We start from the raw sequence: 57,671 nt of genomic DNA, 5'->3' as shown, positions 1-57,671 counted from the left end.
CCAAAGATATAACCCTAAGGAGAAACATGGCAACTTACAAGCAATTGATAGCTCAGAAGGCAGCCCTTGAGGCTCAGCTTGCTGAGGTGCGTACGAACGAAGTTGCTGGCGTCATCGAGCAAATTCGCAATCTCATGGTTGAGTACGACCTTTCGGTTGAAGACATTCAAGGGAAGCGTCGTCGCGGCCGGCCCGCTGGCAGTAAATCTGCAAAGGCTGCCGAAACGAAGGAACCGTTGCCGCCGAAGTATCGCGACCCCAAGTCCGGAAAGACCTGGTCGGGTCGCGGTCGGGCACCCGCCTGGCTGGGCAAGAACCCGAATCGCTTCCTCATCGCGGAAGAGTGAGGTGAGCTGGCGAGACGTCTGCATAAGGATAGTGAAGTCTCGCCCATCATGGACTGTCGCTGTAGTTAGACGGTTCTCATGCCTCTACAGGGATGCTGCTGTTCATCGGAGCAAAGCCGGCGGCCGTCTTTTGATGCTGGGCCACGGACGGTTAGAGACGATATTGCCCGACTGCAATGACAAAAGTTGAACACTTCAGAAATGACGAACGCGGATACATGGATTGGCTGGGCGGCAATCCGGATGGGCTCGTCCTCAACATTCGGCATCCCGCACATCAGTTCACGCCGAAGCTGCATCGCGCTACTTGCGGGACAATAGCGAGTCCGAAGAACGCGCCATATACGTCCGGCCGATACACCAAACTTTGCTCGCATCGATACGCCCTGATTTCCGAACAGTTTCTTACGGAGACCAAGGGAGTTCCCGTTGACATCTCGCCGTGCGGGACGTGCAAACCTGATGTGGAGTCCCCGGTCTTTGATGAAGCAGCGGGGTTTTATGCCGAATTAGACGGTCTGGTCAGTAGAGCGCTGCATGACGACGTTTCGCTTCGCCTTGCTCGTCTTCAGAAAGCCCAGCCGAAGCCGGCAGAGAAGTTTGTTCTAACGCGAGTGTTTGACCGCAATTCTGACGTAATTGCTGAAGTGCTCCACCGGGCTACCGGTACGTGCGAATCCTGCAACTCCAAGGCTCCTTTCAATCGGAAGTCGACAGGTGAACCTTACCTCGAGGTGCACCATGTTGTGCCTTTGGCCAGGGGAGGCGACGACACAGTCGCGAACGCGATAGCGGTCTGCCCGAACTGCCATCGAGAACAACATTACGGCTGACCGTGTCCATGCGTTTCTGATTCGCCAGTGCACACATGACAAAATGACGATTGACGAAATCCACCTTGCGCTTCAGAGGGCACGACCCGTGCTGCGTCCCAACACTCGGAAAGATGGCTACTCCTATTTTGTCGGAGCTAAGCGTGCCATCCGTATCTCGCCACGGGCCACGCCCGGTACATATGATTTGGTGAGGGCTGCGAGTGAGCGGGCTGGACGGCCCGACGCGCGAGGTCAGTTTTCAGGCACTCTTGGCGGCTTGCTCGCAATCGTCGATGAAGAAATTTCCCTCATCAACGAAGAGATGAGTCGGAAAGGAGGGTAGGCGGTCTCTACGCGAGTCACAAAGCTCACGTCTAGCCGGGAACTGCGCCGCAGTTGATTTTTCGAGCCTACCGGTGATATTGACCATTCATGGCGAGTGGCCTTGAGTGTTGGTCAGCACGCGAGTACGAGCGGTGTGGATGTAATCAGTAGTCGCTCCTCGTCACCGCTGGGATAGCTCGCCCTCGGTTATGCGCGGGCCCCGTAGGTCGATGCCTATGGATGGTCGCGGTCCTTCCGGGCCTCGCCGTGGCGGCCTTCGTTCCCTATCCTTTCTAAATCCACGGCATGGTCTAGATTGGAAGTGGCGGTCTGTGGAAAGTTTGCGACGGGTCCCGCAAAATCGCGGCGCAGCAAAAGCGCAAGTCAAAAAAACAATCAGTTTCGGATATCCCTTGCCAGCTCTGGCTTCGCAGGCGAACCCCCGCCCGCTATCCGAAACTAATTGGCATGCAATATCCCAAACTAACTGACCTTGCCAGACGTAGTCGTAAGTTGGCAGGAGGCTGCCGCCGTTGGAGGATCCGGGGATGGTCTGCGTGGGTGTCGGTATTCCGCCGGCGCCGCCAGCGCCAGGCAGAAAGAAATCCGCCCCGCCGTTACCGCCTGCGACGCCGCCATTGCCGCCATCGCCGCCACCACTGCCGCCGGTACCAACCAGTAGTACGTCGATCGCGTGCGCCAGCGTCGAGGCCAAACCTAGCGACAGCATCATCGTGGTGCTTGCTACCGCATGCCGCCGGCGCTTGCGCGCACCCGGCGTAATCGCGCATGACGCAGCCAGTTCCAACACGACCTGCCAGACACCCAATGCCCCGTTCCACACCACCTTGTAAGTGCGATTCATCCCACCAACCCTCGTTCTTGTTCATTCTCGGGCTATGTGCACGTAGCCGCGTCTGTTTGCGCTGGAGACATCCTGGCCGCGCACCACGCGAGCGCGGCCAGCACATCAAGGCGCGCTAATGTAAGATTTGCCGGAGAAAATTTCCATTACCCGAACGAGTAGTCATGCACAACGACCCCATCCTGCTGCAGGAGATCGTGCGCCTGTATGAATCCGAGTCTGACTTGCTGACATTGCCAGGCGTGCTGTTCGAGGGGATCACCCGGCTTACCGACGCCGATGTCGTCGCCTGGACAGAAGTTCACCACCAAAGCGGGGAGCTACGTGCGCTGCTGTCTGTCGAGGACGCACCGGAGCGGCGCGCGCAGGCGTTCGAAGCCTATGCGCGCCACGCGTACAGTCATCCGTTCTGGCAGAAAGACCCGGTCTTCTACGGGGAGCGGGCCATACGCGAATCTGATATCTTCAGCGACGAGGAATTCATGGCCTTGCCGATGGCACGCGAAGTGTTTCTGCCATCCGGCGCTCACCGCATCATGGGCGTATTAATTCAGCACGGCGAGTATTCGCTCGACCTGAGCGCGCATCGGATTGTGGGGCGGCCGGCGTATAGCGATGCCGAACGCGATCGACTGCAGACCTACCGCGCTCATGTGCTGCGTGTCTACCGCCAGGCGCAACAACGTACGGTCGAAGCACTGTCCGCGGCAGATCGTCTGCATTTCGCCTTTCCCGGCTTGACACAACGGCAGATTGAAGCGGCGGTATGGCTTGCTCAGGGAAAATCCAACGAGGCCATTGCTGCCGCGATGAGCGTGAGTCTCGATACCGTCAAGGCGCACCTGAAGGCCATCTTCAGCAAGATCGGCACGGACAGCCGCCTTGCGCTGGCCAGGCTTGTCCACACCGCCCCGCCGTTTTCGCATATGCCGCCATTGTGGAAACTTCCGCTGAAAGCCTGGAAATCGCAGACGTCGTCAAGCGCACGAGCCTAAGCGACTGTTTTGAGTCGCCCCGCATGGGTCCGTGCCCCCAATTTACGGTCAAGCGAGGGGAAGACCGGTCTCATTAACCGCATCTCGGTGTGGTTGGCCAATGCGCCAGACTAAACCTGGGCTGCAATTTGCGTCGCATGAAATCCGCGTCTGCGACAATGGGCGCCTAGAATGATCGATGGCAGGACCAAGCACCGTCGTCCCACCTTCGCTGAGCCATATGGGCTAACGTTTATCATTCGACGCAAAAACGGCCTCGGCTAATGAGTTCGGTGCAAGCTGCCTATGGGACCACCGAAGTTTAAGCTTCTTCTGCAATCAGAAATCGCTTAGGATTCTTGCCCAACCACGCGGGTGCACGTCCGCGACCTGACCAAGTCTTGCCAGTCTTGGGATCCAAATATTTTGGCGGCAGCGCGCCTTTGACACTGGCAGCGCTATCAGCCTTGGCGGGTCGCCCGCGACGGCGTTTTCCAGCAATATCCTCCACTGTCAATCCATAGTCCGCCATCAGGCCTCGGATTTTTTCGATCACTCCAGAAACCTCTGCGGCTCGAACTTCTTGCAGTTTAGCTTCTAGCAAAGCCTTTTCGGCCATCAGTTGCTTGTATGTCGCCATCGGATCTCCTTCGAAAAATGGTTCGATAGCGTCATCCTATATCACAAGTCACTAAATGAGAAATCGAAATATTACAAAGAAGCTCGGAAGGCGACGAGGATCCGCCCAGGAAAGCTCTGAAATGTTCAATGGACTGGCCTGCATTGACAGCGCGCTGCCAATCCGGTAGTGCCCCGTGCCGCTCCAAACATGACCCTCCGCATCTCTATATCTGATGTCTTTATCAGATATTCCATCGAGCTCTTTGTATTTAAAACATCCAGCCGCTTAAAGTTGTTCGAATGAGATGCCATGGGGCACGCTGATCGGGCCCAGAGAATGGCATCCGCTCGGGCACGGTGCGTTGTTGCTGCCGATGCTCCGGAAAAAGGCTGCTCGGACCCTGCCAAGGGGCTCAGTGGCGACGCAAGGGCCATATTGAATTCCGTACGGATGATGAGAAGTGGCTTAGGCATTTCGGGTGCAAAAAGGATAGAGCCGAGCTGGCGGAAAGCCATGGAGAATTTGTCGGCATGACGACCGAAGACGTGAGCATCTGAAGCCTCGTCGCAGCTCGAGAATGGCTTCAGAAAGAGTTGCCTGCGGCTCTGACCCAAGCACACAGGGATTTCCTCATCTCATTTGTGCAAGCCGAGCCTGCGTGGTCACTGATGCCGGCCTTTCCTCACCTCAAGGACATGTCCGCCATTCGATGGGCGCTTCATAACCTTACGAAGTTGCGAGATGATAAAGACGCACGTATTCGCCGATCCACAGAAGCTGCTTCACGAACACTTCGATGCGCTCGACGAGACAACCAAATATGAGCGTCATGATGCCCGAATCGACGCTGGGCGACTGGGTGGCAGGCTGTTCAGCCTTGCTCGCCTTGCAGGGCCAGGCAATTCGCGCCTAACGACACGCCTAACCCGGTACTGACACCCGGAAAATGACCGACGAAGACGGCGCGGTTGTGGACCTATGTGCGGGACTACCGGCCGCCCGGGGATGGCTCACGGCCGGCGGGTTGATTTGCCTACTCTCCCGATCGCAAGGGCGAGTACCCACGGCGCCGTCTATGAGACAGGAGCGTGCAGGACCCCGCTTCTGGATCCATGCCCGACGTAAGTTCTGCCGTATTGGTGAACTCTATGACATCGAGCGCGAGATTTGCGGTCACCCACCAGACCGATGCCGGGAGGTCCTGCAACGCGAGGCCGTACCGAGCTGACGGCACTCAAAGCCGGGCGGGAAGCAACGATCGGGAAGCGTAACTCCTACACCACGGCTGGGATTCTCTATCTGCTCAAGCGCTGGCCGGGTTGCCAATCTGTTCCGCCTGCGAGATCGGCTCAGTTGCAATAGCCGTTGCGTTAATATCACTAAGGCAGAGTGCCATGTACTTTGAAGTTCAACTCGTTCAGGCGCCGCACGACGTCGCCTTGGCGAGCGGCCTCTATCGGGATGAGCGTGAGCCATCTCTCACTAGTGGGTGCGGAGCGGATGGGGGATGTCTTGACAGCGGCAATGCGTGACGGTCAGACCTCGCAGCCTGAGGTAGATAGTTGGGGGTGTCCGCGCCGCCTTGGCATGACGAGGAAGCCTTTGATCAGCGGATCTGCTCGCTGTTGACGCAATGATCTCGAACTATTGGCGCAGTAACTCAACGGAATTGCAAATGGAAACCTTGCTTGCTGCCGAAGCGGCAATACGGAAAGCGCTGCCAGTTGTCGTGCGGCGTCATCGAGCGATGGGTGTCTTGACCTGGGGTCTGCTGCACCGGATCGAGTCGGAGGTGTTGGCCGAGGTCGCTGCAAGTGGCCGTCATAGTAAGCGGAGCCTCGACTTGTTGAGTGCGCCTGCAGCGCTGCAGTACCCATCGGATGATCAACCGGCGTCGTTCGAAGGCCTCGATTTCGTACCGATTGTTTTCGGGGCGATTGCCGACGCTTGGCGTCGCGTCAGTTGATATCGGTATGGATCAGGCCGAATGCCAGGAGGTACGTTGATATTGAAGTGGCTCATTCGTAGGGCGGGCCTAGCGGACCAACGTACCGTATTGGAGTGAGTGTCGACTCCTCGACGGACACGCCGGGCCTGGGAGTGGAGGCAAGGGATTAATTAGTTTTAATTTATGTAATTTGCAAAATAGATATAAATTAACGAATCGAAGTTGTCATACAACTGGAAAGTAGTTCAGGGAATTTGCCTCTCCATTCCGCTAGGACGGCTCGGGATAAGCCGTTAAAATCCGAGCACACCTATTCCGAGCATTCCGTGGCGCCCTATATGTGAACGCCGAAGCACATTTGTTTCGGGGCTGTCACCTATAAAAGTCGTATGGCGCTGACGAAGTTTGCTGCGGCCTTTCTGGCTCGCCCAACTCTTTTCGTCCTAGGGGCGCTTGCTGCCGCCTTGACCATGGCGTGCATCACCGCAATAGCGCTTTACGAAATGCGCTCGGACGCGTTCGCACGGGCACGCGACGCTGCCGAAAATCTCTCCCTGATTCTGCAGCGTGATATTGAACGCAATATCGAAGTCTACGAACTGTCGATTAATGCTGTCATTGACGGTGTCAACGACCCGGCAGTGTTGCGATTACCATCAAAGATTCGGCAGCGCGTCCTCTTCGACAGGTCAACCAATGCTAAGGATATTGGGGCGCTCCTGGTCACGAACAGTGTGGGCGATGTCGAAATTGATTCACGCTCGGTCCCTCCGAGAAAGGTCAACTTGAGTGACCGGGACTACTTCACGATTCAACAGCAGTCGCCCGATGCCGGGCTTGTCGTCAGCAAGCCATTTTCACCGCAGCACACGACGACGGAGATGTCAGTGGCGCTGAGCCAGCGGTTGACGGATAGACACGGTTTGTTTGCGGGCGTCGTCGTGGGAACGCTTCGGCTGAACTACTTCCGCCGCTTATTCGACGGGATGACTCTTGGCAGCCGCGGCTCGCTCACGTTGCTTCTACCCGACGGAACGGTTCTAATGCGACGCCCGTACAATCCCCAGGACATCGGACGGAGCATTGCAGGTGTTCCAGCATTCAAGCCGCTGATTCAGGCTGACCGAGGTAGTTACATTGGGACTGCGGCACTGGATGGTGCGCAGCGCCTGTACAGCTTCAGGCATATTGGGAAATACCCGTTGATTGTCGTCGTGGGACTCGCCACCGAGGACATCTACGCCGAGTGGAATCGACGCGCTTGGGCTATCGGTAGCGCTGTGGCGGTGCTCGATTTTCTCATCATCGTGGTTTCCGCTTTGTTTGCAACGCAATTTCGCAGGCGGCTCGTGGTGGAACAGCAGCTTCATCTGCTCGCCAACACAGATAGTCTAACGGGTGTGGGCACACGTGGTTCTCTGGATTCGGCGCTCAATGTCGAGTGGCGACGCGCAAGCAGGAACTTGCAGCATCTCTCTGTGCTGATGGTAGATGCTGATAACTTCAAGAGTTTCAACGACCAGTATGGACACGCTACCGGTGACGAGGCGTTAAGAACCATCGCTCACTGTATCGTTGATAGTATTCGTCGTCCGGGCGATTTCGTCGGCCGTTACGGCGGCGAGGAGTTCTGCGTGCTGCTGCCGAATACGGTCCTACGAGGAGCGGTTCAAGTAGCGGAGAAGATTCGTGCTGCGCTCCTCTCAACTAACAAGGAGAACTTCGGTAGCCCAATCGGACAACTGAGTGTCAGCATTGGTGTTGCGGTCTTTGATGGCAGTGCCATGACCGGTGACACGGCGGACCAGCTCATGCACCTTGCCGACCGACGGCTCTATGAAGCAAAAGCTGCCGGCAGGAACATCGTAATTTCTCAATAAGAGCGCCCTGCCACTAGCAGTGGTTTAGCTTCATCCGTTAAGCAAGGGGCTTTTGTCCAGGTAACCTTAGCCGTATCTGGAGGGTGGTCGCTGGAGTTCCCATTTGGGAGGTTAATGCAGCAGCTTCCTAGCCAACCATCCAACGATTCAGTTTTCCTTTACGAGGACGCTCGGCCTCGAAGTTGGCGAACCAATGGGTGCAAGAAGGAATCAAGTATTTCTAGTTGGTACCGACAACATTGGTATCCGCAAGGATTGAGCGGATACAGGCGGTAGGGGCAGCGAGTAGCTTGAGCAATGCCTCAAATTCAACCGGACGACTAAATAGATAACCTTGCGCCATGTCACATCCGAATTCTTGCAGGATTGCGACTTGCCACGCGTGTTCAACACCCTCGGCCACGACATGCAGGCCAAGCATATGGGCCATTCCAATCATGGCCTGCACAATCTGCTTGTCACTGTATGATCCTTGCATGTCGTGAATAAACGTGCGATCGATCTTGAGTTCCGTGACTGGCAAGTGTCGCAAGCTAGATAGATTGCTGTACCCCGTACCAAAGTCGTCGATAGCAACACCGACTCCGGCGGCGCCCAGTTCATGCACGAATTCGAGCAACCCGTCCTTGTGGAGGAATAACGAATTCTCTGTCAGTTCAATCTTGAGACGTCGGCAGTCAATTCCGTATCGCTCGATTGTGCGCAGAACTGACTCCTGTTTGTGCCAGCGAAGCTGCAACGGGGAGAAATTCACTGCAACGCGAAAGCTTGGGTCGATGGACAATGCCTCCAACTCAGCTACGTGACGGCAGGTCTCACGTAATACCCAGTCTCCTATCAGACCAATCACGCCAGTCTCCTCTGCGATTGGGATGAATTCGGCCGGGGAGACAGGATTGATGCCATTACGCATCCAGCGTATCAAAACCTCCGCGCCGACGATTTTGCCTGTAGCCAACGAAACCTGAGGCTGCCAGGCCAGGGAAAATTCTTTGGCCTCGATTGCTCGATGTAAAGCGTTGGATATATCGAGGCGCTTGAGCACCTTGTCATGCAAACCCGGAGAAAAGAAGTGGCACGCACCAATGCCTTCTTCCTTGGCACTATACATCGCTGCATCTGCATTCATAATCAAAGCCTCAGCCGTGACTCCGTCTGCCGGATAGCGGCTTACTCCAATACTCGCTGAGACATAGCTTTGAGTACCGTCGAGCACAATCGGCTTCGCCAGTTCATCAAAAATGCGCTTCGTAATAGCCTCGGTATGATCCAGACCATCCGCTTCGTGGAGAATAAACGTAAACTCATCTCCTCCGATTCGCCCCACGAAATCCGTTTCTTTCGTCAATCTCTTGAAGCGGTCACCTACTATTTTTAGAAGTCGATCACCAAAAGAGTGGCCGAGTGTATCGTTGACATCTTTGAAACGATTTAGGTCGAGAAATAGGAGAGAAAATTGTACGACTTTGCGCGCTGAACGCTCAATGGCATGACTGAGTTGATCATGAAATAGGCGCCGATTTGGCAAGCCGGTCAGGCTGTCATAATAGGCAAGATGCATATACTGGGCACGCAGACTCTCACGTTGCATGATGTCCGCGAACATTGCCACGAAATTCAGTATCTCGCCGCGCTCATCTCGAATTGTCTTGATTGTCACCCAATCCGGAGCTATTGATCCGTCCGCGCGCAACAACCAGACCTCGCCCTCCCAGTGCCCACGCTCATGCAGGGCCACAAGAATGTCTATGTAGAACTTCCGTTCATGCCGTCCAGATCGCAAAAATCCGGCCTTTCGTCCGACAATTTCCTTGTCGGAATAGCCCATTGCGGCTATAAAGGCCCGGTTGACATACTGGATCCGCAGGCCGGGTTCCATAATTAGCACTGCGTCACTCGTTGACTCGAGAATATTGGCAGACACCCTTCGGTTCTCGAGTTCCCTGCGCAATTGGGCCACGAGAACCTCACGTTCTCGACGATAGATATCGCTGTGATGAACGAGCTTATTAAGAAGGGAGGTAATCGATACGATGCCGAGGTACTCGCCGCTGGTATTGAATACGGGTAAGTGATCACAGTCTTCCCTGCGCATGCGTTTTAGCAGTCGCAGCGCGCTCTCATTCGTTTTTACCGGCTCGGGAGGCCTGCGCATAAGCAGATCTGCGAAGATTCGGCCCGGGAAAAGGGTTGCCTGGCGGTCTGTCACTAACCCTAGAAAGGTGCCGCTCTCGTCAAAAACGGAAAAGACAGTCGCAGATTTTTTGTCGAACTCTACCAGATCGCGATATCGCTGGTCAGGAGCTACACGGCGCGCACGGAAGTCGAGACAATCTGAAACAAGCAGTGTGTCCATCTAGACTATCCCAACTTCCGATCTACAAATAGTTCAACTTCAAGCGCTAGGTGAAGGATTTCTTCTGCCCCCATAGCAGGCTTGATTTCCTCTAGGATAAATATCTTAAGCTCGGCTGCGGGAATCTTCCGGAGAATCGCTTTCCGAATCAAGATATCTGAAATCACATCATCATCTATCTCGATATGCTCGAACGGGGTTGTAGAAAGCAAGCCAAGTGCGCGCCCAACGGCGACGTGGCCAATTGGCGAAGTGCGCCCCAGAACAAGCCCGTCAGTGATCGGCGGAAGAATAAATTCCTTGATGTGGGCGCGCAATCTCTTTTGACGACGTTTCTCCATTCCGATACCTTCCTTCTCCGATTTGAGATCGAACATGCAAAGGAAGCATCGCAGAGAAATCACGCACGGCAAGACATCCTTTCGGGGCTGTTTCTACCAGAACTAGTCCGAATTGACTACCCATCAAAAGTGTGATGAATGCTATTGCCGCTCTTTGAGTGCCATACTTTCGAGATCATTACCGCCAATAGTGAAGGTACGAGTGAGCACCCTCCAGACGGCTTTCAGGTGCCACCACATTATCTGCCTTTCTATTCGCGCATATCCGCCTGATTCGGAACGAGGCGGTGACCGTCGATAGCCGGTTGAAAAGTATTCAGTCGGGAGGAACTGCCATGAATTTAATATCGTGCTCGGGATACTATGGTGCCGACTCGGTCGGCAGTGCCTGCGCGGCGCTAAAGTCTGCCGGGCTGGATGCCGCGGTGATGGTGGACTTCAGCCATTCGAACTGCGCCAAACAGCACGAACGCCAGGTGCTGGTGGCAAGGGACGTGGCAGGGCAGATTGCCGCCGGCAATCGCGCGATCTTTGGCGTGATGGTGGAAAGCCATCTGTTCGGTGGTAGCCAGACCTTTGTGCCGGGCAAGGATGATCCATCCCGCTTGCTATTCGGACGGAGCATTACCGATGCCTGTCTGGGGTGGGACGACTCACAAGACGTGCTGGCATTGCTACATGATACCGTGCTGGAACGCCGAGGTTGAGGTTCATCGTTAAGAGGTCTCCTCCCGGAAGACCTTGTCATTTGTTCTAACTGCCCAATTGCGCCGACCCCCTTGCCATGAGCGAGGTCGCAGACGGTTCAAAGCGAATCGCTGACATCATTAGCGTGATCGAAGGCAGTGCTTTCCAAACCAACATTCTGGCTCTCAATACGGCAGTAGAGGCGGCACGCACCAGCGAGCAGCGTCACAGTTTTATCGTCGTAGGTGGGGCAGCTCGCGGCCTCGCCCAGCGGAGCACAAATGCAGTGGTGGCGATCACCGGGACGATCGACGTTAGTGAGCAGATTGCAGCTTTAGTGGAGCAGAGTGCTGCTGCGGCAGAGAGTCTCAAGCAATAGGCCACGAGGCTGGTGGAGGCTGTTAGCGTGCTCCGATGAATGCAATGCCTGGGCGGCGGTGACTCGCATATGTGCATTTGGTACCCGCAAATGGATCGTCGTGGTCCAGCAGTTGGATAAGTGGCCCAGACCGTCATTTTGGCTCGGGGCATGAGATGCATGGAGCACAATTCATGGCAGAATCGCCGGTAGGTTGCTGTATTGGTAGGCTACCTGATCCTGCCGCACTCATTGGCAAGCTATCTCCCAAAATTGATGCCGGTTGGCATTTCATGGAGCATGGTTCTATCATGTGATGCATATGATCATGGTATTGCAATGCGAGGCACCATGGAACTCAAGACTGCCCGGCTCACGATCCTGATCGATCCGAACAAGAAGGCTGCTTTCGAGAACCTGTGTGCGCAACAGGATCAGACTGCATCGCAGGTCATACGTCAGCTTATCCGGGAGTACTTGGTCCAACACGGCGTCGAGTATGTGCCTAGTGGCCTGAGTCGCGAAGACGTGGTGGCTTCGAACTCCACCGGATTTAGCAAATCTGATGCGAAGGCGTCGGCAAAACGAAGCGGGTCACCCCCTGCTAGGCGGCAAACCACTCGTCGCGGGGCCTGAATCGTGAGCGGCATGTCGGGGATCGGACAGTGGTTGCTGCTCGACTGGATGCTTGCTGTCGCGGTGTTGTGGTTGCTAGTTGGGGCAACTGGCTTGCTGGTGTTGCATCGCCTGACAGTGGTATCACGCATGCTCTTTCCGTTGGGCGGACTGCTCGGACTATTGCTTGCTGTGCTGGCATTTTCCGCGTTGGGCGAAACGCCGGAAGTTGCCGTCTTGCCGATCGGATTGCCCGGGCTGCCATTCCATTTGCGGCTCGATAGCTTGTCCGCCTATTTCCTGATGGTGATGGGAGCCGCCGCAACTGGCATCTCCGTCTTCGCGGCCGGCTACTTCCGGCAAGGGGAGGGTACGCCGCCAGGGCTGCTATGTCTGGAATACCATCTATTCTTGGCCAGCATGGCAGGTGTGGTGCTCGCGGACGACGCTTACGCCTTCATGGTGATGTGGGAAACCATGGCCTTGTCGTCATTCTTTCTGGTTACAGCCAATCACCGTATCGCAGAAGTCCGCAGCGCGGGGTACATGTACCTCACGATGGCACACATCGGTGCCATCGCGGTGCTGTTGTGCTTTGGTGTGTTGCAAGCCAATACCGGCGATTACACCTTTGCAAACATCCGCTCCCAGGCCCTAACGCCATTTTGGGCAACGTTGGGGTTCATGCTTGCGATGTTTGGCTTTGGCGCCAAGGCTGGTCTGCTGCCCTTGCACATATGGTTGCCCGAAGCCCATCCGGCAGCACCGTCGCCAGTGTCGGCAATGATGAGTGGCGTGATGCTCAATACGGCCATCTATGGTCTCTTGCGCGTGGTCCTTGACCTTCAGCAGATGTGCCTATGGTGGTGGGGAGGGTTGCTGCTGGCGTTTGGCCTGGCAACGGCGTTGTACGGTGTGGTATTTGCTGCGGTGCAGACGGACATGAAGCGGCTGCTAGCCTATTCGTCGGTCGAGAATATGGGCTTGCTGTTTGTTGCGATCGGGCTCACGCTTATCTTCTCAGCCTACGACATGAGACCGCTGGCTGCGCTGGCGCTGACCGCCGCGCTCTACCACGTGGCCAGCCACACATTCTTCAAGAGCCTACTGTTCCTCGGAACCGGCAGCGTACTCCATGCCACGGCCGAACGAAGCCTTGGCAAGCTAGGTGGCCTGATCCGTCCGATGCCGTGGGTGGGTTGGCTCACGCTGCTCGGTGTGCTGGCGAGCGCTGGGTTGCCGCCACTGGGTGGTTTCGTCTCGGAGTGGCTGCTGCTGCAGAGCTTCCTGTTCACCACGGGCTTGCCCATGCCGCTGCTGACCATGCTTATTCCCGTCGTGGCCGCGTTGATCGCGCTGGTGGCCGCGCTGGCCGGCTATACCATGGTCAAGTTCTTCGGAGTGATATTCCTCGGACTTCCGCGCGAGGCAAAGCTGATCGTCGCACACGACGCAGGTCACTGGGAACGAGTCGGCATGTTGTGGCTGGCGCTGGGAAGCGTAGTACTCGGACTGCTGCCATCCCATGTAATCCGTCAGATCGATGCCGTTACACAGCAACTGGTTGGCAGCGGTCTCGGCGCACGCGTCGCGGACAGTGGTTGGTTGCTTGCGCCCATCAGCGCGGAGCGCGCCAGCTACGGCCCAGCCATCTTCTTGCTTGGTATCCTGGCCAGCTTTGCGCTCGCTTTTCTGCTGGTACGTCGCTTCTATCATGGCAGACTGCGCCGCGGTCCGCCGTGGGCCTGCGGCTACCCGTGGGGTACTGCACGCATGCAGGACACGGCAGAGGGCTTTGGCCAACCAATCCGACAGATTTTTGAGCCCTTCTTCTTGATGCGGAGAGAATTGCCGTCGCCATTTGACGATCAGCCGCGCTATCACGTGGAACTGGCCGATCATTTCTGGCGCTGGCTATATTTACCAACGATCCGGTTGGCCTTGTATCTGGCAAGGATTCTTGGCGCGATTCAGCAGGGGCGCATTTCGGCATATCTGCTCTACAGCTTCTTGACGCTGATCGCAGTGCTGGCGGTGGTGATGGTGTGAGGACACATTAATGAGCTTGTCCGGCCTGCTGTCGCAACTACTCGAGATCATTGTCTCCATTGCCTTGGCACCGCTGCTGTCTGGTTGGGTCAACCAATGGCGAGCTCTACTGCAGAACAAATCCGCACCAAGCTTCTGGCAGCCCTATCGCATGCTGCACAAGCTGTTCAACAAGGAATCTGTGGTGGCCGAAAACGCCTCACCGCTATTTCGCATCACTCCCTATATCGTGTTCGGGTGCATGATGCTGGCTTGCGCCATCATCCCCACATTGTCCACCGACCTGCCGCTCGCACCGGCCGCGGATGCCATCGCCTTGGTGGGTCTGTTCGCATTGGCACGGGTGTTTGTCTCGCTGGCAGCGATGGATGTTGGTACCGCATTCGGTACGATGGGCGCGCGGCGCGATATGCTGATTGGCTTTCTGGCGGAACCGGCCCTACTGATGGTGCTGTTTTCGGCGTCGTTGATCTCCCGCTCAACTTCGCTTGCTACGATGGTCGAGACGCTGGCCCATCAGGAACTTGCGATCTATCCGGGTATGGCCTTCGCCGGGGTTGCATTCACCATGGTTTCTCTGGCAGAGAATGCACGCATTCCGGTAGATAACCCCGCCACCCATCTGGAGCTGACCATGATCCATGAGGCACTGATCCTGGAATACTCCGGTCGCCATCTGGCGCTGATCGAATGGGCAGCAAGCCTGAAGCTGTATGCCTACTCCTGCATCGGCCTCGCGCTGTTCCTGCCTTGGGGGGTGGGAGAAGCCAATGCACCGCTCTCAATGCTACTGGCTTTGCCGACGCTGGTGTCCAAGCTGATGGTGGGCGGCTTGCTGCTTGCGCTGTTGGAAACGGTCAATGCCAAAATGCGTATCTTCCGTGTGCCGGAATTTCTCGCCACCGCTTTCTTGCTTGCGGTGATCGGCCTGTTGGTGCACATCCTGTTGGTTCACTGACATGAGCACGCTACTGACGCAATTCGTCAACCTGCTGGGCGCGGTCTTATTGATTCTGGCCTTCGGCATGATTTCGCAAAGACGCATCCTGTCGCTGATCCATCTGTTCACCATGCAGGGAATGACTTTGGCACTGGCGACGGCAGTGGTTGGCCATGTAACAGCCCAGCCTCACCTGTACCTGTCGTCAGTGTTGACGCTGGTACTCAAGGGGATGTTGATACCTTACCTGCTGCATAGGATCATTGATCGATTGCAGATCCGTTGGGATATCGAGACGCTGATCAATATTCCAACCATTATGCTGATCGGCATCCTCGTAGTTATTTTTGCCTTCAACCTGGCCATGCCAATCTCGCGGTTGTCGCTTAAGCTTGCTAGCGGCACCCTCGGCATCGCGCTCGCTTGCGTATTGCTGTCGTTCCTGATGATGATCACGCGCTCTAAGGCCGTGCCGCAGGTAATAGGCTTCCTGTCCATGGAAAACGGGCTGTTCTTTGCAGCCACTGCCGCCACCTATGGCATGCCGATGGTGGTGGAACTCGGCATTGCGTTGGACGTATTGATCGGGGTATTAATACTCGGCGTGTTCATGTTCCAGATCCGGGCGCAGTTCGACAGCCTAGATATCCGGAATCTCGAGCGATTGAAGGAGGATTGACTTGATCGCGCTCGCCTTTCTGCTTGCGATACCGTTCGCCGGCGGCCTGATGCTGGCATTTCTAGGGCATCGCGATTGTGCTCGCGACATCAATGTGGCATTCAGTCTGGGCACGTTCGCTGCAGCCAGCGTGCTGGCGACACAGGTGGTTTCAAACGGTCCCTTATTGGTATGGCGGCGCGAATTCTACATTGACTCGCTGAACGTCTTTCTTGTGGCGCTGACCGCCTTTGTCGGCCTCACCACTGCGGTCTTTTCTCGTCCATACATGCAGGTGGAGTACGATCACGGCAAGATGACTCAGCCGCGTCTACGCCTGTATCACAGCATGTACCAACTGTTTGCCTTCACCATGCTGCTGGCGCTGACTACCAACAACCTGGGTATCGTCTGGGTGGCGATGGAGGCCGCTACGCTGACGACGGTGCTGCTGGTCAGTGTCTATCGTACCGCAGCCAGTCTTGAGGCAGCATGGAAGTATTTCATACTATGCGGTGTTGGAATCGCACAGGCACTGTTTGGCACTGTGCTGCTCTACATGGCTGCAGAGAAAGTGATTGGCGCCGAGGGCGGCGCTTTGCTGTGGACCAATCTGGATGCGGTAAAGCGGCAGCTCGACCCGGACATCACCATGCTGGCATTTGCCTTTCTCTTTATTGGCTATGGCACCAAGGTGGGTCTCGTACCACTGCACAACTGGTTGCCAGACGCACACGCCGAGGGTCCAACGCCGGTATCCGCGGTGCTGTCAGGGCTGCTGCTCAACGTGGCGCTCTACGCAGTGCTGCGTTGCAAGATGCTAACTGACGCCGCATTGACCAACAAACTCACAAGCTACCTGATGATGGGCTTTGGGTTGCTGTCAGTGGTGGTGGCCGCCTTTCTCTTGATCCGGCAACGCGATATCAAGCGCATGTTCGCCTATTCGTCGATAGAACATATGGGTCTGATGACCTTTGCCTTCGGCATGGGCGGACCGATTGCCACCTATGCTGGCCTGCTGCACATGACAATGCATTCGCTGGTCAAATCGGCAATCTTCTTTGCCGTGGGCCATGCTGCACAGAAGGCAGGCACGCAGATCATGGATGACATACGGGGATTGCTCCGTGTCAGCCCCACCGTAGGGTGGGGGCTGATGCTTGGCGCCCTGGCCATCCTTGGGATGCCCCCATTTGGCGTTTTCGCCAGCGAATTTCTGATTGTCACCACCGCAATGCGCGAGCACGCATGGGCGACGCCATTTCTGTTGATAGCGCTTGGAGTGGCCTTTGCTTCCATCTTCAGCAGGGTATTGCCGATGGTGTTCGGTGACACCTCCCTCGAGCCGCTGGCGCATCCGCCGGCACTTGTTCCGGTGTTCGCGCATCTCGCACTTGGGCTAATAGCCGGCCTCTACATCCCGCCATATCTGGACGCTTGGTATCGCCAAGCAGCCGCCATGTTGGGAGGTTGAACATATGGTACTTCCCGATCTCGGTATAGAAGTAGAACGCCTGGCAGCGCCGCTGCCAATTTGGCATGGGCAAGCAGTTCGAGATGCCTGGCTACCCATTGCACGTGCAGTTGCCGAAGCCGGTGGGCGATTGGTTGCGATGTGGGGTGCAGAACGTGATGTCGGGGCGACGGCATGTGCCGCGTATGCGCTATCGCAGGGTCTGGTCTGGCTGGAGCTGCAGCGCGATCACCCAGAGGGCTCAGTACCAGATCTTTCGGGCGTCTTCCCGTGTGCTAACAGGATGCAGCGTGCCATGAGCGACCTGTCGGGCATTCTCATACATGGCGCGTGCGACTGTCGTCCCTGGTTAGATCATGGTCTGTGGGGAGAGGCCGGACGACCACCATTGCAGCGACATACCTCACCGCACGTGCACACTGCAGATGCGCTTCCTTCCAACTACGATTTTGTGCGGGTCGAAGGAGACGGTGTGCACGAGATCGCGGTAGGGCCGGTGCACGCGGGAATCATCGAGCCCGGACATTTCCGTTTCTCAGTGGTTGGCGAAAAAGTACTACGACTGGAAGAACGGCTGGGCTACACGCACAAGGGTATCGAACGTCGTTTTACGGAATTCACTCCTCACGAGGGCTTTCGGCTGGCAGGTCGGGTATCCGGCGACTCCACTGTGGCGTACGCTTGGGCTTACTGCATGGCACTCGAGTCGGTGTGCGGTGTCATACCGCCACCGCGCGCCGCCGGCCTGCGCGCGTTGATGCTGGAGCGTGAACGGGTGGCCAATCACTTAGGCGACCTCGGCGCACTCGGCAACGACGCTGGCCTCGCCTTCGGACTCGCGCAGTTCTCGCGATTGCGGGAAGACTGGCAACGCCTCTCCGGCCGAGTCTTTGGTCATCGTCTGATGATGGATAGAGTTGTACCCGGGGGGGTAGCGATCGATGTGCCGCCGGACATATTGGAGCGCCTGTCGCGGCAGTGCGATATCGTCGAGGATGAAGTGCGTGCGCTGCGCGCAATCTATGATGAGCATGCTGGTTTGCAAGACCGGTTTCTCGACACCGGCCGCGTCACGCCACTGCTTGCAGCCCAGCTCGGGCTTACAGGGCAGGCCGGGAGGGCCAGCGGCATGTTTGCAGACCTGCGCTGCGACTACGTCTGGGCACCTTATGACGAGCTAGCAGTGAAGATGGCTACTCATGGCGCTGGCGACGTTGCGGCGCGCGTGGCTGTGCGCTTTGACGAGGCGCTTGAATCGTTGCGTCTGATTCGTGCTATCTGCGCCGGGCTTCCTGAGGGTGCGACGCGAAGTGAACTGCAACTACCGAGCATCGCTGCGATGGGTGCCGGATGGGTCGAAGGTTGGCGCGGCGAAGTTTTCGTGGCGCTGGAGACTTCGGCTGAAGGTCGCATCCTGCGCTGCCATTGCCACGACCCCTCGTGGCAAAACTGGCCGGTAGTTGAGCATGCGATCATCGGCAATATCGTTCCTGACTTCCCGTTGATCAACAAATCCTTCAACCTCAGCTATGCAGGGCACGACCTCTGATGTGGCAAATACTCAAGCAAATTGCGCGCACCGGCATCGTTACAGAACGAGCGCCGCAGGCAGACGATGACGAAATCACAATCGCGCGCATTCAACAGGACCTGCTCGATATTCTCGGTCAAGCGTTGACGATTCGTCAGGTTGACGCTGGGTCGTGCAATGGCTGCGAGCTGGAGATTCACGCACTTGGAAACCCCTACTACAACATCGAGGGGCTCGGTATCAAGTTTGTTGCCAGCCCACGACATGCCGACATGCTCCTGGTCACCGGACCGGTTTCGCGCCACATGGAGGAAGCACTGCGGCGTACCTATGAAGCTACGCCGGCACCCAAGTTGGTAGTGGCGGTGGGCGATTGCGGTTGTATGGGTGGCATTTTTGACCAAAACTACGCAACTTGCGGGCGTGTCGCCAACGTGATTCCTGTGGACATCACTGTGCCCGGTTGTCCGCCACCGCCTGTTGACATCCTGCGCGGTATTGTCACGGCCGTACAGCGACGTCATGGTCGGCGTCCGCATTCTCAGACGTGAGTGCCACGAGATTTCGGAATCGGCACGATTTCTCGCCCAACTTGGCGAAGGCCGGAGCAGGTTCAAGCAATCGGCGTCGCAGGGTCTTGCTTACCGTTCAGGTGTCTGACGAGTTTGCCCAGCGTTGTAGCCTGAATCAGTAGGCTAAATACCACCACAAGATATGTCACTCCAATCAGCATCTCGCGCCCAGAAAAATCTGGTAGCGACAATGCTAACGCTAGCGAAATCCCGCCACGTAGTCCGCCCCACGTCAGGATAGTGGCTGAGTGTGGATTGAGCCGGCGGAAGTTCTGCAACGCCAGTAGCGGAATGGCCACGCTGATACCACGCGCTAACAATACGACAGGAATAGCGGCCAAGCGGAGCCAGACGATATGTTGCTGCAACGACAGAGCGATGACCTCCAGGCCAATCAAGCCGAAGAGAATCAGGTTCAGCAATTCGTCGAGCAGTCCCCAAAAATTGAAGAGATGTTCGTGGGTTTTCTCCGACATGGTTGTGACACCATGGTTGCCAATCACTAGGCCCATGCTAACTACGGAGAGAGGCGCAGATACATGTACTGCTTCGGCCAGACTGTAGCCGCCGGTAGCCAGTGCTAGAGTGATCAGAATTTCGATGGGATAGCTGTCGATACCCCTAAGCAGCGTTGATGCTCCATATCCGAGCGCGGCACCGAGTACCAGAGCACCGAGAACCTCACGAATTAGTGCGAGCGCGACATGCGGCGCGGAGAATTCTGTGGCCCCCGTGGCCAGCCCCACAAGCGTCAAGAATGCGACTACGGCGGTACCGTCGTTGAACAGGGACTCGCCCGCAATCTTGGTCTCAAGGCTTTCGGGAGCACCTGCATTTTTGAGTGCGCTGAGCACCGCGATTGGGTCAGTGGGGGAGATCAGTGAACCAAATACCATGCACCATAGGAAGCTGATCGGGTGCCCCAGCCATTGCGCTACATAGTAGAAGCCACAACCCACCGCAATAGTGGAGATTATGACTCCCATCGTGGCGAGTAGGACCACGGCACTGCGCTGGCGGTGCATGCGTGAGAGGTCAACGTGGAGTGCACTGGCAAATAGCAGAAGACTCAGTAGGCCGTGGAAAACCAGGTCGGCAAAGTCTATCTGTGCTACCAACCTGCGTGCCTGGACGACCATCTCCGGATGCTCGAAGCCCAGAATCGACATGCACAGGCAAGCCAGCAGGCCCACAGCGGTTATACCCAAGGTGTCGGGAAGTTTGATGAAACGGAAGTTGATGACGCCGAAAATGGCAATGAGAGAGAGAAGGGCACCAATCCCCTGGAATACAGTCATTGAGGTGTAGTTTCTCCCGGAAGATGGGGGCGGAAAATCGGTGCGCTATGGGAATAGCCTTCCCGGCAACTTTCTAGGCGGTGCGCCGTGCGGCACCGCTTTCGGTAGCCACGTGCCCTAGTTGGCGGAAGCGCCTAACCCAAACGCAAATACTCCACTGAACTCAGAAGAAAGATTGGAATCTCGTCCGGACTCGGCGGCTACAAGTTGCTTTGCTGAGGCAAGGGCTTGGCCCCAACACTGGACCGGGTTGCATAGTCGACGCCGTGATGATTCAGGTAGTCGCGAATGAGTTGCCGTACGACTTGGGACGGCGTTTGATCTTGCGCAGCACACAGTGCCTCGAATGCGCTCTTCTTCACCGGATCGATTAGGACTGTGAGTCGTGCAGTCTTTGTTTCCATGTGTCTTGAAATAGTGTTGTATGATAATGTAATTATCATACTATACAAGCGGAAAAACTGCAGGCTACCGGCGCACAAAAAGTGGCCCGAAAAGCCCTTGGTTGATCGGTGGCTTGCAATTCGGAGACTGTTCGTCTGAGGGCATAGTGGTAGAAGTAACTATTGAAATATCTAGATATCTTGGCTTCCAGGGTCGGGGCTCGGCACGATTGGTCCATGCGGCCACCCAGTTCGAGTGCGATGTTCTTCTCGTCAGCGCTGACTTCACTGCAAACGCCAAAGATGTTATGCAGGTCATGCGGTTTTCTGCACGCGCGGGCACCCACATCCGAATTCAGGCTGCCGGTCCCGATGAGGCCGCCGCAGTGATGGCCCTGGCCCATCTACTGGCAGGTTGAGCCATTTGCGCGAACAAACGTTCTGAGAATTGCAAAATGAATCCCCCCCGAGCCTCCTTTCGTGAATATCTAAGATTTCTTGCCACAGTCACCGACGATGGGAAACCTGTGGTGCTGGAGACAGAGGATGCACTTTCGCTCCATTTCGACATCCGTGCGACCCAGAGTTTCATGTCTCGACGAGACCCGAATAAGCTGGTCCTGGGCTATACGCGCACGATGATGGGCTTTCTGTTGCTGCGGCCCTCGCCCACACGGGTCTCCATGATCGGACTGGGCGGCGGATCCCTTGCCAAATACTGCTATCACTATCTTCCCGCTACAAAAGTGGTCGCCATCGAAATTGATCCCGCAGTGATCGCCTTACGCAACACGTTTCAGATTCCCGCGGACGGGGAGCGATTCGAAGTTATATGCGCGGACGGTGCGGAGTACGTCAAAGGCCAGGATGCACGACCAGATGTGATTTTGGTGGACGGCTTTGTTGCGCATGGTATGCCTGCGCAGTTGGGGACAGCCGCCTTCTATTCGGACTGCCACGCCCGGCTTGCCGACAATGGCATTCTTGTTGCCAATTTTCTGGAGCAGGATCCCGATGTTCCCTTCTACCTTGAAGAGATTCGCTCTGTATTCGGCGACTCCTTCTCCGTGTCACTGACAGAGGACAGTTGCAACTACACGCTATTCGCTTGGAAGGGGGCGTGGAAGCTTCCTTCGCTGGATACGCTAGTCACAAGAGCTCGCTTGCTAGAGACCATGCATCCTCTGAACCTGCGCGCAGCGGCTGGTCGACTGAAGCGCGGCAAACGCCTCGCATCAGATCACGTCTTTTGGCAGAGATTGGCCGGTTGACTGCGATGCCGTTGAACAGTGCATTTCCTGAGAGACCCTCACCAAGAGTGCGCACATGCCCATCCCATACCTGCGCCGGCTGACTGGGAGTGAGCGCAGTCCCGATGCCAATACTCGATTGGCTCGCTATCTCACCTTTGTTGCCGGAGCGACTAATGCAGGCGGGTTCTTGGCCGTGCAGCAGTACACCTCTCACATGTCTGGAATCCTGTCCACCATGGCCGACAGTTTGGCGCTCGGTAACCTAGGGCTTGTGCTGGATAGCGTCGGTGCCTTGCTGTCATTTTTGGGTGGAGCCGCTTGCTCGGCCGTTCTCATCAATTGGGGGCAGCGCGAGCGGCTAGAGAGCGCGTATGCCCTGCCGTTAATGGCGGAGGCAGCATTGCTCATTTGTTTTGGGCTGCTCGGCACCAATCTTGAGCGTCATGAGTGGTTGTTCATTCCCACGACGGTGATGGTCCTGTGCTTCATCATGGGGCTACAAAATGCGATGGTGACAAAGGTGTCGAAAGCTGAAATCCGCACCACGCATGTGACCGGTATGGTGACCGATATCGGCATTGAACTCGGGAAGCTTTTCTACTGGAATCTGGCAAAGACCGATGCAGGTAAGCCCCCGGTTCTGGCCAATCGCCAGAAACTGCGCGTCCTCGTCACCCTTGTCGGTCTCTTCTTTCTCGGTGGCGTAGCAGGAGCATTGGGATTCAAGCATGTGGGGTTCAGCATGACGTTGCCGCTGGCTGTCATGCTGCTTGCACTGGCCGCGGTGCCAGTCATCGACGACGTGCGGCTTCGCTTTTGGCGCCAGGATTTCCTTGCTCATTTTGGCGATCGCATCCGTGGCAGGGCTTCGGAAGTCAAGGCTGACGCTCATGCCATCTGGTCGGCTGCAAAGGACGCTCGCGTCCCTTGGTATGCGAAGACGCTTGCCACGCTAGTCGCTGCCTATGCTCTATCTCCCATTGATCTCATACCCGATTTTGTGCCGGTGCTTGGCTATGTCGACGATGTCATTCTGATTCCTTTGGGTATCCTGCTGGTCGTCAAGATGATTCCTGCGCAGGTATTGGAGGAACATCGCGCGGCGAGCCGCAGTACCGCTCAACGGCCAATTTGCCGGACGGCGGTGCTGGCTATTGCGATGATCTGGATTTCCGCTGCCTTGTGGTTCGCCCTTTGCCTTCTGCGATTCTTCGCTTTGTAATTGCACCATGAATGAAGCCAAATCTACGACCCGCCTGACCGCGTTGGTTGCCCTCGGACGCGAGCGAGGATTTCTCACACATGGAGAAATCAGCGACGCTATACCAGAAGGTAATGTCGAACAAATGCAGGCAATGCTGGAGCAGTTTGGTGTCGAAGTTGTCGAGCGGATATCGGAGGGAGACTCCCTTCAACTTGACTCGCTCAAAGATGCTTCAGTTGTTGACGCCGCGGCCATAGAGGACGCCGCCACGGCCGTCTTGCAAAAGGATGGACGGGGCATACGTACCGTTGATCCCTTGCAACTCTATCTACGCGAGATTGGCGCAGCCCCATTGCTCACGCGTGAGGCGGAGGTCGCCATCGCAAAGCGGCTTGAGGATGCTGTGGTCGAGGCAGTCATGGAAATGGCTACATGTCCGGTCATTATCTATGAGTTACTTGCCATCGCGGATGAGATCCAACGTGGTGAGATGAATGTCGAGGACATGTTCAGTCAGCAGTCGGGCGTTGTGCCAGCAATAGGCGGCGTTGATACCGAGGTCGAGAGCCGAACGATGGTGACGGACGAATTGGGCACCAACGATGCAGATACCGATGATGGTGAGTCCAGCACAGTTTCCACGTTGGCGTCGCCAACCAAGTTTCCTACTGCATCTCAACAAGACGTTCTGGACCGACTGGCCAGCATTCGTGCTCTGTTCACGGGGTGGAATTCTGGTCCTGAGCATCTGAGGAAAACGTCCAGTACCGCTCTCGTGGACGCGATGCGAAAGGGATTGGCGGCCTTCCGACTGACGAACGCTGCCGTTACGCGACTAAGTGAGACCCTGTTTCGCAATATCAATGCCGCGCGCAAAGCTGAACGTCGTATTGCAGCAGTCGTCGTCGATCGATGTGGAGTCAGTCGGGAGAGCTTCCTGCAGAGCTTCCCGGGAAACGAAATTCATCTTGGTTGGGCCAATAGCTTTGCTGGACAGTGCGCTTGCGGGTCACCGGATGCGCTGTTGCGAGCTGTTCCGGAGATTCAAGGAATCCAGCGGGAATTGATGGCAGTCGAGCGTCAATCGGGTATGTCGCTTGACGAATTGAAGGAAGCTGGCAGGCGAGTGGCAAAGGCACAGGCAAAGGCTCAGGCAGCGCGGGCAGAAATGATCGAAGCTAATCTTCGCCTAGTGGTTTCCAATGCCAAGAAGTTCATTTACCGAGGAATGCCGCTATCTGATCTTATTCAGGAGGGGAATGTGGGACTCATGCGTGCCGTCGACCGTTTCGACTATCGCCTAGGTTACAAATTCTCAACCTACGCCACCTGGTGGATCCGCCAGGCCATTGGCCGTTCTATTGCGGACAAGGGGCCTACCATTCGTATTCCTATTCATCTGGTGGAGGTTGTCGCGAGAGTCAATCGTGCCTTCCGTGATTTCTTCAATGAAACGGGGGCAGCGCCCGCGCCGGCGGATCTTGCAGAGCGTCTGTCAATGCCAGAGAAAAAAATCAAGGCCATTTTGAATCTGGTCAAGGAACCGCTTTCATTGGAGACCCCAATGGGCGAAAGTGGCGACGCGCTGCTAGGCGATACACTTGCCGATTCCGTTTCGGCCTCCCCGGAGGAGTCAGCAATGCGCGTGTCGCTCAGAGCTGATCTGGAAGAGGCTTTGGCAACTTTGAAGCCTAGGGAAGCGAAGATTGTGAGGATGCGGTTTGGCATGGATACCGGAACCGAATACACCCTCGAAGAAATCGGTCAACAGTACGGCGTCACTCGTGAGCGCGTTCGTCAACTCGAACGGCAGGCGCTACGCAAGTTGCGCAATCCCGATCGAGCTCCTCGTTTGCACGCGCATCGTGACGTCGCCTAGGAGCAAACGCTAGCGCGGCGACTCCTAGGAACGTTTTTGCTCTCATTCTGAGCCAAGATTTTACGTGGATAAGTTGTTCACCAAGGCGGAGGTTGAATGATTCGTTTCGCCCTGTGGTAGCAGCACGACAAGTAGCCGGTATACCGTGTGTACGGTTGAAACCTCAATCAAGAAATTCAACTTTGGCGGCGATTTTTTGTGCTGACAAATCCCTGTCAGTTAAACCAGAGCAACACTGGAACTAGGAGTCCAACATGGCGACCTATGAACGCGGAAGCACTTGCATTATGACCGGAGTGGAGGAGCTGACTGCCGGTAGGTATAGAGGGTGGCTTAAGATTGAGATTGACAGCAGCAAATGGCTTCACACTTGCTCCAAGTCCCACGCGACCCCAGCTGATGCCCTGAAGGAAGCTGACATGGACGTGGAGTATGCGTATCGCAAATTCCTGAAGGATCGGATCGGCTGCCAATAGCTTGGCTTTGTCATTGAATACACTAGGTCCCCTCAGGCCATCTTTCATGGAGAGGTGTAAGCACGCAACTCGGCATGCACCCAGTGTCGATCATGCTTGAGGGGATAGACCAAGCGCGTTCGTCAGTTCGGAGGCAGGTGCCAGGGGCGATACTGATCTCGCCCCGCATTTTCCCGCGCATCGAGACGCGCCTCGATCCAGAAGACATTTCATTTGCCGAAATGCCGGGCTGTTGGACGAGGCACTGGAAGACGCGCTGTACGACAGAGGGGAGCATCCGTCCTGAGCAGCAAAAGCGCGGTCATGAAGGGCGCAAAACGCGAGAAGGACACCTTTAATTGGTCCTTCTGTCCCCGCTTGCGAAATCCGAAGACCATGGCTTGTGCAACATCAACCGCAGACTTCATTGATCTGCAGGCCAAACTTCGCTATCTGGGGCAATCCTACTATTCGTGCGTGTATGGACCCAACGCCTTTTGCAAGCTTCTTGTTCGTGATGTTGAAACGGTCTGCATGCATGTATCCGGCTTGCCCGATGGGCGCTTGCCGAAGCACGCCCGCAGCCTTGATGAGATCCGCGCACCCTGTCCTTAGCAAGATCGCGGCGTACCTGACAACGGTCGCCGGCACGAAAAACAGGTCTTAGGATGCTGGTTCAACCAATTTCGTCATCGCTTTGAGAAGCTTCGCAAACCTGCATGGGTATCCTCCCTCCTTGCAAGCTGCTTTGCGGCTATGCCGTGGCGCAGCGCGATGTGTAGGTAGAGTCGCTGCTGAGTAGCGCTTGGATGACGCGCGCGTTTTTGTTGGCTAGCGCAACCGCGGCGCAGTTGTGCCCTCGTCGCGCAATCAACTGCTGTAGCCAGACGCTCTGCGGATCGGCCTTCTTCATAGCGTAACGCAGGACGGCTCGGGCGCCATGGATGAGCAGGGTTCGCAGGTAGGTGTCACCGCGCCGGCTGATGCCGTGCAGCCGAGACTTGCCTCCCGACGAGTACTGGCGTGGCACTAGGCCGAGCCAGGCCGCAAGGTGCCGACCGTTGCGGAATTGCTTGGCGTCGCCAACGGCGGCCACCATGGCCGTGGCAGTGATTGGACCGATGCCAGGCACTTGCGCGATCTTCTTGCATAGCGCGGATTGCTTCATGAAGGACTGGATCGAGGCTTCGATTAGATGGACACGTTCCTCGATGGCCTTCAGCTGCTGCAGCAGTTCGGTTAGTAGCGTCTGGCAGAACGACGTCAGCTCGTCGGCGCTCTTGCTAAGCAGGTCCGGGATTGCACGCTTGAACGCATCTGGCGAGCGCGAAATCGTGAGGCCTCGCTCCCCGAGCAAGCCGCGCATCTGGTTGATCATGGCGGTACGGTGGCGGAGCAGAATAGTGCGCATTCGATGCCCGGCCTGGATGTCCTGTTGCTCGACCGACTTGACGGCAACGAAGCGCATCGCGGGCCGGCTGGCAGCCTCGACGATTGCTTCGGCATCGTTGCGGTCATTCTTGCTAGTTTTGACGAACGGCGAAACATACAGAAGGCTGATCAGGCGGACCTCAACGCCGAGCGCCTGGAAGCGCCGTGCTCAGTGATGCGCCGTGCTGCAGGCTTCCATGACGATCATCCGCGGATTCAGTGTGCGAACGTCGAGTTTCGCCGAGAACTACATACACTACTCAGTCGAAGTGAATCTGTGCACGAGCTCCAGCGTACGATCTATACGGGCAAGGTCGCTCCGGAGCGCGGCCGTCGTCGTGACGAAATGCTCGCGATTTCTGGCTCCTTGACCCTGCGACGAACCTGGTGATTGCCTGGAACACGCGGCGCATGCAATCGACAGTCGACGCGTGGCGCGGCAAGGGACAGCGAGTCGACGACGATTGGCTGCATCGAATGGGGCCGGCACATTCGGCGCATGTGAACTTTCGGGGCACGTTGCGATTTCCCCTTGAGCAGTACCAGGACATGCTGCTCGAAGCGGCGCCTTGGCAGCGTGCGGCAGGATCGTGAGGGCCACCTTCAAGGAGGAGGCAGGATGGACATCAACACCGATGCGGTCGACAAGGTTGTCCTCGCGCTGCTCTACCTGAATTTATGCGACGAGAATCGTGCCTGGAAGAGCCTTGACCGGGACGCGCTGAATCGCTTGCACGAGAAAGGGATCATCTGGGATCCGGCCAACCGTGCGAAATCGGTGTGGCTGACCGACGAGGGCCTAGGCGAGGCCGAGCGGTTGTTCACGAAATACTTCGTCCGCGCTGGCGACTAGCAAGGGGTAAGCAGGCTATTGCACACAGGTATATAGCGCGCTTTTCTGCGTTGTCCGTGGGCTCTCGGGCGGTGTTTGCTGGCAAGGTTGGCGCCAGATTCTGCATCGAAAGGAAGCGAGTTCGTGAACTCGATGGTTTCTTAACACTAGGATTTTTAAAGGTAATTTGTTCCTTGCCGCCAGATTTTGCACGGAGAGTACGATTACCCCATGTAGCGCCGCGGCGTCAGCAGCGCAGCCAAGAGAGCTCCGTTGCACTCCAGGCAGCACGGCAACCAATCGAAAACAGCGCATGTCGGAATCACGCAGGCGTCGCGTGCCGGCGACTTGCATGAGTTCGTGTTGCGCAGACATTCCTTAGCCTTATCAATCCATGGATGCCCGATAAGAAGACGCAGTGATCGAGCCCTTACGTATCTGTTGCGTGTTGTGTTTGTCGGAGGCAACATCCAATCCGGTATCGCCTCCAACGTACTCGCTAGATTTTGGCCTTGACCGTTATTCGACAAGTGGTTAGCACAGGATCAGCGACCGCATATTCCGTGCTAACCGTGACTTGAGCCTCACCCGGGGCGGTAGCAATTCCTGCTTTAACCGATGCGCGGCCACGCTCATCCGTTTGAGCACTATTTGATTCGAGTTGAAGCCCCGTTGTACCACTATTCATCGTAAAATGAACGTTTATGTTTGGCATGTGAGCGCCATCGTCGTATACTGCGGCAACAATAGGGGCGGGCGCTTGGCCGACAAGGATCGTTGGTGAGTCGTCGGAGTGCAACTCGATACTCCGTGCTTTAAAAGTGCGGATGCGAAAGACCGCGGGCGCCAAAGCTGAATCTAGGGTGATGTTGATGTCTGCGTGCCCGATTCCGGCAGCACCACCATCAAAACCAATGTGAGCTAGGCCATTTGCGTCCGTTTGAACGCTGGTAGCCACAAGCTTTAGCCCGGTTGTGCCACTATTGATTACGCAATGTACCAAGGTGCCAGCGCCAACCGGTTTGCCTGACTCGAGGGCTTGGACGATCAATGGTCCTGGAACCTTGCCGATGGGAATTGACTGGGATGCATCACTGAACATTTTCAACGCTCCGGTTCCTGACACGACATGAATTTTGAACGTCACGGACTGAGAAGCAGATGTGGTGTGCGGCGCGTGTGCTTCTACGGTGGCTTTGCCGACCGCAGTGGCTGGGGTTAGATGGACAGTAGCAATGCTATCAGAACCGGTGATGGCGTCTTCTGTCTCTAGCTTGATGCCCGTTGAGCCACTCATTATGCTGAAATGAACAGGCACATTGCCGGCCTCATTGCCATCGTCCGTGACCTCCACGCTTAAGGCGCTATTGGACGACCCAACGAGCGTTCGTCCTCCGCCGCCAATGTATGTAAGTACCCGTTCGGACACGCTCCGGAGAAAGAAGTGTGCTTGCTGCATAGCATTTTCTGTCGCAACAATAATCCGCATGCCACCATAGGCGGCGGGGGTACGGGTCACTCTTGTGCGGGCTTTTCCCGTCGCATCCGTCTCCGTATGTGGGCTCGTCAGGGTGCACCCCGCGCCACCGGCATCGATAGAGAAGTTGACTTTTATGCCCGCTTCGACAGGAACGCCTAAATCCCGGACCTGAACCTCCAACTCCCCCGAAGTTTCGTCCCCAAAAAGGTGTTGCTTGTCGCCCTTCGTTATCTCGATGAATCGCCTGGGAACAACTACGTCGAACTCTAAAGGCTTTGCCACACTGTTTTCCAACGTGGCGGTAGCTTTTACCGTCTCAGCCACCCGTCCCGCTCGAAAGATTGCTTTCGCACGTCCGTACAAATCCGTTTGAACTCTCGATGGGCCATCTAGTTTTGATCCGGAAGACGTTTCCTGAAGCGTAAACGCGACCCACCGATTGGCAATGCCGGAGCCTCCATGATGACCTAGCGCCATAAGAGATAATTCTCCAATTTTTCCGGATTCGATGACAATGGCCGATGTGCTGTCTTTTATGAGTTGCGCGTCTTCGTTAAAGATTGCCTCAAGATGGTGGTCTGCCTCCATTCTTAGTGTTAGCTTGCTTTGATTGCTAGCCGGCTGCCCGTCGAGCCGCCAAGAAATGAAATCTTGATCTGCCGCTAAATTTTGTAAAGTTGCGGTAACATAGGTCCCGGCGAGATAAGATGGGCCCGGGGGATCCAGGTGAATAATCGCGACATTCGCGGCAGGAGGGGTTACCTCCAGTCTCCGCATTGCACTGCCCTGGTCAAAGTGGGCTCGAAGCGAATGCTCGGCGTTCATCGTAACGCTCACAGGGTTTGCATTGCTGTAACGATTTCCATCAAGTTCCCAATGATCAAATTTGTATCCACCTGCGCGTGGTAACGCCGTAACGGTGACTGTGCTATCTTTGGGATACGGTCCCAGGGCACTCTGAATCGCGGTGCCGCCTTGAGGCGGGTCTACGTCAATGTGCAAAGTTACAGGAGTCCATCGCGGTATTTCTGCCCCTCGATAAGCGGCAACAACTCGGGTACTTAGGCGCAGGAAACGCGCAGCATCTGCGGCATTAGGCTGGCCCATCGGGATGCCCATGGGTTTTCCCTGCCATGTCAGTTCCGCGGCGGAAAATGCTGGGACACGCTGGCATGCACCATCAATACAAGCACTGGGGTATGCCATCACGGTATAAAACGATTTATCGTCAGGGACGTAGCCGCGCACATAATCGTACTTAGGATCGTCGCCGCCGGATGGCCGGGTGAATCTATCATGCTTAGCCCCAAGCAAATGCCCTAGCTCGTGAGCGAAGACGTTGGTGTCGACAGAGCCGATATCGATAGAAAAACACGATCGGTGGAGTCCTGACACCATTGCCGTTGGAGGTTCGGGAGTCGCCCCTGCGGATCCAAGAATGAATCCTTGTGCGTTTTGCGTTGGGTTTGCAGCGAATAAAGCAACGACATCGGCTTGAATAGCCTCCCTAGCCTTGGATACCGCCTCGAAAGCAGGACTTCCTTCGCGCAACACTTCATTTAGCAAAGCTTGCGTATCGGTAGCCTGTAAAGCGGGAGCTTCCTGTATCAAGATTTCAACGCGAGCCGCTATCTTGCTGTTTGAGAAAACCTCGTTGGTCAGGGATTGTGCGTGCCCGGCGATCGCTTTCATTCCGTCGACGGATTGCGAGTGTTGTTTTGCGGTTGCCTGCGGGTACAATGCAAGCACCTGAATGACTGAGGTGGATTGACTCGTGTCTATTCCGTCATTCTCATAATATTTCCCGTGATGCCGGGTACTCTCCGCTGATTGCGGAACTATTGTTTCTGGGCAATGTATGGAGGAGAAAGGAGTCTTGCGTGAAATATACACCGTACTATCAATCGGCCCGGGGGTTATTACGTAAGAGGTATCGTCCACGATCACGCTGCCCGATAGCGAAACCGGCTTTGTTCCGCTCGCGAGCAACCCGATTAAACAAAGATACCCACGAACATTCGAAGCGCCAGGCATTACGCCGCGCCACGTAACCCCATCAACACCGAATGGCTCGATGATCTCTGTCTGTAGGGTCAGGGAAAGATCGTCAAAAAGATTAAAAGTAATCTGTGGGGGTGTGCTTTGAGTTTTGAAGCAAAATATCAAGGATTCCCTCAAAGCGGTGACATCCAGGCCCGCTGTTCTCTTCCCGTGCTCGTTCGCCGAGGATGAGTGCTCGTTTACAAGGCGTATGAATATGGGCTTACCTGCATCGGTTTCCATGAGAGAACTCCGTTGAATGTGGATTGGTGACAAATAATGACTTCACCTTGGCAGGACCAAAAAACAACGCTCGATGTCGGGCTCCGGGTCCCTGCGCTCGCCCTCATTTTTAAATTAACTCTAAAAAACTGGAACTGCGCACAGCCGTAAAACGTGACACAAATGTTCCTGCTGTTGGAATGATTTCCTAAATATAACCACCATTAGGTTGGAGTTTATTTCAATAAGTCCTTCATTTTGAATAATTCCGCATCGCATGCTATTCCGAGCTTTCTATATGCGAGAATCTTGTGGCCGCTAATCGTCTTTACGCTCCTCGCCAATTTACTGGAAATATCTGATATCGACATTCCCATCAATATATAATTAATGATCTCGCGCTCCCTGGTAGTTAGAACAGATAGCCCTGAGATGGTTTTATTTAAATCGGACGCTTCATTCTCCAAATTTGCAGTATTTGATAGATATGAAATATAATTTCCCTCTAAGTCTTTTGGAATATATTTTCGTCCAACCATAATCGTCTTTATGGCCACAGCGATTTGCGAGAGATCCTCTCGTTTAGAACAAAATCCATCCGCACCCACCCTAAATGCAAGCATGGCGATACTTGCAGCTGCATGTGCCGTTACTACGAGTATCTTTACATCTGGGTGGCGGATCTTTATACTTTTGATAAGTGTGGCGCCATCGGCATCATCTGGATGCAATTCAAAGTCAAGTATGACGACATCAGGAGGATTGGCGCGCAGTGCATCCATAAGCTCGCGACTTCTGGAGTACATACCTACCACGGAAATGTAGTTTATTTTCTCCAATATGCTAACCATTCCATGATGAATTATTAAGTGATCATCAAGGATCATGACCCTCACTATTTTTTGCATGAACTCGTTATCCTTTGATCATTTCATGAAATCTTTTAAGCGCGCCATCGGTTGAAAATTATCTACGCTCCATATCTTGTTTTTCTAAAAATTGTTGATGCAGTTTATCTGTTATGAGTTTTGTTATTTGATGAAAATTATTTGCAATGCAGCAGGATCGGAGTATCGTAATCTGTTATACGCCCTTTAGCGTGCATTGAGCGAAGATTGCATCCTATCGTAGGAGGAATGATGGGCATAGACCAAATACGTCTAATTTCCGAAATTGATCTGGCATTGACTAGTGAGGGACTTGCATCGTATTCAGAATTCAGAATGGCGTTGATTGCCGTAAAGGAGCATTTGACCCTTCGACGCATTAATGATGAGTTGATTGTTATGCCGGAGATGCGGAATATCTTGAATGATTTAACGCACATGCTAGCCAAGGGGCAGTTTGATAGTAGCGGCGGCAGTATGTCGTAGTCGACTATCTGTAAGTCATTCACAGCGGAGTTTCGATTTGCAGACAAAGAACGTCTGACCGCCATTTTCTGGTTGTCAGAGCGAAGTGCGGCCGGAATCGGTTATTCGGGCGTCCTTAAGAGCTAGCCAGCTAAGGAAGTTTTTAGATGACATAGCTCTGGCCCAAAGATGACCTTGTCCTATTTTGCACCCGATCTTTTTCAACATTTCAAGTTGAGAAGCATTTTCAACACCTTCGGCAACGCATTCCATGCTAAGCTCGTTACATAATTCTATAATTTTGCGAGATATAATTCCACGTTGATTGTTATGCGTAATTGAATCGATAAAATTTCCATCGATTTTTAGTTGTGTGAATGGGATGTCAGCGAGTAATCTCAAGGTAGATATCCCGATGCCGAAGTCATCAATGGCTAAACCATAGCCTGCCAGACGTAAACGATTGAGACAGATCGCTAATGCGATTGGATCGGAGATTGGCGACATTTCGGTGAGTTCGATTACTAGATTGCTAGCACTGGCGTTGCGCCTCGAGATTATAGTTTCAAGCTTTTCCAGTATCCCAGATTGACTCAAAGTTTGTGCTGATGCATTCACACTAATCGGAATTGATACGCCAGTTTTGCATAGATCACTGTGAAAATCTAATGATCTTTCGACAGAGAAAAAAAACAGCCGGTGGGCGATGTTGTTGGTTTCAAGTATTGGTATGAAAAACGAAGGCGGAGCTATTCCAATCGATGGGTGCTCAAATCTGCAAAGTGCTTCCGCGCCGATTAGGCGATTGGTCGCAAGATCAATTTGGGGTTGAAAATTAATCGAAAATCCATCAAAAGAATCGAATGCATCTAAGATATTTTCACTAGTTATATTATGCGATTTCTGCGTAGAATGATCTGCATAGCGTACTCGCGAAAGACGAAGAATTTCTTCCAGTGAGTCCACTCTCAGGGGCTTGGTTAAACCGAGAACAAGGGGGAAGGAGAATTCCTTCGCCAGTGCGACATGCGACTCAAGAATGTCCGCTTCCAAGGCGCTAAGCCACACCCATAGCGGTTTGCGCCTACAAATTCCGCGAGACCACAGCTCAATAAGCTTTGAGATTAGTTCGGGGCCGCTACAATCCGGCATGCTGATATCGCAGATCACAACATCATAGTCATGATGCAATAATAGACGTGCGGCTTCTTCGCCATTTTCTGCAATATCATAATTTCCTAATCCCAGAAAATGAAAGACCTCTTCGCAAGATATTTGCTGAGCGCGATGATCTTCAACGAGGAGAATGCTTGTCAAGATATAATCTCGTTCCATGTGGATATAATTTGACGGAATGTGGACGAAAGAAAATCATTCAGAATATATCAGAACATTCTGTCGACATATGCAGTTTCAATCTGAGGGGGTAATGTCAAGCCCTCTACACTCCTAGAGTAATAGTGCTGGCGTACGGTCGCATTACGATGCAGATTATGCGGCGTCCTATTGATAAGATTTCAGAAAATCCTCACGCTATAATGAGAGACCGCTGGCATTTTCCTTGGCGGTGTCGTGGGCGGCGTGCTTCGATGTGCCATATGCGTAGCTTCTGTTCCATGAACGGGTAACGATTCACAACGCCTATCATGGCTTCGCCGCGAAATGCTCAGGAATGTTGTCACGGGAGTTGCGAGTGCTCCATTGTCCTCGCGCGCGCACCCATCGTAAGCAAGAATATTCTTGGTCACATTGGCGGGCGACAGTTGGTATAAGCAATGCTTCGCTCTAAGAGCGGTAAGTCCGCCTGGAGCTAGGCATTTCTTGTGGCGGAACTAGCCATGCTGGTGGATGTTGTTGATTGGATTCGGGGGAGGGTGATGGTGGCTCGCAATGACAAAGCACCGAACCGTGATAAAGGGAAGCGCTTGCAATGGCGGCGGTTCATTTTCGGCGGTGTAATCGGGATGTTGATTTCGTGCTGTGGCATTGGAGTGTGGTTAATGCTCTCCGTTTGGTGGGCACTGCCGTCGGTGGACGATCTGGCAGTTCACCGCCCCCTGATGCCATTGCGGATATTTTCGGCCGATGGCGTGTTGCTAGCGGAGTATGGGCCCGAGCGTCGGGAAGTGGTACCCATTCAGAAAATTCCGCCACTGGTTCGTAATTCTCTTATATCCGCAGAGGATGCTAATTTTTATGAGCATCGGGCGGTGGACTTTGTAGGGCTCGGACGCGCATTACTTACAAACATGCTCTCGGGTACTCCAGCGCAGGGAGGGAGTACAATCACGATGCAGGTTGCGCGCAATTTCTATTTGTCGCGCGAGAAGATTTTCAGTCGAAAATTGGCTGAGATCCTATTGGCGTACAAATTGGAGGCGAAATATAGTAAGAGCAAGATTCTCGAGCTATATATGAACGAGATATACTTAGGAGAGAGGGCGTATGGTTTCGCGCAGGCGTCAACGGTATATTTCGGTAAGTCATTAGAAGAACTGACGCCGGCCGAAGCTGCAATGCTTGGAGGGTTGCCGAAAGCCCCATCGGCATTTAATCCGGTCGTAAATGCTGAGCGAGCGACAATTCGCAGGAACTATGTATTAGGTCGTATGTTAAAGCTCGGCTATCTGGATGCCCTTCAGTATCAGAGCGCGATTTCAACTCCGGTCACTATCAAAGGACGGCGGCCGCCTACCGTTATTGCTGCTCCGTATGTCGCAGAGCGAGCTCGTAGCTTGGCAGTTTCTTTGCTTGGTGACGACGCCTATACGCTCGGAATCGATATCACGACTACCGTCTCGATGTCTGAGCAAAGTGCGGCTGAATCAGCGGTGTTTCGTGCGGTGAAAGGGCGAACCATTGGGAAATCCGGGGCCCCCTCTGAGTTGGAGGGGGCGCTTGTTTCCATTGACGCATCGAATGGCAACATACTCGCTCTGGTCGGCGGTGTGGACTTTGCGTCCAGTACTTTTGACCGAGCGCTGCAAGCGCACCGACAACCAGGATCTAGCTTCAAGCCCTTCATCTACTCTGCCGCGCTGGAAAAAGGACTTTTCCCAGGTGTGCTCGTCGATGACACTCGGCGCACGCTCACCAAGGAAGAGACTGGAGCGCTCCCATGGAGTCCAAAGAACTTTGGGGAGAGGTATGAGGGATTTATCCCGGTGCGTCGGGGGCTCGTGCGGTCGAAGAACCTTGTTGCTGTCAACTTGATGGCGGCATCTGGAGCGCAGTATGTGCGCGAGCATGTTCTACGCTTCGGCTTCGATGCTTCGTACAATCCAGTGTCGCTACCCCTCGCATTAGGGGCGGGGGCCGTCACCCCCTTGGAGCTAGCAAGTGCTTATGCCGTGTTCGAGAATGGAGGAATCCGTCAGGAGCCGCGACTGATTCTCTCGATAAAGAGGCGAGGCGGCGCGACGATGTACGAGGCGCCCGCGATGTCTGGTGTACGAGTAATTTCTGCGCGCAATGCGTTCGTGATGGACAGCATGCTCCGTGACGTTGTTACAGCAGGCACTGCACATAGTGTTATATCACTGGGACGACCTGATTCGGCAGGTAAAACTGGCACGTCCAATGGCTCGAAGGATGTTTGGTTTGCTGGTTACTCATCTGGTGTGGTTGCGGTCGCGTGGCTCGGATACGACTCGCCGCGAAGCCTGTCGGGTGGAAGAGGGATGACCGGTGCGACAGTTGCTTTGCCTGTGTGGCTCGACTATATGAAAGTAGCCGTCCAGGGACGGTCGCCTGTTTTGGCCAAATTACCCCCGGGCATAGCGCTCTTCGAAGGGGACTATGTCTATGACGAGTACCTGAAAGGAGAGTGCGTGGCCAGTTTACCGCGTTTTATCCACAGCTCGCTCGCATGCGCGGAGAATCTAGGCCGCGATGAGCCGCCGAATGGCGATGCCGAGGAGAAGGAGCGCGTGCTCGACTTGTTCCGTGCGAACGAGTGAGGTTGCTAGAAATGCACACACTTTATTTGATCGCTATTGTAGCCGAAGCAATGTCGGGGGCGCTGATGGGCATGCGCCGAGGTATGGATCGCTTTGGGATGGCGTTTGTGGGCGCCGTAACTGCACTTGGAGGCGGAACCGTTCGCGACGTGTTGTTCGGCCATCATCCGCTCGGGTGGATCGCCCATCCAGATTATCTTGTGATCACGTTGATCGCGGCAACGTTTGCATCCTGTATCGCTCGCTCATTGACACGCGTGGGAAAGTTCTTCATGGCTATTGATGCTCTAGGCTTAGCCGCTTTCGCAATCATCGGCTGCGATGTCGGCATGCAAACCTCCTTGTCACCATTGATTGTCGTGGTGGGAGGGGTAATCACTGGAGTGTGCGGCGGTATGCTGCGTGACTTGCTATGCAATGAGATGCCGTTGATTCTGCGAGAGGAATTGTACGCGAGCGTAGCACTGCTGACCGGAGCAGCATATGTTGGATTGCTATATATTGGCGTCAGTGACGGGGTGGCGAAAATCGTGGCGCTTATGGGAGGATTTACCATGCGGATGCTGGCTATCCGGTTCGGTTGGAGAATGCCGACATGCGGTAATATGGATATGGAGCATTGAGCAGCAAAATGTGAATTTCGCGGGGGTTAGTTGGACTTTGGCTGCCGCTGACACCAAGCGATTCGGTAACTCTACAAGACCACAAACACCAGCGCTATTGAAAATTTGTTGTCCAACTTCGAAACGCGACGATTCCATCCGGTGTCGAGAGATATCAAACATCGGTATCCAGATCGATCTACAATCTTGACACCGCTCGACGCACCGAGCGTGCTGACTAAGAATCGGCCCGAGGTCGGCATGCTCAACGCCATTGCTGCCTATGACGATGGGAGATCTCGCGCCATTGGCGCGCGTTCCTGTCGCGTCAAACGGCAGCGGGCCTTGTTGTCAAAATCTAGAAGACGTCCTACCAGGTATTTCACCATTCAGTTTTCTCGCCAGGCCGTAGTCCAACTAGCGAGATATTTGTCGAACGCGTCGGGTGTCCTTGGATTCAATCAGTCGTGCATTCTCCTCTTGCTCCAATTTTTGTCAGGGCTGGCACGTTTGCATCGGAAGTTGACGCTTGTTGCTCCGCCGAGATGCAGATTTTTGGCGTGCCGTTGTTCCTTAAGCCAGCGTTGACGAGATCGGCGCATCTTGCGAAAAGCGAGTCGCGCCATCTTCACCCAGCCCGACGGTCGTGGATCCGCGAGCATGCTCATGGCACGGGCATAGTCCAGAGTTAGCCCAGGGGTCCATGCCATGGTCGAGGCGCGCTTTCTTATCTGTGCAGCGACCCATAATTCGGGTGTAGTGAGAATGCGTAGGAGTGCCGTCCAACCCGTTCCATTTCCCCAGACACGCGCGGAAGCACCTTCAATGGCGGCTTCCAATGCACGCGATACGCTGCTCGAGCAATTCCGGTATGTAAGATTGTATGTGGTGTCTTTCTGGTAGGTTCCCCAAAATCGCTGTAGGCGCTCGGGATCGTAATTCCGGATTCGCACCTGAACTGTGGACGGGCACCATGCTTTTGACTCTGTCGGATAATCGGGCTGAAAGTGCCCCGGTACGTCGTTCTCGTGTGTCGCTTGGAGGAGGCGAGCAAACTCATCGGGAGACCTGTCAATTTCGACGGCGGGATACAAACTGATATAGACGCCATCGGGTGTCTCAAGTGCTGCATGCCCGGTTGATATGACGCCATTTTTGTCGATAGCTGCGATATAGCGATCTATGATTATCGCGCGCCGAGGCTCTGTTTTCGAGGATCCGATCGGAGTCCAAACGTGGACCGTCAACGCTCGTTCGCCCGGTTTCGGGGGGCCATCCCATTCCGTGGCACTCAGTGGGACAGGGGTACACAGTGACGCAGTCTCTTTGTCTGCTGCCGCGTTTTCTGGATACACAGCAGGATTTGTGGCTAGCCTACATACGCGGGACGCGAGCAAAATCATGTTCCAGCCGCCGAAGATTAAGCCGAGTCCGATGGCGTACGGTACTGTTCCGACATAGTGCGTGGGATAGGGTTGGTAGAAGAAGATCGCGAGTGCTATCTCGACAATGCCACCTAGAACGGCGAGGCGCCACGTCCGGTAGCGGATAAGTCTGGCTGATACAATCTGCAGCAGCCCGTCAGCGAGGAACAGGGTTCCGAAGATTAAGGACAGAACGAAGTTGCCATGATGGTGACCGGCTAGGATGAGCACCGCAGCAATGCAAAAGGTGGCCCCCTTTGTGTAGCGCAGCGTGCGTTGTCCCCCCATTCCCGTCCAAGCCACGGCAAGTGTGGACAGTCCTTCCACCATGAGGATCAATGCAAAAGGGGTCATAGGGAAGTACAGCGCGCTGTCAAGTGCGTCGACAAAGACAACCATGCCGAGCACTAGGCTTATCCACCCCATGGTTTTCAGCCCCTTCCATCGGGCACGAAGGTAATCGACTCCCAGTAAGATCATGATCAGACGAACCATGACAATCTCCAAATCTCGCGAGCACTAAGTATCACGCGGAGCGGGGGCGAGTCTTCCATATGGATGGAATCGTAGAATACGCTGGCATAGAAGCAGTTTGATTAACTCAGTTTGAAGACATCCACGTGCGCCGTCCATTGAGGCGTTTTCGATGGGGCATCTACTACTTTCAAGCGCCAGCGGTTGCCTGCACGCATATCCAAGGACAGGATAGCGCAAATAGCTTCGTGTCTGCGCCGTGTTCATTCGCAATCCCAGTAGCGAACCATGACCTAGCCGAACTGCAGGTTCGCGGGACTCGGAACGGATGCCAGATCTTGACGCGAGCGCCCGTCATCATGCGTTCCAGCCGGCCGGGGCCACGATCCGCTACGCTGCTTTCGCGTGGTGGACAAATCTCCATGTTCTCCTAGACGCACGAACCCCACACCACCGGCACTGCGTCCGGTTTACTGTCGACCCTCGCGCGCGGATGCATGGTGGCCCGCATCAGCGAGTGCGTCGAAGTCGTCCCCTTGCAACAGAGGGGGCGGCCCGCTTCATATCATTGACGTTGGCGCCGGCTCCAATTAGCCCCGAGGCAGCATCTACGACGATACTACCTTCATGCCGAGATACTACTGATACCGTTCCGTCAGTGACTTGCTCATTCCTGCTCAAACAGGAACAAAGCTGACTTTCTGCTTCACTGAGGCCGGTTTCGCCACCGTCTTACAACTGTGGCCAGCGCCTTCCTCTCCACGTGCTGCTGCCATAGAAACGGTCGGCCACTACCACCTTGCCGCCGCGCATGTTCGCCTTGTACTCCAGTTGCCGCGTCAGCTCGCAAGCCGCGTACGTTCAGATCTTCAATGCCGATAATATGGACGCGACGCGGCATAGACCGCAGGCAAGATGCAAATCAACCTCTCGACCTACACCGTGACGGCGCATAAGGTCTATGCCCCCCCAAGGGCATCGCCGCCCTGTACGTGCGACGCGCAGCGCTCGCATCCGGCTGGAAGCACGGATGCACGGCGGCGGACACGAGCGCGGCATGCGCTCCGGCACGCTGGCGAGCCATCAGATCGTCGGTACATGGGCGGAGCTTTCCGCCTAGCCCGGCTGGAACAGGGCAGCGAGGCGCAGCGAGTCGGCGCGTTACGCGACCGGCTGTGGCACGACGTCGGCAGGCTGGAGCAGGTCTCCGTGAACGACCGCATTGACCGCCTCATCCCTCACAACCCGAACCTGAGCTTCAATTTCGTCGAAGGGAAGTCGCTCATCATCATGGGGCTGAAGGGAATCGCCGTGTCATGGGGCCGGCGTGCACGTCTGCTTCGCTTGAGCCGTCGTACGTGCTGCGAGCACTGGGCCGCAGCGATGAGCTGACGCCCAGCTCGATCCGTTTCACGCTCGGCCTTCACCACGGAACAGGAGGTGGCAGCGGCAATTTCCCACGTACGAGGGTGCGTTGAAGGCAGCTCAGTCCGCTAAGGGAACTGTTTCAGGAGGGGGTCAACCTGTCGGCGATCCTCTGGTCAAGCATTTGCGGGGCGAGAGCACTATGCTCTCCATAGCTAACTACTCTCAACCGATTACGGCGTAGATGATATCGCATCGATCTATTTTTGATTTATTTATTTTATTTTTTATAACAGTTTGCGCAAAAATATGGATAACTTAAATTAAGTAAACACTTTGGAGTTGGCCATGAGCATGTTTCATGCTTGGTTGGGAACATTGGTTGCTTGTAGCTTAGCTGCCTGTGGTGGCGGAGATGACTCTCAAAAAGTCTCAGGCCAATCATTGCCAGCGATTGTCAAGGGACCCTCTAGTCCATCGATGCCGATTACTCTTCCAACGCAGCCATCGACAGTTGGGAATGCTCGGCCTGGCACTCCGAAGCCAGTAGATGCGCCCGATCTTCCGCCGATCGCTTCGGCCGGGATTAAGGCAATCTACGATTGGTACTGGATATCGGACGATTTGAAGACAGTCAATCTTGGGGCGCTTGGCAAGCAGAATGGCATTCTTGATTATTCCGCAGGTTTAGTATACTCGGATGCTGGGAAAGACTGGTTTTCGGTTGCCTGGGATCAGCGTCTTCCGGCGGTGGTCGGAGCGAGTTCCGGCGTCGAGGTGGATCTATCCCCGTCAGGAAATGGTGCGACTTTAGGTGAGGACAACGTCATTATAAGTCAGGGCAGCGGACTGGCGCTGTGTTCCGCAGGCCATCTCATTGGCATGGGGTTTCTTGCTGCCGATTCGGTAGCGATTGAGGGGCATGCTGCGAAACGGATAGAAAGCCTTGTCGATCTTCAGGCTGCCCTTCAAGGAAGAGCCTTGGCATCGGCCGACTCCTGTATCACTGGGCAAACGGAAGAGGGTCGTGCTGTCGCTGAATTGAGTTTCCACGAGGAAGCTCGATTCGGGGTGAGCAAGCAGGGACTGCTCGGCGTATGGGTGAGGTCCCCTGGAGCTCAGTGGTCCACGGTGCTCGGTACAGGTGACCTGGATAGCGCCTTGACTGGCAAGGAGGTATCGGTTGTTGATGATGCCGGACTCCCTACGTCTTACCGGGTCTCCGCGTACAGCGTCGGCGATGAAGTCGTGCTTGTTGTGCACACACTAACGTCCCCAACCGATGTGACCGGAATCACAACCGGAGACGATGTCTCAGACAAGACTTACGTTTTCTCAACTGGACCTGATGTCACATTACCCGAGAATCCGCCACTGCCAACTTAAGTCTCGAGGTCATGTTGTCGTTTTGACGGGGGTTCTGTCGGCGGTGAGCTTGTTTGCGCGATGGCGCCCGTCCGGTCGTGCAGTGTGAATGGTCTTCTTTCTGAGGCCTTTCGTGGAATGTTCGGCTGGCGGACCTTGGGCAGGCGCAGCGTCTCTCAGGCCAGCGTCGTGCCAAAATCGGCGTAGCCGTCGCGGATAGGCTACGGAAACGTTATTCCAGACCGAGCGGCAGTTGGCGGTTGCCGAAGCGCCTGCGCTTTGCGCGAAACCAGCCCGCTCGGCCGTCTTCCAGGAACCGCAGGAACAACCGCCTGACATGCCTGGCACTGACACCCAGACGCTCAGCGGCCCACCAGCGCGCCAAATGGCCCTCGGCCACCGCCTGGACTACCTTCATGCGGTCAACCTCGCACATGCTCATGGTCACCAATCACTGTCCGTGCATCGCTGCCTCCCGTGGGCGCCCGGCGAAGCTGGGAGCCTACGGGATAACAGAGGTGACATCTCTAATCATCGCAAAGGTGACATTAATAATGGCCAACACCGGTTGTAGCAGCAAAGTTGTACCTGTCCGGTTCGGGGGTGCGGACATTTCAACTTAGCTTTGACACCGGTCGTATGCAGAATTTTAATTATGTTAAATCAAACAAAAACAAGGAACAGTGAAGTTTCCGATGCTGAGCGCAAGATATTGGAGACCCTCATCGCCCCAACGGTGATTGCGTTTCTCCTGGTCATGCCCGCTGTCGTAAGTGCAATAGGCATTGGGCTTGTGCTGAATGACCATTGGCGAGGTTTGGCTGCCCTGGTGGTGCCGGCGATGTTGGTAAAACTCGCGTGGGGTTCGCGGTGCGACTGGAACTGGCCTGATCCGTTCGTTCGAGACGCGAGCCTATCTTGGCTCGCTGGGTTGCCGCTGGGCATCGTGGCGTGGGCGCTGGTGCGGGTGTTCGTGTGAAATGAACATCTTTTCTCTCGAAGACTGCGGGCAAATGCTGCAGGACATCAAAGATAAACGGCGGCATCGCCTGACGGGCAGCGAGTACAAGGCCATCATCGAGGCCGTCGATAACCATCGGCACAGCCACGATTCGCAACGACTGGCGACAGAGTTGGCAGCCATGCGCGCGCCACGAAGGACGGGGCGCAAGACCCCCGTTCAAAGATCCAGCGATGAACCAACTCTTCCAGCGCCAGGCCAGTGCCAACTCACAGCCTCACTGCAAGGCGTTCCAAAGGCAACACCGGAATCGACGATTGGACAGGCACAGGTGTCGGACCTACAGGCGCAGCACGAGCAGCGCCGCCGCATTCCACGCACGACAGCGTGATCCAGACGGCCCAAATTCTCTTCGGGCCGAAGTATGACATGCAATTTCGCCCCCTTCAGCTTGAACCCATCTACATATGGAGCGGCATCGTCTTCACCTATGCAAACGCCTTATCCAGCCGTGAAAAAGCCGCCGCTATCTTCCTTGCAAGCCTTGCGCGGGATTGCTGCACTACTTGTACTGCTGAGCCACGGCGCCTTCGCGCTGGGCTCGTTGCAAGACGAGCCTACGCTTGCAAAGTTTCTTGAGTCGGGGGCCATTGGGGTAGACCTCTTTTTTATGATTAGCGGATTCATAATGGTCTATTCCACTTGGGGCACTACGCCCACATGGATTGACGTCTGTAGCTTCCTCATCAAACGCTTGTGCAGAATCTGGCCCGTCTATGCCTTTTGGACCATCGTATGGGTCGTTATCCGCAAAGGCTCTATATCCGCCACCCCAGTACTCGATACCATAAGAAGCCTCGCATTTCTCCCTCTATCGCTGGATTATCCTCCGTTCTATGGATATGCAACGCTCAACGTTGGCTGGACGCTAAACTACGAAATACTATTCTACGTCCTATTCGCAATTACGATGCTGTTTGGCCGCGCGAGGTGGGGAGCCTTGGCTGCCGCATTTGTGGTGTTGCTCGTCGCCGCACCGCTGCTTCATGGCGTGCCGACACTAGGCCCTTATCGAGCGCCAATTTTCGATATTGCATTGCTGGACATGGCGACCAATCCGCTCATTGCTGAATTCGGCTTTGGCGTCCTAGCCGGGTGCATCTATCAACAGCAAAAGGCAAGGATGCCTTCGTGGGCAAGTCTTGCGATTGTGGTTGTTTTTGTGTCAATTTCAATATGGCAAATGGCGAGCCATTTCAGGTACGGACATGGATTCTCAGGCTGGGGAATGACTCTGGCACCGCTGTTTATCGCCCTGATATGTTTGGAAAAAGAAATACGACCAAACGTGAATCGCTGGTTGGTGTGGCTTGGCGATATTTCATTTTCTCTATACCTATCACACAAGATAATTTTTGGTATCGGTTCGCACTTGATGTCAAAACTGGGACTGGAAGCTGTCGTGCCGGGGTGGGTTCTATTGGGCGTCTACTGCGCAGCAGCCTTGACCGTGGCCGGCGTTTCAAAGGTTGCATTGGAAGATGGGGTATGTGACGCGATTCGCAGGGCGCTTCTTAGCAAGCTCGACATCATTGGAAGGAATACAGGAAAGCTCGCTTAAAGAAGACAGCAGTGCGGACGGCTCCAGCAAGGTCGCCTCTTCGTTCGCCGCGCGGAAAAGCGTGTGAACTACTTATTACAGGACGCTGGACCACCTGCCGCAAGCTGTTCCCCCAACTGACCGATCTGCCCACCGTATAGAGAAGTGCGATTGCTCTGCTGCTCAAATCGGCAATATGTTCGCCGGATCGATATGGCCTTAGCTTTCACACATGCGTCGAGGTTGCTCATGCCGGCGCCTCTTCGACCGGCAGCGGTTGGCGGGTAATGACGATGACCGGAGCCGGCACGATGTGCTCGTCGAGGATCAGCAGCGCCTTGCGCTGCGAGAACTCGCGCGATACCAAGCCCTATTTGGCGTAGAGCGACTGAATGGTGGACTGCACCGACTGAACCCTGCGATCGTTGCCCGGAACCAGGATGCCTTCGCCGAACCCCAACTTGCCCAGCGCAGCTCTTTTGAGCCGGAAACTTGATGCACATGGTTGCTCCTAGACGGTGCGGATATTCGACTAGGAATCGGTAGCCGCCGATTCCGGGCCGGGGATGAAAATTAGTGCCTCGGTGCCTCCGTTGAACTGGCCAGAACAGCGCGAAGGCACTCAGCTTTCATTGTTGCCGCGGGCTTCTGGCGCTCGGGGCCGTCAGTTACGCCATCCGCCATTGTGTTCTGTGTCGCCTCGTCAGCAACCTATCGTCAACGACATTCATGTGTCCGGGCGTCCTGAATCACAGGGTCAACTCTAGTATGCTCACACTGAATTCGAGCTGCGCGCTCCTTGAGCTTATCCAGTTCTTGATCAAGCACTTCCCACTCAGAAGACGACAGAGCCATCTCCATTTTCATTACCACCGACAATAGTTCTTCGCTTTTAACAATTAGCGCCAATCCCTTCAAACGATGTAGATGAAATTTTGCCATACGTATATCACGTAGTCGTGCATGCTGGAGCACCGCCGCGGTCTCCACCGGCACCTCTCGCCAAATTATCCCTTCCGCGTCAGACGGACTCTCATTCTGCGGTTTATCATCAACCTTCGCATTCTTGAAATCATGTAAATTCAAATATAATGCTAACGTCTCCCCTAAACGTTCGATTCCAATCGGTTTTGGGAGAATCCCGTCCATTCCGGCATCAAGCCCTCGGCGCAGATGCGCAGGCCCAACGTCCGCAGATATTCCTATGATTGGGATGGATTTAATTATTTCGTTCTGATCACCACGAATTATTTTTGCAACGTCATACCCAGACATATCAGGCAAATGACAATCGAGCAATACAATCGAAAACTGCATTTTCTGCACGGAAGATATTGCATCGTACCCCGTACTCACCACTGTCGGAAAAATTCCAATCCGTTGTAGCTGTTCGCGCAGCACGACTTGGTTCACGGGAACATCCTCTACGACCAAAGCACGTATCTTATATTTAGAAAAATCATAAGACGTAATAGTCGCACTTGGCTCCATCCTTGTGCCTGTAAGAGAGCGGAGTGCAAACCAGACTCTAACTGTAGTGCCGCCCCCTAACGAGCTATCAACCTCAATTCCTCCGCCCATCGCCTTAGCAATATCACGACAAATGACAAGCCCTAATCCACTACCACCATACCCAGCGTGAGAAAATTGCGAAAATGGCTGAAACAGATGGCCAATATCCTCCGGGCTCATTCCGATCCCCGTATCAGATATTTCACACATCAAATGCTTCCCGTCATTATTCATCATGATACTAGCCGACACATTTATGCCGCCGCTATCGGTGAACTTAATTGCATTAGAAAGTATATTTCCGATAACTTGTCTCGCCCGAACGAAATCAATAGCCGCAATTACACCAACATCAGCGGCAATTGATCGCCTAAAATATAACCCTTTTCTTTCTGCAGAAATTTCCGCAAGATTACACGCCGAATTAACCATTCCCCCTAAATGTACGCTGCTTTCTTCAATTAATAATTTTCCAGCCTCTATTCTGGCGTAATCTAGTACATTATTCAACAAACAAAACAGCACCTCGCAGCCATCTTTTGCCGCGGTCATAAATTTCTTTTGATTATCTGGCAGGCCTTCTACATCTATTAGCTCCAGGGATGGAAGAATCTGATTAAGCGGCGTCCTAATTTCATGACTCAGAATCGAGACGAACACTTCGCGTTGACGCGCCACCTCCAATGCTGCCCGTCTGGCCTGAACAGATTTATATAGAGCAAGAATTAAGGCACCCACGAATATAAATAGGGCCATCATCCTAAAGCCGTAATACTTCAATAGCACAGCTGGAGACGGCCGACCATAATCGGCATCTTCTACCCATTTACGAAGGATCTCGTCAGCTTGCTTCGCATCAATTGATGCTAGAGCTCTATCGATGAGTGCCCTCAATTCTGGCAGAGAGGAATGCACCCCCATTCGCAACGCAACGGGAAGTCGCTCGATCGTACCAGCGACATACAGGATACCGTCGTATCTTTGCCGAATCATCGGGTGCAAGATAGGTTCGAAACCAACCGCCACCGTCGCACGTCCCTCCGCCACTGACGCGAGAGCTTCGGCGTCGGTGGCGAATAGACGTGTGTTTATCGTAGGATAGTACTCCCTTAGCCAAGCTTCGTACGCGCCACCGCCCTTGATCGCCACAATATCTGTATGTGACAGTTTATCGAACTCGAAATACCCTCTTCTCTTTGCATTTGCAACAACAATAGTTGTCGCAACGAAATAGGGCATCGATGTTAGTAGTTTTTCCTTTGCTTCATCTGGAAGCAGAAAATCCGGAACCCCAGGGAGCAGCTCCACTCTTCCGCTCGTCAAATTTAAGACGGACTGCTTCCATGAATCGCTTGGAACAAATCTGAAATTGAGCCCTGTCTTCTCCGCAATACATCGGAGATAGGCCATTGTCAGGCCCTGCGCCGCCCCGTCCACCGAGTATTCGAACGGCTTCCAATTCGGATCGATTGAAAATCGTACGACTGGATTCTCTTCGATCCACTTCTTTTCCGCCACACTTAGCTGCAATTCCCCACCGCAGCTATTTGCAAATGCATTCCACGATGAAAATGCACATATCAGGATAACCACATATTTCTTCACGGCAATCTGCCTAGTTTTGCAATCAGCACCTTGCTTCGATTTAAGAACCACATCAAATAGCGTTAGATATAACTTATGGAAATTTTTATGGCCCCATTGACGATCGAGACTCAAAGCGACCAGTGGCGGCACGCAATTGCCCGGGTGTCACCCCGAAATGGCGTTTCATCGTAGTTGTAAGATAGCTCTGCGTTCCGAACCCGCATTCAATGGCAATAGTTAGAATGCTCGCAGACGTATTCTCCAATCTCGATCTAGCATGTTCGAGGCGCCTTTCAATAACATACTGCATCGGCGTTCGGGAGAATCGATCCTTAAAGGCGGCGATAACAGCGTACTCCGGCATATTTGCAAGAGCGGCAAGGTCGGCCACTGAAATCGCCGTTCCCAGCGAGTCGTCTATAAACTTATTAATCGATCGCTCGCACAGAGCGTCGGGAACTGGTTGACTCACCGCATGCTCATCGTCGGTATTTGCATTTGAATTCCTACGATAAGTTGCGCTCGGGAGTTCACCGAAGCGGCGATGATATTCCTGCACAAATCGCCCGGAAATGCTGAATCCAAATGCATGTAACGTGCCGACAAAACTATCGTCTGTGCCATTTGCTAGCGCTCGATTCACATGATCCAATCGGGCGCCATAGAATATCTCTGCCGAACTCTTACCGGTCAGTCTTCTAATCCCCTTGTCTAGGGCATTTGTTCCGCAATTGAGCGCATGCGCAATCGCGCCTAGAGTTCTCCACCGCATTGGTTCAGCCGTGATCATACAGATCGCGCTACGTGCCTGCTTCTCCCGAGCCCAACGATCCTCTGCCAAAAGCATGCTGTAATTGTTTGGATGCTCCATCAGGAGCAGTTTCAGCATATGCTCAAACAAAGAATCGGATGCCGCGTGGGGCACAGACTCCATACGCATCATCTGGCCTAGGCATTCGGTGGCAAGATTCCATTGCTTCGCCGTGGTGGGCGACAGCGGGCGAAGATCTAGCTTGACTGGTTCCGCTAACGGTTGCCCAATCCACTGTGCTAGAAAGTCGTTAACTCGTCGCTCACTCATAGTTAGCGACACATAGCCGACACCGTCATCCCCGGTTGAACACACAGAACTTCCGACAGACGATATCGGCAGAACGTCGCCCGGCGCACACCAAACTTCATTGCTTCCTCGGAAATGAGTCGCCACTCCCCTCCTACATGACGCAATCATGTAGTTTGAGCGATCTCCCTCAGATCGGAAGTGATGCGGCATGAGAAAATCTGCATCATAGAGCCCGATATCACCCCATTCGTATCCCGAAATTCTCACTTCCCTCTTAACCGTATCTTGCGCCTCGAATTTATTACTTGCATAAATCTCGGCGAGAAATGCTGATACTTCGTCCGGATCATCACTTTGAAAGCTGCGTATTCGAACATCTTGGCTGCCAATCATAACCACCCCTGCGCACACCCCTAGTTTTCGTATTTTTTCGTTATCGAGATTTCAGTGGAAAGTTTTCCAAAAATCCAAGAGTCTTCTACTTGGCGGCCGCGACACTCAAAACGATGTTCTCCCTCGCATCGCCAAGGAAATGGCTTCTGCCTTTCAGTGTCAATTGCTTCCGCAATCATTTGCCCTCTCGCGATAGCCGAGCTGCTTAGGTTGGGTCGAAAACTACTCACTCCGACGCAAAAATATGACTTGCAACATCTGTACTTTCCCCAAAATCATTCGCATTAGATGAAATCAGATCAGATATATATTCCAGATAGGATGTAGGCGTTAGATACTCCATTGATTGTTGATCACTTTCGGAGAAAATGGTCGCACTCGCACTTCCTCCCGCACAAAAGCGTTTGACTGCGTCGGAGTGAGACGCTTATCATTATTTTCTTGGCGCGAGATTACTGCCATCAGCACCCAGAAGGCACAGGAAAACTCTTGAATTCAAAGACAACGTACTGAGCGAGCGGTCTGGCGCGGCGTTTAACATTGCGGAGACAAGGGTACCCTCCCGACAGAAGGCATTCAGCGATCCTCCTCGACGGAATGACCATTTGACCGCTGCCGCTAGGCTATTGGGCAAATGACCCTCAACTCTTGCCCATAGAATCCAGGAACCGCCGCAGAATCACTGCTGTGGTGCAGATCTTGAGCCGATGTGTATGAATGGTAGAAATTCAGATCATTTGGATCTTTTGATTTTTTTATACTTTTTTTGCAAAAGATATTTGCTAGCTGATGGTCCACGCGAGCCATTGGTGGATGGCCTACATGGGTGCACTCAATGCGCACCGCGCGAATCGATCCCGGAAAAGCTAGCCAAGATCTGGGCCGTCGCCAGAAAGATCGTGTTCTTCATCGCGCACAGCGTGGGAGAGACCATCGCCTGGCGCGAGAACCTCCAGCAACTGATACACAGGCAACATACGTGAGCAACGCTAACCACACCAACAAAGCCCGCAGCCCAAGTGCTCCGACGTCTGGGCGGCAGCACCACCGGCACCATCACGGCCCACCACCATCGTGGCACTGCTGGCCATCCTGCTGGCGGCCACCGTCGGCCGTCTGATGTGCCGCCATTGAGACGGTATTGTGCGAGGGGCCTACTTGCTATGGCGGCATTTTGCATGGCGCCTCGCCCGCGTGTCTGGCGCTTTCTCGTTCCCAGCCATCACGGCAGTGCCGGTAGGCCTGTTGACGGGAACGAGCCTGCGGGCACACGGCATCACCGACTCCATGCTCGAGTTCTACCGACCATTACCGCCAGTGGCGGCTGTTCGATCTGGCCATGCGCCGGCTTGCGCAGTGACTGGTCCGAAGGCACACGCCTCGATAGCCTCGCGGTAGCCACGTCATATCCTCATACCGAATGCCTCGACCCATTTTGCGGTGGAGCGGCGTATGTTCATGCTATGCCCGCCTCGAAGGGCCTGACATGAGTACCGTTCCGTCAGACTTACTCATTCCTGCCCAAACAGGAACAAAGCTGACTTTCTGCTTCACTGAGGCCGGTTTCGCCACCGTCTTACAACTGTGACCGGCGCCTTCCTCTCCACAGACTGACACCGTGGTACTCACGGCGTTGTTAAAGAGGTTCACTGCCGCATTCACGTCGCGGTCGCGAGTCGCCTCGCATGCAGGACATGTCCATTCGCGCACCGACAGCAGCAAGCTGTCCATCTTGTGCCTGCATACTAAGCACGTCTTGCTGCTGGCGTAGAAACGGTCTGCCACTACCACCTCGCCGCCGCGCATGTCCGCCTTTTTTCCAGTTGCCGCCTCAGCTCGAAAAAGCTCATGTCGGCGATCAAACGGGCCAGATGCCGGTTCTTCATCATGCCGCGCACGTTCAGATCTTCAATGCCAATGGTATGGAAGCGGCGCGTCAGGTCCGTCGTGAGCTTGTGCAAGGCATCCGAGCGAATGGCGGCAATGCGGGCATGCAGCTTTGCCAGCGTTGCCTTCGCACGGCGACGATTGACCGACCGTGGGTGGGTCAGGATTCAGTGCAAATCAACAGCCGGTGATCAACCTGATGCGCGACGGCGTGCTCGACGCAGATCTGATCTACTACGACGAGACGACGTTCCAGGTACTGAAGGAGAAAGGTCGTCGAGCGCAAACGAAGATCCAGCTCTGGTGCATGATGAGCGCGGCTGGGCCGGCGATTCGTCTGTTCACCTATACGCCTGGGCGTAGCACCCGACAGGGGCGACCGCTGTTCGAGGGTATTCGCCGCGGCGCGGTCCTGATGAGCGATGGCTACACGCTCTACGATGGCATCGCGCACGATCACCAGCTCATCCATCTTGGATGCCGGACACACGTACGACGTGGGTTCGTGAAGGCTGAGGCGAGCGTGCCAAAGGCCGCGCGCACGCCGGACCTGCTCGCGACGCGCTTCATCAGTCTGATCGGCAAGCTCTATGCAGCCGAGGCGCGAAGTTCGGACTGGGCGGCCCAGCGACGGCAGCGCTTGCGACGCCGCTACAGTGTTCGTGTGCTCAATACCATCAAGCAACTGATGCGTGAGCAAATGCCTGGTGTCGTCCCCGGTGGCCTACTGGGCAAAGCGCTGCACTACATGCACGGGCAGTGGCCGAAGCTGGTGCGCTACGTCGAGCACCGTGCCTGGCCGATCTGCAACAATCCTTGCGAAAACGCGATTCGTCCATTCTGCGTCGGGCGCCGTAGTTGGCTGTTCTCGGACACCGTGGACGGTGCGAATGCGAGTGCCAACCTATACTCGCTCGTGGAGACCTGCAAGGCTACCGGCATCGATCCCTATCAATACCTTCGCTGGCTATTCCAACAACTCCCGCTGGCCGAAACCGTCGACGACTACGACGCACTGCTGCCCTGGAAGATGCCCGTCCACCTACGCTGAACCACCCCACGTATCACACCTACCGTTCCATCGGTACCCTATCTGAGGGGCGTCTTCAATGGACCGCGTACGCTCTTGCCACAATGCTCGCAGGCGTGCTGCTACTGGCGACCACTAGCATGATCGTCGAGAAGCCGTACGGTCCATCAGCGTGTCGTCTTTTGGCTCTCGACGACGCTTGCCCGATAAACTCATCCGCGCAAAGCTCCAATACGCTATGAGAATTGAGCTGCTGCAGTCAATATACGTTCCATGTGGCAAATGGAAGTGGTCGGTGGTACCCGAGGCCGGACTCGAACCGGCACGCCATGTGGCTAGGGATTTTCTTCCCACTTCGACTTTCGCCGCCAGCTCGCAGTAAGCTGTTCGTGGTCTGGAGCACGCCTTCACCGTAGCCTCGCGACCTTAGGTGCCCGCCGTCTGCTCTCTACACCTTCCCGGTACGCAATTTGGGCTTGGCTCGGCGTTGGCTCGGACGCGAGAAGCATCCAGGGATTTCGCCGACTTTGACGGATTTCACTTCGGCCGTTTCCAAACCGAAGGCTCAAATTATTTCAAGTCCCCTGTGTCTACCGATTTCACCACTCGGGTATTTGGTGGGCCTCCCGCGAGTCGAACGCGGCACCAACGAATTATGAGTTCGCTGCTCTAACCACCATGAGCTAGAGGCCCGCAGAATGGGACGTGCTGGACTTGAGCCAGCGACCTAGAGCCTAGGCAGATATTAACCTATCCAACTAAGCTACGCCCGAAAAAGTTAAACTATATCACCCCCATTTCGGGGGTCTGACAAATTGTGCTCTAGACACCGGACTACACAACCACGCCAAGATGCCGCGAAGCCTATCCGCCCGCCGGCGGCGTGCGCACCCTCCGTTCGTAAAGGCTGCACGACACTTGCAACCAGGTAACCAGTTGTAGAGAGTAGTAACGCATATAGACATATCGTTATTCTCTCTTCTCTACGCACGAAGAGCGCGAGCGCTCATCAAGATAGTCAGCATTTCTACAATCATCACTCAAGGCACAATAGCGGCCTAACAGAATTGCCTCTCTATTGTCTAGATGAACCACACCTGGCGAAGCTGCATGATCACAGATCTTTTGATTATGCGCATCATAATCTAATTTAAAAACAATAGCGGCAACAATTATCATGCCGCCAATAAACAATCGCACCCTCCACTTTTGCTTCATCATACTACCTCAACCTGAATTTACACAACCATCAAGAAAGAGCCTTTTGTATCGATGCCAAAAGAGAAAATCCTCAACAAAAAACAGGGTCTTGAAGCCGCAAACATTACAGATATTATTAATAAAAGTAACTTCCTCAATTCTTTGACTTGGACTCAATGCCAATCTCCGGCACGATATGGCGAAAGCGAAGTGCTTGCTCCAATATCTCCGAACAAATCGGTGCGGCAACCTTCCCCCCGAAATGACTGCCTTTTTTTGGGTCCTCTACACTAATCACCACGACCATGTCCGGAGATGGAATCGGGGCAATGCCAACAAAAGATGCGCGATATCGGTGATGATCGTAGCCTTTCCCGATGACATGAAGGTATGCAGTACCGGTCTTCCCTCCTACGCGGTATCCCTTCAGCTGCGCCTCACGACCGGATCCTGATTCCGTAACCCTCTCAAGCATGCGCATCACCGCCTGCGCAGTTTCAGGAGAGAACATTCTGGTTGGCTTCGTAAATGCTCCAGGCTTAACTACTTCAAGCGTCAAATTGGGGGCAAGCCCAGAGTTTCCTAGGGCGGCATAGGCTCTCGCTAGTTGCGCCGCCGAAGTCGTAAGTCCATATCCATATGCCATAGTCGCCTTGGAAATAGCACTTATCGAATCAACATGAGGCAAAACCCCTCCTGCCAAGCCCGGAAACTTTACGCCGGAAATTCTCTGACCAAAACCAAATCTTGATAGAGCATCCCACATTTCCGCGGAGGTGAGTCGCTCAGATATCTTTGCCATACCAATGTTGCTCGACTTTTCAATGATCTGAGATACGTCAAGACGCCCATAATTATGAACGTCGGTGATTCGTGCCCTTCCGATAAGATGAGCCTCGTGGGTATCGAATAATGTATCTGGTGTAATCTTACCGAGATCCATCGCTGCCCCCACGATCAATGGCTTGATAACAGATCCAGGCTCAAAAGAATCTGTTAAAACTCGATAATTTATGGAATCTCGGATGCTGGCGTTTCTGGACGCTTCATTCTTCGACTCCCAGCTTACCCCCGCAAGAATCTCACCGGTGTGAACATCGACGATTAAACCTATTGCGGACTTAGCAGCTATTTCTCGAGCGTGCCTAGACAGTATTTCATAACTGCTCTCCTGCAATCTTCCATCGATCGAAAGGACGATATTCTGCCCATTCTTTGGAGTAGCCTGATCGCCAACTTCTCCCACGGCACGTCCCATGCGATCGCGCTGAACAATGCGCGAAGAGGATTCTGGAGTAAGCCGGGGCTGCAGGGAAAGTTCCAGGCCAGATATTCCGTTCCCATCGGTATCCACGGCACCAAGCAACGAACTAAACGCCTCACCTCGCGGATATGCCCGCCACGATTCTTTCGCAAAATTAATGCCAGGAAGGTTCAAGTCAATAATATTGATCGCAGTTTCCGGATCGACATGACGTGCTAGATAGACAAATCTCTTATCTTCCTTTGCGAGGGATCTGAATTTACTATCACTGATTTTTAGTGAGCTTTCTATGTCACTATAGTCACGCTGACGAAAATCTATGCGCTTTGGATCCAGATATATGCCGTAAGCGGGCAAATCTTGAGCCAACAAAACACCTCGACGATCCACAATGTTTCCGCGAAGTCCCACCAATGGAAGCCGACGTTCGATGCGGATCTCACCCTGTCGGCGATAAAATCTATTCTCAGGCCCGGCAATCGATACCGCTCGGAGAACAAGGCTTCCGAAGCAAAGCGTCAAAAACAGAACGAGCAAGCGTGATCGATGAAGAAAAAATTGACTGCACTGTGTCGCCGTTAGCGTCGGATGCCGTGCATATGATACGAAACGCATGAAATCTCTATAAGAACAAGGCTTCCGCGATCGTTCTTGTATAATTTTCTTCCAATTTCAGGCGAAATTTACGTCATCGCGATGGAAGTCATTGTCACTTGGCATGCCAAAAAAATACTCGGCCTGCTGATATGCAAGCCGAGTAAAGCCCCTAGCTACTCCCTTTGAGAAGACCTCACGACACGCCGCTAACTTCTCAGCAGAGAAAGGGAATAGTAGTCAGCAGTCCGGCAGTCGAAAGCAAGATTTTTCTTGTTTCTGTGAAGCCGGGCGCGATAGGCGATTTCGTCATTGCTTGCCACATGAACCGGCGAAGGCTGAGGCAGACAACTCGCTCATTGAGAGCTCTTTGAAGACCGAGTACACGGCCGGCGGGGTCGAATCCAGGGCGCCAACGTTCGTTCCGGTTGAATGAGTTGTCACGTTTCGGTGCCGCAATCAGTGACTGCCGACGCCCGCGCAGCCGGACAGTCGCTGAGAGACGCCGTGAAAGTCACTGTGTTCCTACGTAACCCCGCCGACGCCAAGACATTTGGCATGATATACGCACAGTTTGTGGGCAACCTGCCGCCCGCCAGAACGCTCGTGCACTCTTCGTTCGCGGATTTCGATGTCGAGGTTGACGCAATACTCTTGGCGGTATCACCCCATGACGCCAAAAGATGACTCGTGCATAGCATCGAAGACCCATCGCCTTTACGGCTGTAGAGTAAAAAATGGACGCTATCGGTGAACTGCACCCCAGAAGTTGGACATCCATCCAACCTTTGGGGTGTTTTTCATGGCGAAGTACGATGAGCAATTCAAGCTCAGAGTGGTAAGGCAGTACCTGGCCGGTCGAGCCGGCTTCAACGCAATCGCAGCCGAGCATGGTATTGGCCATAGTCTGGTGGAGCGTTGGGTGGCCAGCTACCGACAGCATGGCCGAGACGGGCTGCGCAAAAAATTCAGCCACTACAGCGCCGAATTCAGATTGGCGGTGCTGCGGCGCATGTGGCGAGATGGTTTGTCGATCGGACAGACGGCCGCTTTGTTCGACATTCGCAGCCCTGGCTGCATTGGGGTCTGGGAGCGCCGCTATCATAGTGGCGGTATGGATGCCCTGTCGCCCCGACCTCGCGGGCGCCCCAAGACGATGCCACAAGCCACGCCTCGCAAGCCTGCAACCGACACCCCAGTCCCCGACGACGAGCGCTCCCGCAAGGACTTGCTCAAGGAGATCGAGAACCTGCGCGCGGAGGTGGCGTATCTAAAAAAGCTCGACGCCTTGGTTCAAGCGAACAAGACATCTGCGCAACCCAAAAAGCGCAAATAGTGCTTGAGCTGAGGCAGCAGTATCCATTGGTCGGCTTACTGAAGGCGGCGGGGCTGGCGCGCAGCACGTTTTACTACCAGCAGGCGGTGCTCCAGGCCCAAGACAAGTATGCGGGCCTGAAAGCGCGCATTCGCGACCTCTTCGACCGACACATGGGCCGTTATGGCTACCGCCGCATCACAGCAGCAATCCGGCAAAGCGGCATGATCGTCAACCACAAGACGGTCCAGCGCCTCATGAGCGAGATGGGACTGAAGTCGTTGGTACGGCCAAAGAAATACCGATCCTACAAGGGCACGGTAGGCCGTGTCGCGCCCAACGTTCTGCAACGGCAGTTCCGGGCCAGGCGTCCGAATCAGAAGTGGGTAACCGACGTGACCGAATTCAACGTGGCTGGCGAGAAACTGTACCTCTCCCCGGTGCTGGACCTGTATAACGGCGAAATCATCGCCTACGAGACCGCCCACAGGCCGGCCTTCGAGATGGTGAGCAGCATGCTGAAGAAAGCGTTCCGGCGCCTATGTCCGCAGGACCGGCCGGTCCTGCATTCCGACCAAGGCTGGCAGTACCAGATGCCGGCCTACCAGCGGATGCTCAAGCAGCGCAATATCCGTCCCAGCATGTCACGCAAGGGCAATTGCCTTGACAACGCCGTTATGGAAAGCTTCTTCGGGACCCTGAAGTCCGAGTTCTTCTACCTGAACAAGTTCGCCAGCGTCGAGGAGCTACAGCAAGGCCTGCGCCAATACATTCACTACTACAATCACGACCGCATCAAGCTCAAACTAAAAGGGCTGAGTCCCGTGAAGTACAGAACTCAGCCCTTGGCGGCCTAAGTTACCCGTCCAACTTTACGGGGTCCGTTCA

44 protein-coding genes, 1 tRNA gene and 6 pseudogenes are annotated in these 57,671 nt (G+C 54.6%); 31 read left to right on the top strand and 20 right to left on the bottom strand.

Translation table 11 applies throughout. From position 1 onward, the window contains the following. The first annotated feature begins 26 nt into the window (after positions 1-26). Together AC3FLX_RS30465 and AC3FLX_RS30460 are read left to right on the top strand one after the other, a co-directional pair. On the top strand, positions 27-347 hold the full coding sequence (locus AC3FLX_RS30465) for an H-NS histone family protein (RefSeq protein WP_488701057.1): 321 nt from the start codon (positions 27-29) through the stop codon (positions 345-347). A 176-nt stretch (positions 348-523) separates the two neighbouring features. Continuing rightward, positions 524-1,180, top strand: coding sequence for an HNH endonuclease (locus tag AC3FLX_RS30460; RefSeq protein ID WP_488701056.1), 657 nt, complete (start codon positions 524-526; stop codon positions 1,178-1,180). Between the two features lie 487 nt (positions 1,181-1,667). Here the strand turns inward: AC3FLX_RS30460 and AC3FLX_RS30455 are convergent, their stop codons facing one another. Next, positions 1,668-2,351 carry an ESPR domain-containing protein gene (locus tag AC3FLX_RS30455; protein ID WP_488701055.1) on the bottom strand — a complete coding sequence of 228 codons (684 nt, stop codon included), beginning with the start codon at positions 2,349-2,351 and terminating at the stop codon, positions 1,668-1,670. Positions 2,352-2,515: 164 nt separating this feature from the next. Here AC3FLX_RS30455 and AC3FLX_RS30450 point away from each other — a divergent pair, with 164 nt between their 5' ends. After that, complete coding sequence (locus AC3FLX_RS30450) at positions 2,516-3,346, top strand: helix-turn-helix transcriptional regulator (RefSeq protein WP_488701054.1); 831 nt, start codon at positions 2,516-2,518, stop codon at positions 3,344-3,346. Positions 3,347-3,647: 301 nt separating this feature from the next. Here AC3FLX_RS30450 and AC3FLX_RS30445 read toward each other — a convergent pair whose 3' ends face one another. Together AC3FLX_RS30445 and AC3FLX_RS30440 are read right to left on the bottom strand one after the other, a co-directional pair. Continuing rightward, the gene (locus AC3FLX_RS30445) at positions 3,648-3,965 is read right to left on the bottom strand and encodes an H-NS histone family protein (RefSeq protein ID WP_488701053.1); all 318 of its coding nucleotides are present in this window, start codon (positions 3,963-3,965) and stop codon (positions 3,648-3,650) included. Between the two features lie 115 nt (positions 3,966-4,080). After that, positions 4,081-4,175: pseudogene (locus AC3FLX_RS30440) on the bottom strand (H-NS family nucleoid-associated regulatory protein); the annotation flags it as partial. A 1,447-nt stretch (positions 4,176-5,622) separates the two neighbouring features. Between AC3FLX_RS30440 and AC3FLX_RS30435 the strand changes: the two are divergent. Beyond that, positions 5,623-5,913, top strand: a complete 291-nt coding sequence (locus tag AC3FLX_RS30435; protein WP_488701052.1) for a DUF2471 family protein — start codon at positions 5,623-5,625, stop codon at positions 5,911-5,913. Between the two features lie 371 nt (positions 5,914-6,284). Further along, a complete protein-coding gene (locus AC3FLX_RS30430) occupies positions 6,285-7,775 on the top strand; it encodes a sensor domain-containing diguanylate cyclase (protein ID WP_488701051.1) in 1,491 nt (496 codons plus the stop codon). A gap of 220 nt (positions 7,776-7,995) precedes the next feature. Here AC3FLX_RS30430 and AC3FLX_RS30425 read toward each other — a convergent pair whose 3' ends face one another. Together AC3FLX_RS30425 and AC3FLX_RS30420 are read right to left on the bottom strand one after the other, a co-directional pair. Next, positions 7,996-10,131: a putative bifunctional diguanylate cyclase/phosphodiesterase gene (locus tag AC3FLX_RS30425; RefSeq protein WP_488701050.1), complete on the bottom strand. Its 2,136-nt coding sequence runs from the start codon at positions 10,129-10,131 to the stop codon at positions 7,996-7,998. Between the two features lie 5 nt (positions 10,132-10,136). Beyond that, complete coding sequence (locus AC3FLX_RS30420) at positions 10,137-10,508, bottom strand: hypothetical protein (RefSeq protein ID WP_488701049.1); 372 nt, start codon at positions 10,506-10,508, stop codon at positions 10,137-10,139. A 251-nt stretch (positions 10,509-10,759) separates the two neighbouring features. On the opposite strand from AC3FLX_RS30420, the gene AC3FLX_RS30415 reads away from it, so the two are divergent. From AC3FLX_RS30415 to AC3FLX_RS30375, 9 genes and pseudogenes are all read left to right on the top strand, one after another. Then, a complete protein-coding gene (locus tag AC3FLX_RS30415; RefSeq protein WP_488701048.1) occupies positions 10,760-11,179 on the top strand; it encodes a hypothetical protein in 420 nt (139 codons plus the stop codon). 77 nt (positions 11,180-11,256) lie between these two features. Next, positions 11,257-11,538, top strand: a complete 282-nt coding sequence (locus AC3FLX_RS30410; RefSeq protein ID WP_488701047.1) for a methyl-accepting chemotaxis protein — start codon at positions 11,257-11,259, stop codon at positions 11,536-11,538. 330 nt (positions 11,539-11,868) lie between these two features. Next, a pseudogene (locus tag AC3FLX_RS30405) lies at positions 11,869-12,018 on the top strand (ribbon-helix-helix protein, CopG family); the annotation flags it as partial. Positions 12,019-12,165: 147 nt separating this feature from the next. Next, complete coding sequence (gene hyfB, locus AC3FLX_RS30400) at positions 12,166-14,181, top strand: hydrogenase 4 subunit B (RefSeq protein WP_488701061.1); 2,016 nt, start codon at positions 12,166-12,168, stop codon at positions 14,179-14,181. 10 nt (positions 14,182-14,191) lie between these two features. Further along, a complete protein-coding gene (locus AC3FLX_RS30395; RefSeq protein ID WP_488701046.1) occupies positions 14,192-15,139 on the top strand; it encodes a respiratory chain complex I subunit 1 family protein in 948 nt (315 codons plus the stop codon). Position 15,140: 1 nt separating this feature from the next. After that, positions 15,141-15,800, top strand: a complete 660-nt coding sequence (locus AC3FLX_RS30390) for a formate hydrogenlyase (RefSeq protein ID WP_488701045.1) — start codon at positions 15,141-15,143, stop codon at positions 15,798-15,800. Positions 15,801-15,849: 49 nt separating this feature from the next. After that, the gene (locus AC3FLX_RS30385) at positions 15,850-17,256 is read left to right on the top strand and encodes a hydrogenase 4 subunit F (RefSeq protein WP_488701060.1); all 1,407 of its coding nucleotides are present in this window, start codon (positions 15,850-15,852) and stop codon (positions 17,254-17,256) included. A 4-nt stretch (positions 17,257-17,260) separates the two neighbouring features. Continuing rightward, positions 17,261-18,805, top strand: coding sequence for a hydrogenase large subunit (locus AC3FLX_RS30380; RefSeq protein ID WP_488701044.1), 1,545 nt, complete (start codon positions 17,261-17,263; stop codon positions 18,803-18,805). Beyond that, a complete protein-coding gene (locus AC3FLX_RS30375; RefSeq protein WP_488701043.1) occupies positions 18,805-19,338 on the top strand; it encodes an NADH-quinone oxidoreductase subunit B family protein in 534 nt (177 codons plus the stop codon). The genes AC3FLX_RS30380 and AC3FLX_RS30375 overlap by 1 nt, the downstream gene beginning before the upstream one ends. Before the next feature lie 62 nt (positions 19,339-19,400). Here the strand turns inward: AC3FLX_RS30375 and AC3FLX_RS30370 are convergent, their stop codons facing one another. After that, the gene (locus AC3FLX_RS30370) at positions 19,401-20,657 is read right to left on the bottom strand and encodes a cation:proton antiporter (RefSeq protein ID WP_488701042.1); all 1,257 of its coding nucleotides are present in this window, start codon (positions 20,655-20,657) and stop codon (positions 19,401-19,403) included. Positions 20,658-20,857: 200 nt separating this feature from the next. Further along, entirely contained in the window at positions 20,858-21,061 is a 204-nt protein-coding gene (locus AC3FLX_RS30365; protein WP_488701041.1) for a CopG family transcriptional regulator, read from the bottom strand. 146 nt (positions 21,062-21,207) lie between these two features. On the opposite strand from AC3FLX_RS30365, the gene AC3FLX_RS30360 reads away from it, so the two are divergent. From AC3FLX_RS30360 to rpoD, 4 genes are read left to right on the top strand one after another with little or no spacing between them, the layout of a single operon-like run. Then, positions 21,208-21,459 carry an HPr family phosphocarrier protein gene (locus tag AC3FLX_RS30360; RefSeq protein ID WP_488701040.1) on the top strand — a complete coding sequence of 84 codons (252 nt, stop codon included), beginning with the start codon at positions 21,208-21,210 and terminating at the stop codon, positions 21,457-21,459. 36 nt (positions 21,460-21,495) lie between these two features. Next, on the top strand, positions 21,496-22,311 hold the full coding sequence (locus AC3FLX_RS30355; protein WP_488701039.1) for a fused MFS/spermidine synthase: 816 nt from the start codon (positions 21,496-21,498) through the stop codon (positions 22,309-22,311). 55 nt (positions 22,312-22,366) lie between these two features. Then, positions 22,367-23,515 (top strand): DUF1275 domain-containing transporter, encoded by a 1,149-nt coding sequence (locus AC3FLX_RS30350; RefSeq protein WP_488701038.1) that lies wholly within the window; start codon positions 22,367-22,369, stop codon positions 23,513-23,515. 7 nt (positions 23,516-23,522) lie between these two features. Beyond that, positions 23,523-25,376: an RNA polymerase sigma factor RpoD gene (gene rpoD, locus AC3FLX_RS30345; RefSeq protein ID WP_488701037.1), complete on the top strand. Its 1,854-nt coding sequence runs from the start codon at positions 23,523-23,525 to the stop codon at positions 25,374-25,376. 1,209 nt (positions 25,377-26,585) lie between these two features. On the opposite strand, the pseudogene AC3FLX_RS30340 reads toward rpoD, so the two are convergent. Beyond that, positions 26,586-27,491, bottom strand: a pseudogene (locus AC3FLX_RS30340) (IS110 family RNA-guided transposase); the annotation flags it as partial. Here AC3FLX_RS30340 and AC3FLX_RS30335 point away from each other — a divergent pair. Beyond that, positions 27,486-27,856 (top strand): annotated as a pseudogene (locus AC3FLX_RS30335) (Tn3 family transposase); the annotation flags it as partial. The pseudogenes AC3FLX_RS30340 and AC3FLX_RS30335 overlap by 6 nt on opposite strands. Positions 27,857-27,881: 25 nt before the next feature. Further along, positions 27,882-28,115: a DUF6429 family protein gene (locus tag AC3FLX_RS30330; protein WP_488701036.1), complete on the top strand. Its 234-nt coding sequence runs from the start codon at positions 27,882-27,884 to the stop codon at positions 28,113-28,115. A gap of 478 nt (positions 28,116-28,593) precedes the next feature. Here the strand turns inward: AC3FLX_RS30330 and AC3FLX_RS30325 are convergent, their stop codons facing one another. Together AC3FLX_RS30325 and AC3FLX_RS30320 are read right to left on the bottom strand one after the other, a co-directional pair. Further along, positions 28,594-31,857 carry an InlB B-repeat-containing protein gene (locus tag AC3FLX_RS30325; RefSeq protein ID WP_488701035.1) on the bottom strand — a complete coding sequence of 1,088 codons (3,264 nt, stop codon included), beginning with the start codon at positions 31,855-31,857 and terminating at the stop codon, positions 28,594-28,596. 215 nt (positions 31,858-32,072) lie between these two features. Next, on the bottom strand, positions 32,073-32,744 hold the full coding sequence (locus AC3FLX_RS30320) for a response regulator (protein ID WP_488701034.1): 672 nt from the start codon (positions 32,742-32,744) through the stop codon (positions 32,073-32,075). A 207-nt stretch (positions 32,745-32,951) separates the two neighbouring features. On the opposite strand from AC3FLX_RS30320, the gene AC3FLX_RS30315 reads away from it, so the two are divergent. Further along, positions 32,952-33,209 (top strand): hypothetical protein, encoded by a 258-nt coding sequence (locus AC3FLX_RS30315; protein WP_488701033.1) that lies wholly within the window; start codon positions 32,952-32,954, stop codon positions 33,207-33,209. A 75-nt stretch (positions 33,210-33,284) separates the two neighbouring features. Here the strand turns inward: AC3FLX_RS30315 and AC3FLX_RS30310 are convergent, their stop codons facing one another. Next, on the bottom strand, positions 33,285-34,505 hold the full coding sequence (locus AC3FLX_RS30310) for an EAL domain-containing response regulator (RefSeq protein ID WP_488701032.1): 1,221 nt from the start codon (positions 34,503-34,505) through the stop codon (positions 33,285-33,287). 560 nt (positions 34,506-35,065) lie between these two features. Between AC3FLX_RS30310 and AC3FLX_RS30305 the strand changes: the two genes are divergently transcribed. After that, positions 35,066-37,147 (top strand): penicillin-binding protein 1A, encoded by a 2,082-nt coding sequence (locus AC3FLX_RS30305; RefSeq protein ID WP_488701059.1) that lies wholly within the window; start codon positions 35,066-35,068, stop codon positions 37,145-37,147. 11 nt (positions 37,148-37,158) lie between these two features. Next, complete coding sequence (locus tag AC3FLX_RS30300; protein WP_488701031.1) at positions 37,159-37,770, top strand: trimeric intracellular cation channel family protein; 612 nt, start codon at positions 37,159-37,161, stop codon at positions 37,768-37,770. 440 nt (positions 37,771-38,210) lie between these two features. Here the strand turns inward: AC3FLX_RS30300 and AC3FLX_RS30295 are convergent, their stop codons facing one another. Next, entirely contained in the window at positions 38,211-39,668 is a 1,458-nt protein-coding gene (locus AC3FLX_RS30295) for an HdeD family acid-resistance protein (RefSeq protein WP_488701030.1), read from the bottom strand. An 891-nt stretch (positions 39,669-40,559) separates the two neighbouring features. Here AC3FLX_RS30295 and AC3FLX_RS30290 point away from each other — a divergent pair. Both AC3FLX_RS30290 and AC3FLX_RS30285 read left to right on the top strand, forming a co-directional pair. After that, positions 40,560-41,227 (top strand): annotated as a pseudogene (locus AC3FLX_RS30290) (aminotransferase class V-fold PLP-dependent enzyme); the annotation flags it as partial. Between the two features lie 133 nt (positions 41,228-41,360). Beyond that, a complete protein-coding gene (locus tag AC3FLX_RS30285; protein ID WP_488701029.1) occupies positions 41,361-42,398 on the top strand; it encodes a hypothetical protein in 1,038 nt (345 codons plus the stop codon). A 211-nt stretch (positions 42,399-42,609) separates the two neighbouring features. Here AC3FLX_RS30285 and AC3FLX_RS30280 read toward each other — a convergent pair whose 3' ends face one another. Next, positions 42,610-42,795: a hypothetical protein gene (locus AC3FLX_RS30280; RefSeq protein ID WP_488701028.1), complete on the bottom strand. Its 186-nt coding sequence runs from the start codon at positions 42,793-42,795 to the stop codon at positions 42,610-42,612. Between the two features lie 237 nt (positions 42,796-43,032). Here AC3FLX_RS30280 and AC3FLX_RS30275 point away from each other — a divergent pair, with 237 nt between their 5' ends. The 3 genes from AC3FLX_RS30275 (at position 43,033) to AC3FLX_RS30265 (ending at position 44,959) form a co-directional block, all read left to right on the top strand. After that, positions 43,033-43,356, top strand: a complete 324-nt coding sequence (locus AC3FLX_RS30275) for a hypothetical protein (RefSeq protein WP_488701027.1) — start codon at positions 43,033-43,035, stop codon at positions 43,354-43,356. A 1-nt stretch (position 43,357) separates the two neighbouring features. Beyond that, the gene (locus AC3FLX_RS30270; protein ID WP_488701026.1) at positions 43,358-43,729 is read left to right on the top strand and encodes a hypothetical protein; all 372 of its coding nucleotides are present in this window, start codon (positions 43,358-43,360) and stop codon (positions 43,727-43,729) included. 99 nt (positions 43,730-43,828) lie between these two features. Beyond that, positions 43,829-44,959 carry an acyltransferase family protein gene (locus AC3FLX_RS30265; protein ID WP_488701025.1) on the top strand — a complete coding sequence of 377 codons (1,131 nt, stop codon included), beginning with the start codon at positions 43,829-43,831 and terminating at the stop codon, positions 44,957-44,959. Between the two features lie 696 nt (positions 44,960-45,655). On the opposite strand, the gene AC3FLX_RS30260 is transcribed toward AC3FLX_RS30265, so the two are convergent. The 4 genes from AC3FLX_RS30260 to AC3FLX_RS30245 form a co-directional block, all read right to left on the bottom strand. Continuing rightward, positions 45,656-48,187, bottom strand: coding sequence for an ATP-binding protein (locus tag AC3FLX_RS30260; protein WP_488701024.1), 2,532 nt, complete (start codon positions 48,185-48,187; stop codon positions 45,656-45,658). After that, positions 48,141-49,493 (bottom strand): helix-turn-helix domain-containing protein, encoded by a 1,353-nt coding sequence (locus AC3FLX_RS30255; RefSeq protein WP_488701023.1) that lies wholly within the window; start codon positions 49,491-49,493, stop codon positions 48,141-48,143. Before AC3FLX_RS30255 ends, AC3FLX_RS30260 begins: the two co-directional genes overlap by 47 nt. Before the next feature lie 1,461 nt (positions 49,494-50,954). After that, positions 50,955-51,299, bottom strand: coding sequence for a zinc ribbon domain-containing protein (locus tag AC3FLX_RS30250; RefSeq protein WP_488701022.1), 345 nt, complete (start codon positions 51,297-51,299; stop codon positions 50,955-50,957). Next, positions 51,278-51,478 (bottom strand): transposase, encoded by a 201-nt coding sequence (locus tag AC3FLX_RS30245; protein WP_488701058.1) that lies wholly within the window; start codon positions 51,476-51,478, stop codon positions 51,278-51,280. The genes AC3FLX_RS30250 and AC3FLX_RS30245 overlap by 22 nt, the downstream gene beginning before the upstream one ends. 83 nt (positions 51,479-51,561) lie before the next feature. Between AC3FLX_RS30245 and tnpC the strand changes: the two are divergent. Continuing rightward, positions 51,562-52,431, top strand: a pseudogene (gene tnpC, locus AC3FLX_RS30240) (IS66 family transposase); the annotation flags it as partial. 594 nt (positions 52,432-53,025) lie between these two features. Here tnpC and AC3FLX_RS30235 read toward each other — a convergent pair. From AC3FLX_RS30235 to AC3FLX_RS30225, 3 genes are all read right to left on the bottom strand, one after another. Further along, positions 53,026-53,103 (bottom strand) — tRNA-Ile (locus tag AC3FLX_RS30235). Between the two features lie 276 nt (positions 53,104-53,379). Further along, on the bottom strand, positions 53,380-53,631 hold the full coding sequence (locus tag AC3FLX_RS30230) for a hypothetical protein (RefSeq protein ID WP_488701021.1): 252 nt from the start codon (positions 53,629-53,631) through the stop codon (positions 53,380-53,382). A 133-nt stretch (positions 53,632-53,764) separates the two neighbouring features. Further along, a complete protein-coding gene (locus tag AC3FLX_RS30225; protein ID WP_488701020.1) occupies positions 53,765-55,489 on the bottom strand; it encodes a peptidoglycan D,D-transpeptidase FtsI family protein in 1,725 nt (574 codons plus the stop codon). Between the two features lie 411 nt (positions 55,490-55,900). Here AC3FLX_RS30225 and AC3FLX_RS30220 point away from each other — a divergent pair, with 411 nt between their 5' ends. Then, entirely contained in the window at positions 55,901-56,155 is a 255-nt protein-coding gene (locus AC3FLX_RS30220; protein WP_488701019.1) for a RidA family protein, read from the top strand. Positions 56,156-56,270: 115 nt separating this feature from the next. Continuing rightward, positions 56,271-57,640, top strand: a protein-coding gene (locus tag AC3FLX_RS30215) for an IS3 family transposase (RefSeq protein ID WP_488693732.1) whose coding sequence is annotated in 2 segments (ribosomal slippage) — positions 56,271-56,739 and positions 56,739-57,640 — 1,371 coding nt in all. Because the reading frame shifts where the segments join, the coding sequence is not laid out codon by codon here. Positions 57,641-57,671: the final 31 nt, after the last annotated feature.

It is taken from the genome of Cupriavidus sp. 291-E7, from assembly GCF_057798835.1.
Note: the sequence above shows the minus strand (reverse complement) of the source record. Positions and strands in the feature narration are given on the sequence as shown.

Coding starts and splice junctions, on each gene's coding strand:
- AC3FLX_RS30465 (WP_488701057.1), top strand. CDS start 27: ATGGCAACTTACAAGCAATTGATAGCTCAGAAGGCAGCCCTTGAGGCT.
- AC3FLX_RS30460 (WP_488701056.1), top strand. CDS start 524: ATGACAAAAGTTGAACACTTCAGAAATGACGAACGCGGATACATGGAT.
- AC3FLX_RS30455 (WP_488701055.1), bottom strand. CDS start 2,351: ATGAATCGCACTTACAAGGTGGTGTGGAACGGGGCATTGGGTGTCTGG.
- AC3FLX_RS30450 (WP_488701054.1), top strand. CDS start 2,516: ATGCACAACGACCCCATCCTGCTGCAGGAGATCGTGCGCCTGTATGAA.
- AC3FLX_RS30445 (WP_488701053.1), bottom strand. CDS start 3,965: ATGGCGACATACAAGCAACTGATGGCCGAAAAGGCTTTGCTAGAAGCT.
- AC3FLX_RS30435 (WP_488701052.1), top strand. CDS start 5,623: ATGGAAACCTTGCTTGCTGCCGAAGCGGCAATACGGAAAGCGCTGCCA.
- AC3FLX_RS30430 (WP_488701051.1), top strand. CDS start 6,285: ATGGCGCTGACGAAGTTTGCTGCGGCCTTTCTGGCTCGCCCAACTCTT.
- AC3FLX_RS30425 (WP_488701050.1), bottom strand. CDS start 10,131: ATGGACACACTGCTTGTTTCAGATTGTCTCGACTTCCGTGCGCGCCGT.
- AC3FLX_RS30420 (WP_488701049.1), bottom strand. CDS start 10,508: ATGTTCGATCTCAAATCGGAGAAGGAAGGTATCGGAATGGAGAAACGT.
- AC3FLX_RS30410 (WP_488701047.1), top strand. CDS start 11,257: ATGAGCGAGGTCGCAGACGGTTCAAAGCGAATCGCTGACATCATTAGC.
- hyfB (WP_488701061.1), top strand. CDS start 12,166: ATGTCGGGGATCGGACAGTGGTTGCTGCTCGACTGGATGCTTGCTGTC.
- AC3FLX_RS30395 (WP_488701046.1), top strand. CDS start 14,192: ATGAGCTTGTCCGGCCTGCTGTCGCAACTACTCGAGATCATTGTCTCC.
- AC3FLX_RS30390 (WP_488701045.1), top strand. CDS start 15,141: ATGAGCACGCTACTGACGCAATTCGTCAACCTGCTGGGCGCGGTCTTA.
- AC3FLX_RS30385 (WP_488701060.1), top strand. CDS start 15,850: ATGCTGGCATTTCTAGGGCATCGCGATTGTGCTCGCGACATCAATGTG.
- AC3FLX_RS30380 (WP_488701044.1), top strand. CDS start 17,261: ATGGTACTTCCCGATCTCGGTATAGAAGTAGAACGCCTGGCAGCGCCG.
- AC3FLX_RS30375 (WP_488701043.1), top strand. CDS start 18,805: ATGTGGCAAATACTCAAGCAAATTGCGCGCACCGGCATCGTTACAGAA.
- AC3FLX_RS30370 (WP_488701042.1), bottom strand. CDS start 20,657: ATGACTGTATTCCAGGGGATTGGTGCCCTTCTCTCTCTCATTGCCATT.
- AC3FLX_RS30365 (WP_488701041.1), bottom strand. CDS start 21,061: ATGGAAACAAAGACTGCACGACTCACAGTCCTAATCGATCCGGTGAAG.
- AC3FLX_RS30355 (WP_488701039.1), top strand. CDS start 21,496: ATGAATCCCCCCCGAGCCTCCTTTCGTGAATATCTAAGATTTCTTGCC.
- AC3FLX_RS30350 (WP_488701038.1), top strand. CDS start 22,367: ATGCCCATCCCATACCTGCGCCGGCTGACTGGGAGTGAGCGCAGTCCC.
- rpoD (WP_488701037.1), top strand. CDS start 23,523: ATGAATGAAGCCAAATCTACGACCCGCCTGACCGCGTTGGTTGCCCTC.
- AC3FLX_RS30330 (WP_488701036.1), top strand. CDS start 27,882: ATGGACATCAACACCGATGCGGTCGACAAGGTTGTCCTCGCGCTGCTC.
- AC3FLX_RS30325 (WP_488701035.1), bottom strand. CDS start 31,857: ATGGAAACCGATGCAGGTAAGCCCATATTCATACGCCTTGTAAACGAG.
- AC3FLX_RS30320 (WP_488701034.1), bottom strand. CDS start 32,744: ATGCAAAAAATAGTGAGGGTCATGATCCTTGATGATCACTTAATAATT.
- AC3FLX_RS30305 (WP_488701059.1), top strand. CDS start 35,066: ATGGTGGCTCGCAATGACAAAGCACCGAACCGTGATAAAGGGAAGCGC.
- AC3FLX_RS30300 (WP_488701031.1), top strand. CDS start 37,159: ATGCACACACTTTATTTGATCGCTATTGTAGCCGAAGCAATGTCGGGG.
- AC3FLX_RS30295 (WP_488701030.1), bottom strand. CDS start 39,668: ATGGTTCGTCTGATCATGATCTTACTGGGAGTCGATTACCTTCGTGCC.
- AC3FLX_RS30285 (WP_488701029.1), top strand. CDS start 41,361: ATGAGCATGTTTCATGCTTGGTTGGGAACATTGGTTGCTTGTAGCTTA.
- AC3FLX_RS30280 (WP_488701028.1), bottom strand. CDS start 42,795: ATGAAGGTAGTCCAGGCGGTGGCCGAGGGCCATTTGGCGCGCTGGTGG.
- AC3FLX_RS30275 (WP_488701027.1), top strand. CDS start 43,033: ATGTTAAATCAAACAAAAACAAGGAACAGTGAAGTTTCCGATGCTGAG.
- AC3FLX_RS30270 (WP_488701026.1), top strand. CDS start 43,358: ATGAACATCTTTTCTCTCGAAGACTGCGGGCAAATGCTGCAGGACATC.
- AC3FLX_RS30265 (WP_488701025.1), top strand. CDS start 43,829: ATGCAAACGCCTTATCCAGCCGTGAAAAAGCCGCCGCTATCTTCCTTG.
- AC3FLX_RS30255 (WP_488701023.1), bottom strand. CDS start 49,493: ATGATTGGCAGCCAAGATGTTCGAATACGCAGCTTTCAAAGTGATGAT.
- AC3FLX_RS30250 (WP_488701022.1), bottom strand. CDS start 51,299: ATGCGCGGCGGCGAGGTGGTAGTGGCAGACCGTTTCTACGCCAGCAGC.
- AC3FLX_RS30230 (WP_488701021.1), bottom strand. CDS start 53,631: ATGATGAAGCAAAAGTGGAGGGTGCGATTGTTTATTGGCGGCATGATA.
- AC3FLX_RS30225 (WP_488701020.1), bottom strand. CDS start 55,489: ATGCGTTTCGTATCATATGCACGGCATCCGACGCTAACGGCGACACAG.
- AC3FLX_RS30220 (WP_488701019.1), top strand. CDS start 55,901: ATGAGTTGTCACGTTTCGGTGCCGCAATCAGTGACTGCCGACGCCCGC.